Origin of the sequence: Nostoc sp. 'Peltigera membranacea cyanobiont' 213 (genome assembly GCF_002245975.1) — a bacterium.
Lineage (GTDB): Bacteria > Cyanobacteriota > Cyanobacteriia > Cyanobacteriales > Nostocaceae > Nostoc.
On the sequence record NZ_NOLI01000068.1, the window covers coordinates 1 to 40,848 of the forward strand.

The 40,848-nt window shown below is 41.7% G+C and carries 35 protein-coding genes; 23 read left to right on the forward strand and 12 right to left on the reverse strand.

Annotated features, from left to right (window positions below; translation table 11 throughout):
- Window positions 1–58: 58 nt before the first annotated feature.
- The 4 genes from CDG77_RS18750 to CDG77_RS37710 all read left to right on the forward strand — a co-directional run bounded on the left by CDG77_RS18750 (window position 59) and on the right by CDG77_RS37710 (window position 8,784).
- The gene (locus CDG77_RS18750) at window positions 59–1,771 is read left to right on the forward strand and encodes a diflavin flavoprotein (RefSeq protein WP_094330881.1); all 1,713 of its coding nucleotides are present in this window, start codon (window positions 59–61) and stop codon (window positions 1,769–1,771) included.
- 322 nt (window positions 1,772–2,093) lie between these two features.
- The gene (locus CDG77_RS18755; RefSeq protein ID WP_223269873.1) at window positions 2,094–3,281 is read left to right on the forward strand and encodes a TIGR03032 family protein; all 1,188 of its coding nucleotides are present in this window, start codon (window positions 2,094–2,096) and stop codon (window positions 3,279–3,281) included.
- 41 nt (window positions 3,282–3,322) lie between these two features.
- On the forward strand, window positions 3,323–8,089 hold the full coding sequence (locus CDG77_RS18760) for a beta strand repeat-containing protein (protein WP_094330852.1): 4,767 nt from the start codon (window positions 3,323–3,325) through the stop codon (window positions 8,087–8,089).
- Between the two features lie 515 nt (window positions 8,090–8,604).
- Entirely contained in the window at window positions 8,605–8,784 is a 180-nt protein-coding gene (locus tag CDG77_RS37710) for a hypothetical protein (RefSeq protein WP_223269874.1), read from the forward strand.
- A gap of 20 nt (window positions 8,785–8,804) precedes the next feature.
- Here CDG77_RS37710 and CDG77_RS18770 read toward each other — a convergent pair whose 3' ends face one another.
- The gene (locus CDG77_RS18770) at window positions 8,805–10,097 is read right to left on the reverse strand and encodes a dicarboxylate/amino acid:cation symporter (RefSeq protein WP_094330854.1); all 1,293 of its coding nucleotides are present in this window, start codon (window positions 10,095–10,097) and stop codon (window positions 8,805–8,807) included.
- Window positions 10,098–10,290: 193 nt separating this feature from the next.
- Here CDG77_RS18770 and CDG77_RS18775 point away from each other — a divergent pair, with 193 nt between their 5' ends.
- The 5 genes from CDG77_RS18775 (at window position 10,291) to CDG77_RS18795 (ending at window position 15,598) form a co-directional block, all read left to right on the forward strand.
- Window positions 10,291–12,921 carry a DNA polymerase III subunit alpha gene (locus tag CDG77_RS18775; RefSeq protein ID WP_094330855.1) on the forward strand — a complete coding sequence of 877 codons (2,631 nt, stop codon included), beginning with the start codon at window positions 10,291–10,293 and terminating at the stop codon, window positions 12,919–12,921.
- 253 nt (window positions 12,922–13,174) lie between these two features.
- Window positions 13,175–13,813: an FMN-binding negative transcriptional regulator gene (locus CDG77_RS18780; RefSeq protein ID WP_094330856.1), complete on the forward strand. Its 639-nt coding sequence runs from the start codon at window positions 13,175–13,177 to the stop codon at window positions 13,811–13,813.
- The gene (locus CDG77_RS18785) at window positions 13,810–14,019 is read left to right on the forward strand and encodes a type II toxin-antitoxin system HicB family antitoxin (protein WP_094330857.1); all 210 of its coding nucleotides are present in this window, start codon (window positions 13,810–13,812) and stop codon (window positions 14,017–14,019) included. The genes CDG77_RS18780 and CDG77_RS18785 overlap by 4 nt, the downstream gene beginning before the upstream one ends.
- Window positions 14,012–14,239 (forward strand): type II toxin-antitoxin system HicA family toxin, encoded by a 228-nt coding sequence (locus tag CDG77_RS18790; protein ID WP_094330858.1) that lies wholly within the window; start codon window positions 14,012–14,014, stop codon window positions 14,237–14,239. The genes CDG77_RS18785 and CDG77_RS18790 overlap by 8 nt, the downstream gene beginning before the upstream one ends.
- Window positions 14,240–14,380: 141 nt before the next feature.
- Entirely contained in the window at window positions 14,381–15,598 is a 1,218-nt protein-coding gene (locus CDG77_RS18795; protein ID WP_094330859.1) for an acetate kinase, read from the forward strand.
- A gap of 9 nt (window positions 15,599–15,607) precedes the next feature.
- Here CDG77_RS18795 and CDG77_RS18800 read toward each other — a convergent pair whose 3' ends face one another.
- The 3 genes from CDG77_RS18800 to CDG77_RS18810 form a co-directional block, all read right to left on the reverse strand.
- Entirely contained in the window at window positions 15,608–16,579 is a 972-nt protein-coding gene (locus CDG77_RS18800; RefSeq protein WP_094330860.1) for a hypothetical protein, read from the reverse strand.
- Window positions 16,576–17,454, reverse strand: coding sequence for a hypothetical protein (locus tag CDG77_RS18805; protein WP_094330861.1), 879 nt, complete (start codon window positions 17,452–17,454; stop codon window positions 16,576–16,578). The genes CDG77_RS18800 and CDG77_RS18805 overlap by 4 nt, the downstream gene beginning before the upstream one ends.
- Before the next feature lie 136 nt (window positions 17,455–17,590).
- Window positions 17,591–18,049: a hypothetical protein gene (locus CDG77_RS18810; RefSeq protein WP_094330862.1), complete on the reverse strand. Its 459-nt coding sequence runs from the start codon at window positions 18,047–18,049 to the stop codon at window positions 17,591–17,593.
- A 418-nt stretch (window positions 18,050–18,467) separates the two neighbouring features.
- Between CDG77_RS18810 and CDG77_RS18815 the strand changes: the two genes are divergently transcribed.
- The 4 genes from CDG77_RS18815 to ftsH3 all read left to right on the forward strand — a co-directional run bounded on the left by CDG77_RS18815 (window position 18,468) and on the right by ftsH3 (window position 22,568).
- Window positions 18,468–19,253 carry a hypothetical protein gene (locus CDG77_RS18815; protein WP_094330863.1) on the forward strand — a complete coding sequence of 262 codons (786 nt, stop codon included), beginning with the start codon at window positions 18,468–18,470 and terminating at the stop codon, window positions 19,251–19,253.
- 130 nt (window positions 19,254–19,383) lie between these two features.
- The gene (locus CDG77_RS18820) at window positions 19,384–19,803 is read left to right on the forward strand and encodes a GNAT family N-acetyltransferase (protein WP_094330864.1); all 420 of its coding nucleotides are present in this window, start codon (window positions 19,384–19,386) and stop codon (window positions 19,801–19,803) included.
- A 17-nt stretch (window positions 19,804–19,820) separates the two neighbouring features.
- Complete coding sequence (locus CDG77_RS18825; protein WP_223269875.1) at window positions 19,821–20,615, forward strand: aminotransferase class IV; 795 nt, start codon at window positions 19,821–19,823, stop codon at window positions 20,613–20,615.
- Window positions 20,616–20,726: 111 nt separating this feature from the next.
- Window positions 20,727–22,568 (forward strand): ATP-dependent zinc metalloprotease FtsH3, encoded by a 1,842-nt coding sequence (gene ftsH3, locus CDG77_RS18830; RefSeq protein ID WP_094330865.1) that lies wholly within the window; start codon window positions 20,727–20,729, stop codon window positions 22,566–22,568.
- A 342-nt stretch (window positions 22,569–22,910) separates the two neighbouring features.
- Here the strand turns inward: ftsH3 and CDG77_RS18835 are convergent, their stop codons facing one another.
- The 3 genes from CDG77_RS18835 to CDG77_RS18845 all read right to left on the reverse strand — a co-directional run bounded on the left by CDG77_RS18835 (window position 22,911) and on the right by CDG77_RS18845 (window position 24,867).
- Window positions 22,911–23,129, reverse strand: a complete 219-nt coding sequence (locus CDG77_RS18835) for a hypothetical protein (RefSeq protein WP_094330884.1) — start codon at window positions 23,127–23,129, stop codon at window positions 22,911–22,913.
- 798 nt (window positions 23,130–23,927) lie between these two features.
- Window positions 23,928–24,578: a bifunctional phosphoribosyl-AMP cyclohydrolase/phosphoribosyl-ATP diphosphatase HisIE gene (hisIE, locus tag CDG77_RS18840; protein ID WP_094330866.1), complete on the reverse strand. Its 651-nt coding sequence runs from the start codon at window positions 24,576–24,578 to the stop codon at window positions 23,928–23,930.
- A 94-nt stretch (window positions 24,579–24,672) separates the two neighbouring features.
- Window positions 24,673–24,867 (reverse strand): ChaB family protein, encoded by a 195-nt coding sequence (locus tag CDG77_RS18845; protein ID WP_094330867.1) that lies wholly within the window; start codon window positions 24,865–24,867, stop codon window positions 24,673–24,675.
- Window positions 24,868–24,973: 106 nt separating this feature from the next.
- Between CDG77_RS18845 and hemL the strand changes: the two genes are divergently transcribed.
- Entirely contained in the window at window positions 24,974–26,272 is a 1,299-nt protein-coding gene (gene hemL / locus CDG77_RS18850) for a glutamate-1-semialdehyde 2,1-aminomutase (protein ID WP_094330868.1), read from the forward strand.
- Window positions 26,273–26,689: 417 nt separating this feature from the next.
- The gene (locus tag CDG77_RS18855) at window positions 26,690–27,586 is read left to right on the forward strand and encodes a polysaccharide deacetylase family protein (RefSeq protein WP_094330869.1); all 897 of its coding nucleotides are present in this window, start codon (window positions 26,690–26,692) and stop codon (window positions 27,584–27,586) included.
- Window positions 27,587–27,817: 231 nt separating this feature from the next.
- Here the strand turns inward: CDG77_RS18855 and CDG77_RS18860 are convergent, their stop codons facing one another.
- On the reverse strand, window positions 27,818–28,648 hold the full coding sequence (locus CDG77_RS18860; RefSeq protein ID WP_094330870.1) for a fasciclin domain-containing protein: 831 nt from the start codon (window positions 28,646–28,648) through the stop codon (window positions 27,818–27,820).
- A 733-nt stretch (window positions 28,649–29,381) separates the two neighbouring features.
- Here CDG77_RS18860 and CDG77_RS18865 point away from each other — a divergent pair.
- The 4 genes from CDG77_RS18865 (at window position 29,382) to CDG77_RS18880 (ending at window position 34,939) form a co-directional block, all read left to right on the forward strand.
- Entirely contained in the window at window positions 29,382–30,176 is a 795-nt protein-coding gene (locus tag CDG77_RS18865) for a glutathione S-transferase family protein (protein ID WP_094330871.1), read from the forward strand.
- Between the two features lie 125 nt (window positions 30,177–30,301).
- On the forward strand, window positions 30,302–32,032 hold the full coding sequence (locus CDG77_RS18870) for a helicase HerA domain-containing protein (protein ID WP_094330885.1): 1,731 nt from the start codon (window positions 30,302–30,304) through the stop codon (window positions 32,030–32,032).
- Between the two features lie 556 nt (window positions 32,033–32,588).
- The gene (locus CDG77_RS18875; protein WP_094330872.1) at window positions 32,589–33,572 is read left to right on the forward strand and encodes an RNA polymerase sigma factor, RpoD/SigA family; all 984 of its coding nucleotides are present in this window, start codon (window positions 32,589–32,591) and stop codon (window positions 33,570–33,572) included.
- 662 nt (window positions 33,573–34,234) lie between these two features.
- A complete protein-coding gene (locus CDG77_RS18880; protein ID WP_094330873.1) occupies window positions 34,235–34,939 on the forward strand; it encodes a hypothetical protein in 705 nt (234 codons plus the stop codon).
- 8 nt (window positions 34,940–34,947) lie between these two features.
- Here the strand turns inward: CDG77_RS18880 and cobO are convergent, their stop codons facing one another.
- Window positions 34,948–35,625 carry a cob(I)yrinic acid a,c-diamide adenosyltransferase gene (cobO, locus tag CDG77_RS18885; protein WP_094330874.1) on the reverse strand — a complete coding sequence of 226 codons (678 nt, stop codon included), beginning with the start codon at window positions 35,623–35,625 and terminating at the stop codon, window positions 34,948–34,950.
- 601 nt (window positions 35,626–36,226) lie between these two features.
- Here cobO and CDG77_RS18890 point away from each other — a divergent pair.
- The 3 genes from CDG77_RS18890 (at window position 36,227) to CDG77_RS18900 (ending at window position 38,181) form a co-directional block, all read left to right on the forward strand.
- On the forward strand, window positions 36,227–36,457 hold the full coding sequence (locus CDG77_RS18890; RefSeq protein ID WP_094330875.1) for a DUF6737 family protein: 231 nt from the start codon (window positions 36,227–36,229) through the stop codon (window positions 36,455–36,457).
- Between the two features lie 43 nt (window positions 36,458–36,500).
- On the forward strand, window positions 36,501–36,815 hold the full coding sequence (locus CDG77_RS18895) for a DUF4347 domain-containing protein (protein WP_094330876.1): 315 nt from the start codon (window positions 36,501–36,503) through the stop codon (window positions 36,813–36,815).
- 154 nt (window positions 36,816–36,969) lie between these two features.
- Window positions 36,970–38,181: a sensor domain-containing diguanylate cyclase gene (locus CDG77_RS18900; protein ID WP_094330877.1), complete on the forward strand. Its 1,212-nt coding sequence runs from the start codon at window positions 36,970–36,972 to the stop codon at window positions 38,179–38,181.
- Window positions 38,182–38,333: 152 nt separating this feature from the next.
- On the opposite strand, the gene CDG77_RS18905 is transcribed toward CDG77_RS18900, so the two are convergent.
- Window positions 38,334–38,924, reverse strand: a complete 591-nt coding sequence (locus CDG77_RS18905) for a thioredoxin family protein (protein WP_094330878.1) — start codon at window positions 38,922–38,924, stop codon at window positions 38,334–38,336.
- A 131-nt stretch (window positions 38,925–39,055) separates the two neighbouring features.
- Between CDG77_RS18905 and CDG77_RS18910 the strand changes: the two genes are divergently transcribed.
- Window positions 39,056–39,613, forward strand: coding sequence for a hypothetical protein (locus CDG77_RS18910; protein WP_094330879.1), 558 nt, complete (start codon window positions 39,056–39,058; stop codon window positions 39,611–39,613).
- On the opposite strand, the gene CDG77_RS18915 is transcribed toward CDG77_RS18910, so the two are convergent.
- Together CDG77_RS18915 and CDG77_RS18920 are read right to left on the reverse strand one after the other, a co-directional pair.
- On the reverse strand, window positions 39,610–40,131 hold the full coding sequence (locus CDG77_RS18915) for a hypothetical protein (RefSeq protein ID WP_190234004.1): 522 nt from the start codon (window positions 40,129–40,131) through the stop codon (window positions 39,610–39,612). The two genes, CDG77_RS18910 and CDG77_RS18915, sit on opposite strands and share 4 nt — an antisense overlap.
- Window positions 40,132–40,142: 11 nt before the next feature.
- Window positions 40,143–40,766 carry an exopolysaccharide biosynthesis protein gene (locus tag CDG77_RS18920; protein ID WP_094330880.1) on the reverse strand — a complete coding sequence of 208 codons (624 nt, stop codon included), beginning with the start codon at window positions 40,764–40,766 and terminating at the stop codon, window positions 40,143–40,145.
- Window positions 40,767–40,848 lie beyond the last annotated feature (82 nt).

Consider the following 40,848-nt stretch of genomic DNA (forward strand, 5'->3'; position numbering starts at 1 on the left):
ATTCCCCAGTCCCCAGTCCCCATTCCCCAGTCTCTGTTCCCCAACTTTACCAACAGCTATGACCAATTCCAAGCCACGCGACGTACAAGTTCTACCAATTGCTACAAATACTAAGGCGATCAGAGCACGTAGTTGGTCACGTCTGCGGTTTGAAATTGAATACGCACTTGAAAGAGGTACTACCTCCAATTGCTATTTAATTGAAGCTGATAAAACCGCACTTATCGATCCACCGCCAGAAAGCTTTACCGAAATTTATTTAGAGGCATTGCGGCAGACTTTAGATTTACAAAGTTTGGATTATATAATCCTGGGTCATTTTAGTCCCAATCGAGTTGCAACCCTCAAAGCAATTTTAGAACTGGCACCACAGGTAACTTTTGTCTGTTCTCTTCCCGGTGCGAACAATTTGCGTGCTGCTTTCTTAGAACAAGATTTGAAGGTCTTGGTGATGCGGGGGAAAGAAACTCTGGACTTAGGCAAGGGTCATGTTTTGAAATTCTTGCCCACTCCCAGTCCGCGTTGGCCGGAAGGACTTTGTACTTACGATCGCCAAACCCAAATTCTCTACACAGATAAGTTATTTGCAACTCATCTCTGTGGTGATGAAGTGTTCGATGATAACTGGGAAGCGCTCAAAGAAGACCAGCGTTACTACTTTAACTGCCTGATGGCTCCCCAAACTCCTCATGTGCAAGCAGCTTTGGAGAAAATATCAGATTTGCAGGTGAGAATGTATGCTGTCGGTCACGGGCCTTTAGTACGCACCAGTTTAATCGAGCTTACCAAAGCTTATGCAGAGTGGAGCCGTTCTCACAACGATCGCGAGATTTCCGTTGCCCTACTTTACGCTTCAGCTTACGGCAATACGGCGACTTTAGCACAAGCGATCGCTCTCGGACTAACTAAAGGTGGAGTTGCAGTCAAATCGATTAACTGCGAATTTGCTACCCCTGATGAAATTCGCATCAACTTAGCACAGTCAGAAGGTTTTATCATCGGTTCTCCTACCATCGGTGGTCATGCGCCAACTCCGATTCATACTGCTTTAGGGATTGTGATCTCAAGCGGTGATAACAGCAAACTCGCTGGGGTCTTTGGTTCTTATGGCTGGAGTGGCGAAGCCTTTGACTTAATCGAAGGTAAACTCCGGGATTCTGGATATCGCTTTGGCTTTGATACTCTGAAGGTCAAGTTTAAACCTGATGATGTCACACTCAAATTCTGTGAAGAACTAGGTACAGACTTTGCTCAAGCGCTGAAAAAGGCTAAAAAGGTACGCGTACCACAACAAGCCGCTACCCCAGTGGAACAAGCTGTTGGTCGGATTGTTGGTTCCGTCTGCGTGGTGACAGCGAAACAAGGAGAAGTGTCTACCGCAATGTTAGGCGCTTGGGTTTCTCAAGCCACCTTTAACCCACCCGGAATATCTTTGGCGATCGCCAAAGACCGAGCGATCGAATCTTTGATGTATCCAGGCGGTAAGTTTGCCTTAAATATTCTACCTGAAGGCAACCACCAAGATTACATGAAGCATTTCCGTAAATCTTTCGCGCCTGGGGAAGACCGATTTGCCAATTTTAGTACAGCAGTTGCAGATAACGGTTGTACCGTTCTCACCGACGCGCTAGCATATTTAGAATGCTCAGTCAACCAACGTCTGGAATGTGGCGATCACTGGGTTGTATATGCAACTGTAGATGAAGGTAAATTACTCAAGCCTGATGCTGTTACTGCCATCAACCATCGCAAAACTGGCACTCATTATTAGATAGTGAGAAATGTAATTTAACGAAACCGCTTTAGCTTAAATATAGCCAAGGCGTTCTATGACAAAAATTCTCTTTTTTATTATGGGACGGGCAAAATGCCCATCCCAATTTTTTTGTCAAGATGCAGAATAGGCACAAGTAAATTTTAGTTATCTATCTTTAGAGAGATGTTTCAGACTTCAAGGTTTTAGAGTATACACAATATATCTTTGTATTACAAAACCATCTATTGTTTTAAAGAGACTCTGACAATACTCTGATAAATTTCTGAAATGAAGAACCACTGGCTAGGAACTGTCTCGACAGAGGTCATCTGTTGCTGTGGCATTACTTAGTTTACGTTCAACAGTAGGAGAATCGAGTCAAAAGTTATTTTTGCCCTGCGGCGAAATTCTTACCTACCGAACATCAGAGTTATCAAGGAGTCTGTGCCAAGTGAATCCCAGCGATCGCATTACTGACAAACCATCTTTAGAAATCAACGCTTCTCGCCAGTTCACCGCTTGGCTGTATGAGCAAAATCTCAGTCTATCCTTCACTACTTATCAAGCGGGGAAGTTGTTCTTTATCGGCTTGCAAGCAAACGGTAAATTATCTGTATTTGAACGCAGCTTTGAAAGGTGTATGGGGTTGTATGCCAATGGCAACAGCCTTTACATGAGTTCCCTATACCAACTTTGGAAATTTGAAAACATTATCCAACCCGGACAAAACCATCAAGGTTACGATGCTCTCTATTTGCCCCAGATGAGTTATGTGACAGGAGATTTGGATATTCATGATATCGCTTTGAGTAAAGCAGAAGAGAAAGATTTAAAACCACAAAAATTATTATTTGTCAATACTTTATTTAGTTGTTTGGGAACAGTCAGCGAAACCCACAGTTTTGTTCCCTTGTGGCAGCCACCGTTTATCAGCAAGCTGGCGGCGGAAGATAGATGTCACCTAAATGGGTTAGCAATGCAGTCAGGAAAAGCCAAATACGTTACTGCTATCAGCCAATCGGACGTAGCAGAAAGCTGGCGGGAACATCGGGCAAATGGGGGTTGTGTCATTGACGTAGAAAGCAATGAAATTGTGTTACGGGGGTTGTCTATGCCCCACTCTCCCAGGTGGCATCAGGAAAAACTCTGGCTACTCAACTCAGGTGCAGGAGAGTTTGGCTTTGCCGACTTAAAGCGGGGAGTGTTTGAACCAGTTGCTTTCTGTCCCGGATATCTGCGTGGTTGTGTATTTTATGGTGACTTTGCAGTGGTGGGAATTTCCCAACCCAGACACAACAAAACCTTCAGTGGTTTGGCTTTGGACGATAAATTACACCAAAAAAACGTTGAGCCTCGCTGCGGCTTATTAGTAATTGACCTAAGAAGCGGTGATATTGTCCATTCCCTGCGAATAGAAGGGGTGGTGCTGGAATTGTACGACGTGGTAGCACTTTTGGGCATACGTCGTCCAATGGCGATCGGGTTTCGCAGCGACGAAATTCGGCGGGTAGTAACGGTGGGATGAGAAACAATTCAAAATTTCAAAATTAAAAGGAATCAACATCAATGGCATCTAATTCAGCAGTTTTTAACTTATCTGACCTCAACGGCAAAAACGGCTTTGTAATCAACGGTATCGATGGTAGAGACTTGTTAGGCGATTCCGTCAGCAATGCGGGAGATATCAATGGCGACGGCTTTGACGACCTGATTATTGGCTCACCTGGTGCCTCCACGTATGCCGGGAAAAGCTACGTGCTGTTTGGCAAGAGCAGTGGCTTTGCAGCCAGCCTCAACCCCTCTGACCTTGACGGCAGCAATGGCTTTGTTATTAACGGTATTGATGCATTTGAGAGATCGGGCAGCTCCGTCAGTAATGCGGGGGACATCAACAGCGATGGCTTTGACGACCTGATTATCGGCGCACCAGATTATTTCGGTTTCAGCGATACCATTCCTGGAAAGAGCTACGTGGTGTTTGGTAGTGATGGCTTTGGAGCCAGCTTCAACCTCTCTGACCTGAATGGCGACAACGGCTTCGTGAGCAACGGCTTGAATACATTCGATCAATTAGGCTTCTCTGTCAGCAATGCAGGAGACATTAACGGCGATGGCTTTGACGACCTAATTATTGGGTCGCGTAATAATGGGAGCTACGTAGTCTTTGGTAGTGGTAGTGGCTTTACAGCTAACCTCAACCTTTCCACTCTTAACGGCAGCAACGGCTTCGCAATCAACGGCATTGATGTAGGTAACTACTTAGGCTCCTCTGTTAGCAGTGCCGGAGACTTCAACGGTGACGGTTTCGACGATCTGATTATTGGGGCAAGCAATGCCAATCCCAACGGTCAGCGATATGCTGGACAAAGCTATGTGGTGTTTGGCAAGAGTAGTGGCTTTGCAGCCAGCCTCAACCCCTCTGACCTCAATGGTAGCAACGGCTTTACGCTCAATGGTATTGATGCAAACGACCGTTTAGGAAGTTCCGTCAGCAATGCCGGAGACATCAACGGTGACGGCTTAGACGACCTGATTATCGGGGCACCTGGTGCTGACCCCAACGACCAGTTAGGGGTTGGGGAGAGCTACGTAGTCTTTGGCAGCACTAGTGGCTTTACAGCTAACTTCAACCTTTCCACTCTTAACGGCAGCAACGGTTTCGCGATCGACGGCATTGATGCGGGTAACTACTTAGGCAACTCTATTAGCAGTGCCGGAGACTTTAACGGTGACGGCTTCGATGACTTGATTATCGGGGTATTTGGTGCCAACCCTAATGGCAATATAAGTGCTGGGCAGAGCTATTTGGTGTTTGGCAAAAACAGTGGCTTTGATGCCAGCCTCAACCTCTCCACTCTCAACGGCAGTAACGGCTTCGCGATCGACGGCATTTATGCGGGTGACCGTTCAGGCATTTCTGTCAGTAGTGCAGGAGACATCAACGGCGATGGCTTCGACGACCTGATTATCGGCGCGTCAACTGCCAGCAACGACCAGGAAAACTTATCTGAAGAGGGACAAAGCTACGTCATCTTTGGCTCTGCAAATACTACGGCTCCGAATCAACCTCCAGTTGCGGTTGCCGACACAGCTACCACAAACGAAGCGACCACAGTTAAAATTTCGGTCTTAGCCAATGACAGCGACCCAGACGGCAACCCTTTAACAGTGACGGATCTCAACGGTCGTGCATTAACAGTTGGTACTCCTATTAGCCTAAGTTCTGGCGCTTTAGTCACTTTCAATGCTGATAGTACCTTCACCTATGACCCCAACGGACGATTTGAAAATTTGGGTGTTGGTAAAACTGGTCGTGACAGTTTCACTTACAATGTCAGGGATGGGATCGCGATCGCTACAGCTACCGTCAACTTGTCCATCAATGGGCTGAATGATGCACCCGAAGTTTTTTCTTTTTTCAACCTATTTGACCTCAACGGCAGCAACGGCTTCGTAATCAAGGGGATCGATAAAAGCGATCGCTCAGGCATTTCTGTCAGCAGTGCCGGGGACATTAACGGTGACGGCTTTGATGATGTGATTATCGGGTCAATTGGGCAGCCAAGCTCCGTGGTGTTTGGCAGCAGTAGTGGCTTTGCAGCTAGCCTTGACCTCTCTACCCTCAACGGCAGCAACGGCTTTGCGATCGATAGGGGTGGCTACTCTGTAAGTAATGCAGGGGACGTTAACGGTGATGGCTTTGACGATCTGATTATCGGAGTACCGTTTGCCAGTCCTAATGACATCTATGGGGCTGGTGAGAGCTATGTAGTGTTTGGCAGCAGCAATGGCTTTGGAGCCAACTTCAACCTCTCCACCCTCAATGGCAGCAACGGCTTTGCAATTCAGGGCTTCAATGTCCGCGACAACTTAGGTAACTCCGTCAGCACTGCGGGGGATATCAATGGCGACGGCTTTGATGATGTGATTATCGGAGTACCAAATGCCGCAAAAAGTTACGTAGTATTTGGCAGTCGCAGTGGCTTTGCAGCTAACCTTGACCTCTCTACACTTAACGGCAGCAACGGCTTTGTGATTAATGGTACTAACCCATTTACCGAGAATTCAAACTCCTTCGTTAGCGATGCAGGGGATATCAACGGTGATGGCTTCGACGACCTAATTATCGGGGCATCTAGTGTTGGACAGAGCTACGTGGTGTTTGGCAAGAGCAGTGATTTTGCAGCCAGCCTCGACCTCTCTACCCTCAATGGCAGCAACGGTTTCACGCTCAATGGTATAAATACATTAGGTTTCTCCGTCAGTAGTGCAGGGGACATCAACGGTGACGGCTTCGACGACCTAATTATTGGGGCAGGATCTAAGGGATCTTACGGCAGATTTAGTGGCGACAGCTACGTAATATTTGGCAAGAGCAGTGGTTTTGGAGCTAGCCTCAACCTCTCTAACCTAGACGGCAGTAACGGTTTTGCTATTAACAGTATTTCTAACAATTCAGGCTTCTCCGTTAGCAGTGCAGGGGACTTCAACGGTGACGGCTTCGACGACCTAATTATCGGGGCACCTACCGCTTTCGTTAATGATAAGTATTATGCTGGGCAGAGCTACGTAATATTTGGCAAGAACAGTGGCTTTGCAGCCAGCTTCAACCTCTCTGACCTTAATGGCAGCAATGGCTTGTTAATCAACGGCATTAATGAGAGCGATCTCACTGGTTCTTCTGTCAGTAGCGCAGGGGACATCAACGGTGATGGCTTTGACGATCTGATTATCGGTTCGGCAGCATACTTTCGGCGCGGCCCATCTGGTGTTGGGAATAGCTACGTCATCTTTGGCTTTGCTACTCCTCCAGCTAGTGCCGACATAGCTACTACCGACGAAGATACCGCAGTTAATATCTTTGTTAGCCCAATCTTAAGTAAATACACAGATATAGATCGCGATAAATTGAGCATTACTGGCTTTAATAACCCCAGTCATGGCACACTGATGCTCAACAACAACGGTACTGCTGGCAACACCAACGACGACTACTTTATTTACACCCCCAACACCAACTACAACGGTATTGATAGTTTTACCTACACTGTCAATGATGGTAATGGCGGCACTATCAACGGTACTTTTAACCTCACCATCAACCCAGTTAACGACGCACCTATTGCAGTGAACGATCCTGTTAGTACTGGCAAATATACTGCTGTAACTATTCAAGCAAAGACCCTGCTAGCTAACGATCGCGACATTGACAGCGCCAGCCTTAGTGTCACTGGTATCAGCGCTGCAACTAATGGTATTGCGGTGCTGAAAAATAACGGCACTCCCGATAACTTGACAGATGACTTCATCGTATTTACACCAAATACCGGATTTACTGGTACGGCTAGTTTCGACTACACCATTAGCGATCGCCAACTCACCAGCACTGCTAGGGTTACTGTCCAAGTAGGCGATCGCTTATTTGGTAGCAATGGCAATGATGTACTTCATGGCACTCCTGGTAATGACTACCTCGATGGCGGTAATGGCAACGACGTGTTATCTGGCGATCTTGGTAGCGATATCCTCACAGGTGGCAAAGGCAAAGATAAATTTGTTTACAACTTAGGTGACGATGTTGATACCATCACCGATTTTGGTGGTGTAGGCAAAGGCTCAAATGCATCAGCAGCGATCGTTGCCGAAGTGGATACCCTAAAATTCCAAGGTTCAGGCTTAACTGCGCGAAATCTACTACTTACTCAGAATAGTAAAAATCTGGAAATCACTTTTGAAGGGGTAGCTAGTGAAAAAGTTATCCTGCAAAACTTTGCTCTGGAAAAGCTAGATAACCTATCAGCAGTGGGCAATATCCTGTTTAATGGGCAAACTACAATTAGTGACAGCTTTGATGTCCTGAATGCTAACTCCACCCAAAGCACCATCTTCAACAAAAACACAGTCACCTTTCTGAATGACCTGAACAATAATATCAATGGTTTTGACAACTCATCTGATGTTATCAATGGTCAGGGTGGTGATGACCACATCAATGGCAAGAGTGGTAACGATCTACTACGCGGTGGGACAGGTAACGATAGCCTCATTGGTGATGCTGGTAATGACGCGATCGTTGGTGGTACAGGTAAGGATACTTTGACTGGCGGTAGCGGTGATGACCTGTTCATTTATCAAGGCTTGAGTGATATCGGTGATACTATTACCGACTTTTCAAAGGGCGCTGACTTGATTGGCTTGTCTGGTGGTCTGACCTTCAATCAACTAAGTTTCGCTAGTAACAAGATCATAGTGACAGCTACCGATGAAATTTTGGCAACCCTGACTGGGATTAACACTACCACACTGACTGCTGCTAATTTCACTATCGTCTAATATCAAAGTCGGGGCGCAAAACCTTGCGCCCCGAAAAAATCAATAATTACTGTATAACTAGCCCTTTGGTAACAAAATTGCAAGTCTTCTACAACAGGACTTACGTTTTAATTGCCTAATTCCTGTTTAAATACGGTTGGGTTAAGACAATCAACCCAAGTAAGCTGACGCAAAAAAACCAAGTATGTTGCGGAACGTAAATAGGCTTAAAGCCCTTACTAATGACAAAGGACAGCCTTCTACTGCGATCGCTACTATTCGCGATCGCCAGTTAGCTTTAATTGCGCCGATCTACTTAATGTAGAGATGCGAAATTTCATTGAATCCAAGAAATGTTGGGTGTAATTTAAGTATTAAACCGGAAATAACATAAATTCACTTTGTGAAATTCCGCAATTTTTACCAGGACAATTGTAAAACCGCAGTGTAGTCTTTAACTAGAAAAACAGTATCAGGCAATTGCTAGACAAAATGCCAAATATGGCCGTTGAACTTTTATAATATTTGTTGTTCTTATGACTCCAAAACACACCAAAATTAACTTTCCCCTTTGGCAGTATCTGAACCAGCCTTTATTTAGTCACGATACTAAATTAGTATTGAATCCCCAACGCTTTGCACTGATCTGGCGTCTTCGACTTCTAGAACGCTGCTGGGCTAAAGAATGTGATGCTAAAGGGCCTCAACAGCATTAGCTACCTAAAAAGCCGTCAGATTAAGCCTCGTCTACAGAACGAGGCTTTTTGCCGTCAAGTAAAGCACTCACAGTCATATCTCCCATGACATTAATCGCGGTGCGGCAGCGATCCAAAAACCAGTCTATGGTAACTAGCAAAGCGATGTATTGGGTTGGTAAGCCTACAGAAGTGAACACCAGTGTCATTGTCACCAGTCCCGCATTAGGAATATTTGCCGCACCTACAGAGGCAAAAATCGAGGTCAGGATGACAATTAATTGTTGTCCCAGATTTAGATGTTGTCCAATTAGTTGGGAAATAAACAACGCAGACATTGCTTCATAAAGGGCAGTGCCATCATTATTGAAATTTGCCCCTACTAATGCCCCCAAAGCAGCAGAAGATTCCCTTAAACCAACTTTTGTTTGCAAAACCTCAAAGGTTATGGGCATTGCCGCCGCAGAAGAAGAAGTTGAGAAAGCTGTCAAAAAAGCATCAGAACCACCAGCGAGGAATTTTAACGGAGGTACCCAAGAACCAAATTTTACTCTGGTGAGGTAGTAGCACGCTTGCAATGCCAGTGCTAATAGCACCGCTAGGATAAATGCACCCAAAGATTTAAATGGTGCAAATCCTTGCATAGCAACAGTTTTAGCAACAATTCCAAAGACGGCGAAAGGCACTAAGGCTATTACCCAGTTGAGGACGCGGACTACCGCTTCAAACAAAATCCCGATAACATCCTCTATCGGCTGGTATTCTTTTTTTCCTTGGGCGATTTGTTCAGATTTTAATGCCCGCAGAACAATGCCAAAACTCAGGGCAATAACAATTAGTTGAATGACATTATTATCAACTAATGGCTTGAGGACAGCTTCTGGTACAGCATCTTTTAGTATTCCCCAAGGATCGATACTCTGAGCAGTTATTTGTGTAGTTGTTGAGGTGGTTACTTTACCCCAAGTCCCTGGACGCAGCACATTTGCAACTAAAAGTCCTACTAAAATAGCTACGGTAGTGTTAGTTAAAAGTAGTACAGCCAGTCGCCGTCCGGCTGTACCGGGGATGTTGGTTGTCATTAAGGTATGCAGCACCGCTACCAGAATTAGAGGGGTAGCTAGGGCGCGGAGAGCTTTTAACACCAAATCAGCCGGAATTGCTAAATTATTAATTAAGGTGGCATTACTGGGATTGGGATTCCCTGCACCAAGGGCAATTCCGACACTGACTGCGGCTACTAGGGCGATGAGAATTTGCAATGTGAGAGGGATACGCTGCCACCAAGGGCGAGCTTTGGTTTCAGGCGAAGTAGTACTCTCTGTTTCACTCATTAGTTAGATGCTGATTAACTGCTGTAACTATTAAAACAACACTGATCGCAGTGACAATTTCGGAAAAAGAACAGCTTTAATTTTAGGTAAAAACTGCTAATGTAATATTCCGTTGCTTTACAAAATCCGGCTTGAAAGGGTATACCACAAGGTAGGCCCCTAAAGATATCTTGGCTTGTGCTTGGAGATGCTTATGTCCTTTGTGCCTTTACATATTCACAGTGACTACAGTCTACTAGATGGGGCAAGTCAGCTACCAGAGTTGGTGGATCGAGCGATCGCACTGGGCATGAAAGCGATCGCTCTTACCGATCATGGTGTCATGTATGGAGCCGTTGAACTGATCAAAATCTGCCGTAGTCAAAATATTAAACCGATTATCGGCAATGAAATGTATATTATTAACGGCGATATCGAAAAACAAGAACGCCGACCAAAATATCATCAAGTTGTTTTAGCTAAAAATACCAAAGGGTACAAAAATTTAGTCAAATTAACCACAATTTCTCATCTTAAAGGTGTTCAAGGCAAAGGAATTTTTTCTCGTCCTTGTATTAATAAAGATTTACTAAAAGAATATCATGAAGGCTTGATTGTCACCAGCGCTTGCTTGGGTGGAGAAGTTCCCCAAGCGATTCTCAGTAATAGACCTGATGCCGCCCGAAAAGTTGCCCAATGGTATAAAGAGGTATTTGGTGATGATTATTATCTAGAAATTCAAGACCACGGTTCCCAAGAAGACCGAATTGTGAATGTAGAAATAGTCAAAATTGCTAGGGAACTAGGCATTAAAATTATTGCTACTAATGATTCACATTTTATTTCTTGTTTTGACGTTGAAGCCCACGATGCTTTGCTATGTATTCAAACTGGCAAGCTAATTGCTGAAGATAAGCGGATGCGTTATAGCGGCACAGAGTATCTCAAATCTGGTGAGGAGATGCGGCAGCTATTTCGCGACCATTTACCGGATGATGTAATTGCCGAAGCGATCGCTACCACTGAAGAAGTCGCTGATAAAGTCGAGCCTTACCATATCATGGGTGAGCCTCAGATTCCGACACCCCCCATTCCCTCTGGTCATACTGCTGACACTTACGCCGAAGATGTTGCATGGAGTGGACTTTTAGAACGATTAAATCGCAAGTCTCGCCAAGAAGTCGATTCCGTCTATAAAGAAAGATTGGAATACGAACTGAAAATGATTCAGCAGATGGGTTTTTCCAAATACTTTTTAGTTGTATGGGATTACATCAAATTTGCTAGAGATAATAATATTCCTGTGGGCCCAGGCCGGGGTTCGGCGGCTGGTTCATTAGTTGCTTATGCAATGCGAATTACTAATATTGACCCCGTACATCATGGGTTACTATTTGAGCGTTTCTTGAACCCAGAACGGAAATCCATGCCTGATATTGATACAGATTTCTGTATTGAACAACGGGATAAAGTTATTGATTATGTAACTGAAAAATATGGTGCAGATAGAGTTGCTCAAATTATTACTTTTAACCGCCTAACTTCTAAAGCAGTTTTAAAAGATGTCGCCAGAGTATTGAATATTCCCTACGGGGAAGCTGACAAAATGGCGAAAATGATCCCTGTGGTGCGGGGGAAACCAACGAAACTCAAGGTGATGGTTTCCGATAAAACTCCAGAACCAGAGTTTAAAGAGAAATATGATAAAGAACCCCATGTTCGCCACTGGCTTGATATGGCAATGCGAATTGAAGGAACTAACAAAACATTTGGTGTTCATGCAGCAGGTGTGGTAATTTCTGCCGATCCACTTGATGAAATTGTCCCCTTACAAAAGAATAATGACGGTTCTGTAATTACCCAGTATTTCATGGAAGACTTGGAATCAATGGGTTTATTGAAAATGGATTTTTTGGGTTTGCGGAACCTAACGCTAATTCAAAAGACCGTTGATTTGATTCAAGAAACGAGGGGATATCGGGTCGATCCTGATGAAATTCCCCGCCAGGAAAGAAAAGCCCAGAGGATATTAGCTAAAGGTGAACATAGCAGTTTACCTAAAGATGTACAAAAAACCTATGATTTATTAGAAGCAGGTGAGTTAGAAGGAATATTTCAATTAGAATCTTCTGGGATGCGTCAGATAGTGCGAGATTTGAAGCCTTCTAATATAGAAGATATTTCTTCGATTTTGGCACTTTATCGACCGGGGCCATTAGATGCGGGGCTGATTCCTAAGTTTATTAACCGCAAACATGGGCGAGAAAAAATTGATTATCAACACACCATTTTAGAACCAATATTAGACGAAACCTATGGAATTATGGTCTATCAAGAGCAAATTATGAAAATTGCTCAGGATATGGCTGGATATTCTTTAGGACAAGCTGACTTGCTGCGTCGGGCGATGGGTAAAAAGAAAGTTTCTGAGATGCAAAAGCAGCGAGAAAAATTCGTGGATGGCGCAGCGAAAAACGGTGTTCCGAAAAAAGTTGCGGATGAATTATTTGAGCAAATGTTGAAGTTTGCTGAATATTGTTTAAGCTATGACACGGAAATATTAACAGTAGAATATGGATTGTTGCCCATTGGGGAAATTGTAGAAAAACGCATTGAATGCAGTGTGTACAGCGTTGATAATAATGGAAATATTTATACGCAACCTGTGGCACAGTGGCACGATCGCGGCCAGCAAGAGGTGTTTGAATATTGTTTGGAAGATGGTTCGTTAATTCGAGCAACAAAAGACCATAAATTTATGACTGTTGATGGTCAGATGTTGCCAATTGATGAAATATTTGAACGGGAATTGGATTTGATGCGGGTTGATGGTTTGCCGAATTGATGTTCTCATATCTTGAAGTCATAGATTTATTAGCGCCAAAATATTAAATATAAAGAAGAGAAGAGAAACGAACCGCAAAGGGCGCAAAGGTCACAAAGAAAAAAAAGGTCAAAAAATTGGCGCAGATAATTGTAGCTTGTTTCTCCGCAGGGGTACGAAGTGAAACCCAATACTGAGCGTTAATTGTTGAGCTTAACTGAATCGTATTGATGACTAAGAGACTTTTATAAGTTGATATTAAGGTTAGATTGCCATGTATAGACCAACTGCTTTTCAAGAAGATAATATTGATAAATTGATCGCCTTTATGAGAGCGAATAGTTTCGCTACATTGGTATCGATCGTAGACGGTGTACCTTATGCTTCACACGTTCCTCTTGTTATTGCTATGGAAGGTGATACTGTTAAATTAATTGGTCATTTGGCAAAGCAAAATCCTCAATCCCAAGCCCTTGACACTGAATTACTTGCTATCTTTACAGGGGCACACACTTACATTTCTCCTACTTTGTATGAAAAGCATGAGAGCGTACCGACGTGGAACTATATTGCTGTTCACGCTTATGGTATTCCCAAAGTTATCATGCTCAATGACTCCCCAGAATCAATGAACCAAATGATAAACAAGATGATAGACACCTATGAAGCTGACTACAAATCGCATTGGCACGGTTTATCTGACGGATTTCGTGAAGGTATGATGAATGGAATTGTGGGATTTGAAATAACTGTTACACGCTTGGAAGGTAAGTATAAACTTAGCCAAAATCGAAGCCAAGTTGAGCAGCATAATGTGTCAAGTACACTACTGCAAAGTTCAGATCCGGCTGCTCGTGCCGTCGGTGCAGAGATGAAACAAAACCTTGAAACGAATGAGGATACAATACGATGAAAACTCGCAGTTTTGCAGTCCTTATTTACAAAGAGGACGATATGTATATAGCTGAGTGTCCCGAAGTTGGTACGGTTGATCAGGGAGAGACAATCGAACAGGCAATTGCTAGCTTGAGAGAGGCAACGCAGCTTTACTTAGAGGAATTTCCTCTACCTGAAACATCTCCAAGATATATGACCAGCATTGAGATCACCTATGCCTAAGTTGCCACGAATCTCAAGTAGGGAGGCAATTCGGGCGCTGGAGCGTTTGGGTTTTGAGCAAATTCGACAAACCGGTAGTCATGTTGTGATGAAGAAGCAAACGCTGGAAGGCACAATTGGCTGTGTTGTACCCGTGCATCAAGAACTGAAGGTAGGGACATTGAGCGGCATTCTGAAGCAAGCGCAAGTTACACCGGAGGAGTTCATAGAAAATCTGTAAGCGATCGCTCTGAAAATAATTCAACAAAATTTTATCGCTGGAAACGCACCTTTGCCCCATATTATATTATGCCTATAGGCTAAAAGCATAAGGCTACATTTCATGAGACGATCAAAGCAGGTCATGTTTTAATGTTGTCCTATGAAGATATTGGTGCTGAATGCCGGATCGAGTACCCAAAAGAGTTGTCTGTATGAGATTTCAGATCGGGCTTTCTCCACCAAAGCAGCCCAACCCCTTTGGGAAGGGAAAATCAACTGGACTCAAAATCGCAGTGTAGCAGAAATTGAGGTGAAAACTGGTAAGGGTGCAACGCTGCAAGAATCAATCTCTGATGATTCCCCACAGGCACACCTCACCTATATGCTTCATACACTTACTGATGGTGCTACCAAAGTAATAGATCGGTTGTCAGAAATCGATGTGGTGGGGCATCGGATAGTACATGGTGGACAAGATTATCGAGATAGTGTGGTAATTACGGATGATGTCAAAAAGGCGATCGCTAGCTTATCTAACCTTGCTCCAGCACATAATCCAGTCGCTGTGGAAGGCATAGAAGCAATTGAAGAAATCTCAAAAGATGTCACCCAAGTAGCAGTATTTGATACCGGGTTTCATGCCACTTTACCCGATGCAGCAGCAATCTATCCCGGCCCATATCAGTGGGTAGAGCAAGGTATCCGTCGCTATGGGTTTCATGGTATCAGTCACCAATACTGTTCTCAACGTGCTACCCAAATTCTCGGCCGAGATGTTCCACCTGAGCGGTTAATTACCTGTCATTTGGGTAATGGTTGCTCTTTGGCGGCAATTAAAAATGGTCGCAGTATCGACACTACAATGGGATTCACACCCCTAGAAGGATTGATGATGGGTAGTCGTTCTGGTTCAATCGATCCAGGAATTCTGATTTATCTGTTGCGGTACTGCAATTATTCCGTCGAAAAGTTGGATGATATCTTAAATAAAGCTTCTGGGTTAAAGGGAATTTCGGGTGTATCTAGCGATATGCGGGAAGTGAGAGAAGCGATCGCTCAAGGTAATTCCCGCGCTCAACTGGCGTGGGATATCTATGTGCATCGCCTACGTTCTAATATCGGTGCAATGCTTACCAGTTTGGGTGGATTAGATACTTTGGTGTTCACAGCAGGCGTAGGCGAACACTCTGCGGAAATTCGTCAAGCCGCCTGTGAAGCCTTTGGTTTTTTGGGGTTGAAACTCGATCTTGAGAAAAATCAACAGCAGCCAGTGGATGAAGATATTGCGACAACTGACTCAGCAGTACGGGTATTAGTTATCCATACTCAAGAAGATTGGGCGATCGCTGGGCAGTGTTGGCAACTTTTGCAAAAATAAGAATAGGGTTTACCGAAAAAATTTATAAATACTCGTAACGACAGAAACCAGTGTAAAAATAATTTTCCAAATTCGTGGTCTGATAAAATTTAAAATGTACTCGGCAAGTTTTGGGGCGATAAGTGACGAGAATGACAATAATAAGGCATTAACATCTCTAAAGCTATGAATAGCAGCAACAACAACGATAGGGATCAGACAAATCAGCGTCCATGCTAACCAATTTATAAATTTGGAATTGATGGAAGTACGTCTTTGAAGTTGATTGACAAGAACATAGCGAGTAGTCGCAAATAGTATAGTGAAGCCTATCCAAGCAAATATCGATAATATTCCATTTGCTGGATATAAACTGTAGACTACCAAACCAGCAGGAAACAGCGAAGCTACTTCCCAAACTAGCAGATTTAGCTTAGTCCGAAAGCAACTTAGTATTTGTTCAGTCAGCCAATAATGAGCAGAGATAATTGTTGAGCAGTTGGAATTTTGCATAAAATCCAACTTGATTTTGTGGAATATATCACCATGAATAAGTACGATACTTTGCAAAATGATGTCTTTCTCTTCATAAGCATCTGAAGCTGATTCAGGCTGCTTATAGTAAGAATTAAAGGTAAGTCCAGACTGTAAGCTTACTTTGCTCCGTGCGGTTTTACTCAGAAAATATTTGATAATATTGACTATAACAGTAACGTAAAAAAAATTACTAATCTGTTTTTCAGTAATTTGTTTTTTTCTGAACACAACATTATTGCCGAAACAGGCATAATACCATAGCGGAATTATCAATTTCGGTGGGATGTACAGAGAAACACCAGTTTTTTGTGCTTGCTGAATCTGTTCTACAACTTGCTCGTTAAGATAAAAACTACACTGCGATCGCTCAACTTTGAGTTCAAAGCGATCGCCTTGAGGAACTTGGATAAATAGAGAGAGTACAACATCAGCTTGGTTATCTGTTTTTATTATGTTGGCGTTCATTGTCGAGCTAAATTTGCGATTCCCTGTATCAAACTAATCAGAAAACTAAATGTTCCCCGCCACTGCTTTTCTCCAGAAATCACTCCTTGATTATGTGTATTAATAATTAGATTTTTAGCTTCTTCAGGTAAATTAAAAAGTTCTTTATGGTAACGAGTGATAATATCTCCATCTAACTGCATGACAGTTTGAGCATAAATAATATCAATTTTGGTACTTTGAACATTACTACTGTCAAGCGCAGCTTTTAGTTCAGACATCTTACGTAGGGTACGACCGAATTTATCATTATTTAAAAGTATTTGAATCTCTTTAAAAGTTTCAATCCAATCTTGTTGATTGTTTCCATCTTCGTCATCAAGAACGGGAGTTGGAGCAGGTAATATTGGTTCAGCTAGCTTCACATTCTCCCGATCGGCTTCAACTAGGTTTGGTTGATATTTCTTGGCATATTCCAGCCTCTGACGATATCGTTTTATCCGCTCATCCTGCGGGTTATAAAAACCTGAACCCTCCTCAAGGAGAAGGTAAAAATATTCTCTTTCGAGTTGGTTGAATAAACTTTTATAACGCTTACGCAGTTCTTGAGCTTGAGAACCTTCTTCTGGAATCCCTTTCGCCTCAAAGTAGTCTGGATCGTGTATAGAATAGATTTCTTGATATGCCTCCCAAGCATTAAATTTTGAAGCATTAATCCTATCTACAACCATCGTATTCACTTCTAAAGCTGTGATGTCATAAACTAATGTTTGTACAGACGATACTAAATTGTTTAACAAGCCTCTTGCTTGGTTTTGAATATTTTGAGGTTGAGTAGCATTTCGATTTCGAGTCTGAATACTATTTTGGTCTTTAATTTGAGTTTCATTAGACATAGTGTCATCCTCTCACAGTTCTAACTAATCTGACTGTAGCGTTGTTATGGATAGCTAGATACAAGCAAATTAACCTAACTATTTGGCAAAGTTGGTCTAGTGACTTTAGTTTTAATGGATAATTAACAGAGAATGCTTAAAGTTCTGACTTTTTGCGATGTTTCACCATTTCCATAAAAAATCCATACAATTTTTCTACACTTTCGATATTCTTGTGAATAATCTCCCTACCGTCTCGAATTTGAGTTAAATGAAATTCACGAATTTCTTTATAGGAACCACTATCGGTAAATTGACTACCAATTTCATTTTGGATATCGCCACTAACAAGATTAATTCGGGTATAGATTCGATTGCCTGGTTTTGCAGCTTCTATCTCATTTTGTGGCTGTTCAGATGACTCTGCTACCCAAGTAGTAATTTTTAAATCAATCGCTTCAACTATTACTGTTTTAATGGCATCAATAATCTCGTCAACATCCAGTCCTTTTTTATCAGCGTTGAGATTAGTAACTATTGTTTTAAAATCACTATTTTTTGGTTGAATGGATAGACTATTATTTTCCAAGTTATTCGTAACTACAGTATCTAGCATAAGATTAAGGAGGAGAAAGGTCTAATGGCGAACAAAATAAAATTTTAAATCATGTCACAAATTTTACTGCTATTACTTAACAAAACTAAGTAATACCAAAATGACTTAATAATTTAATAGCTTGTTGCTCAACAAAAGTAAAGCTAGATTTCTAGAATCTAATTTCATCTCAAAAAAGAAAATAGTTTATTTTAGATGCTGTAAATCAGGAGGCGTAAATTACACTCTAAAACCCAAGATTAAATGTATAATACAATACATAAAATATAATATACTTATTTTAAGTTTCTCTTGAGCTAAAGATAGACTGCTATAGTAGCTGCTTTCCTGTGTAAGCTACTGTGACTATGTAGCTGACTAATTTTACAAAAACTATATTATATACAATCAGTTGCTTGTGTTAGAGAAGACAAAAAATATGTTGTTGCCACGTAAAGCCATTGCTACACCTTTTATAATTTGTGTGGGTATTTTAGGAGTTGCTTTGATTCAATTTCCCCAATTGCAAAAACTGATAGCTAGCAAACAATCTGTATCTGTAGAGACTCTACAAAAAGAAATAAAATCAGAAAGTCTCCGTCTTAATTTTCTCAAAAAAACACCTAGTTTTGGTTATGATAATTTCATTGCAGATTTGGTATATCTCAATTTTGCACAGTACTTCGGAGATGATGAAGTTCGGGATAAAACAGGTTATGGTTTAAGTCCAGAATATTTTGAAGTCATTCTAGAACGTGACCCGCGATTTTTAGCAGCGTATCGGAGTCTTTCTATCAGTACTTCATTATATGCTGCTATGCCAGAACGGGCGATCGCACTCTCAGAGAAAGGCTTAAAATCACTATCTCCCTTCGTTCCCGAAAAGTCTTATTACGTATGGCGTTATAAAGGAGTTGATGAGTTATTATTTTTAGGCGACGCTAAAGCTTCCCAAAAGTCTTTTACAACGGCAGCAAACTGGGCTAGTAACTTCTCAGATCCAGAAAGTCAGCTTATAGCTAATACTTCCCAAAAAACTGCGGAATTTCTGAGCCGAAATCCTAACAGTAAATATGCTCAGATTTCTACATGGGCAATGGTTTTAAATAATCAAGTCAATGAGAAAACTCGGAACCGAGCAATTAGGGAAATCGAAGCTTTGGGTGGAAAAGTAATTAAAACTCCTGAAGGTACTAATAAAATTCTCTTTCCACCTAAAGATTAAGTTTTTATTTCTAGCATTTGACTGCAAATAAAATAAAATTATCTGAAATCGCGCTCATCTCTATCGCTTGTTGAAGAAGAATTTTGACTCCTAAATTCTGTTTCCGTAAAGTAATATGAGGAGTAATAGTATGTCAATAAAATTAGCAGAATCTGAATTTCAAATATTAGGATGTTTTTCTGTTATTTCCCAGTTACGTCCTCATCTTGAAGAGGCTAAATTTCTAGAACAAGTTCGATATCAAATGAAAGAAGGATATCAAGTTGTATTCTTGGAACTAGAGGAGCAAGCTGTTGCAGTGGCTGGATTTCGCATCTCTACATGTTTAGCATTGGGAAAGTTTTTATATGTTGATGACTTAGTTGTTGATGAGTTGAAGCGATCGCAAGGTTATGGTAAACAGTTATTTCAATGGCTTATTGAATATGCAAAAAATCATGGCTGTAAACACCTCAGTCTTGATTCTGGGGTTCAGCGATTTGGCGCTCACAGGTTTTATCTCATGGAACGCATGAGTATTACAAGTCATCACTTTGGAATAGAGTTGTAGGAACAAGCAATCTGGTTGTGAAAAATGATATTTTTTGGTACAACGGCAAATTAATTCACTCCCAAACTTTAGAGTTAGACATTAACGATCCAGGCTTACTTTATGGAGCGACTGTTTTTACAACATTGCGAATTTATGAGAACTCCCTAGATAGTAATTTAACTAATTGGCAAGCACACTGCGATCGCTTACTTTTCTCAATTCAAACTTTTGGTTGGCAACAACCAGATTGGAATCGTGTGCATCAAGGCGCTGAAATTCTCCTCACCCACTTCCCCGTTCTCAGAATTACCCTTTTTGCCGATGGCCGAGAGTGGATAACAGGTAGATTTTTACCAAGCAATTTGACAGAAAAACAAAATGATGGTATAATTTGCGCCGTCGCTAGCTCGGAATTTTATCGTTCTCTCCCCTCTCATAAAACTGGAAATTATTTGAGTGCTTGGTTGGCAAAAACTAGCTTAGATGCTCAAGAAGCAATATTAATCGATGTTCGAGGAAATTGGCTAGAAACCAGCACAGGCAACCTTTGGGGATGGTGCGATCGCACTTGGTACACGCCACCAATAAAGGCCGGAATTTTGCCGGGAATTGTGCGATCGCAACTTGTAAACTGGTTGCAAAACCACCAGCAGCCAGTGCGAGAAGAAACTTGGAGCGTCGAGCTAGTCGAGAGATTTGAAGCGATCGCCTACACTAATAGTATCGTCGAAATTATTCCCATTCATACCGTTAATCAGCTTTCAGGGTCGCTACAATATAATCCCTACCATCCTAGCTTTCAGCAAATTAGGGAGCTTTTCCTAGCATGATAGCTACGCCACTTTGTTACACTTAAGATAAGTTAACATAATTCTTAATAATGACCTTTCCGAGCAGAGACGGTAAGCGATGGCGCGAAACATACAGGAGGATAGACCTTAGTGAATAAAAGATGGAGAAATGCAGGGCTGTACGCGCTGCTGTTCATTGTCGTCATTGCGCTGGGAACAGCATTTTTTGACAAACAACCCCAAAGCAGAGAGACATGGCGATACAGTCGCTTTATTCAGGAAGTTCAACAAGGCAAAGTAGAAAAAGTCAGTTTGAGTGCAGATCGCTCTACAGCACTGGTTACACCCAAATATGACCCAAATAAAAAGATTGTTACTTTAGTCAACGATCCAGACCTGATCAATAATCTGACTTCAAAAGGCGTTGATATTTCTGTTTTGCCCCAAACCGACGAAGGATTTTGGTTTAAGGCACTAAGCAGCTTATTTTTCCCTGTATTGCTTTTAGTTGGCTTATTCTTCTTGCTCCGTCGCGCTCAAAGTGGCCCAGGTAGCCAAGCGATGAACTTTGGCAAATCCAAAGCCAGAGTGCAAATGGAACCACAAACTCAGGTGACATTTGGCGATGTCGCTGGTATCGATCAAGCCAAGTTGGAATTAAACGAAGTCGTAGACTTCCTGAAAAACGCCGATCGCTTTACCGCCGTTGGTGCAAAAATTCCTAAAGGTGTGCTGTTAGTTGGCCCTCCTGGTACAGGTAAAACCCTCCTAGCTCGTGCTGTAGCTGGTGAAGCAGGTGTACCTTTCTTCTCAATCTCCGGTTCGGAATTTGTCGAAATGTTCGTCGGTGTGGGTGCATCCCGCGTCCGCGATTTATTTGAACAAGCTAAGACCAATGCTCCTTGTATCGTCTTCATCGATGAAATTGACGCAGTAGGTCGTCAACGGGGTGCCGGTTTAGGTGGTGGTAACGATGAGCGGGAACAAACCCTCAACCAGTTGCTCACCGAAATGGATGGCTTTGAAGGTAATACTGGCATCATCATTATTGCCGCTACCAACCGTCCTGATGTCCTAGATGCAGCCCTATTGCGTCCTGGTCGCTTTGACCGTCAAGTTGTGGTAGACCGTCCCGACTATGCCGGACGCAGCGAAATTCTCAAGGTTCACGCCCGTGGCAAAACCTTGGCGAAAGATGTGGATTTGGATAAAATCGCCCGTCGTACCCCTGGATTTACTGGCGCAGATTTATCTAACTTATTGAATGAAGCCGCAATTCTGGCAGCCCGCCGAAATTTAACTGAGATTTCAATGGATGAAATCAACGACGCGATCGATCGCGTATTAGCTGGCCCAGAGAAGAAAGACCGGGTAATGAGCGAAAAGCGCAAAACCTTGGTGGCATATCATGAAGCTGGTCACGCTTTAGTTGGTGCTTTGATGCCTGACTATGACCCAGTACAAAAGATTAGCATCATCCCTCGCGGTCGCGCAGGTGGCTTAACTTGGTTCACCCCCAGCGAAGACCGGATGGACACTGGTTTATACAGCCGCGCTTATCTGGAAAATCAGATGGCTGTGGCTTTAGGTGGTCGGATTGCTGAAGAATTAATCTTTGGTGAAGAAGAAGTTACCACTGGTGCTTCTAATGACTTGCAGCAAGTAGCACGGGTTGCGCGTCAAATGATCACCAGATTTGGCATGAGCGATCGCTTAGGCCCTGTTGCCCTTGGTCGTCAGCAAGGTAATATGTTCCTCGGACGAGATATCATGTCAGAGCGTGATTTCTCTGAAGAAACCGCCGCCGCCATTGATGAAGAAGTCCGCAAACTTGTGGATGTAGCCTATACACGCGCTAAAGAAGTGTTAATAGGCAACCGTCACATCTTAGATCAAATCGCCCAAATGTTGGTTGATAAAGAAACAGTAGACGCTGAAGAGTTGCAAGAAATTCTATCGAATAACGATGTAACAACTGCTGCTTTTGCCTAATTTAATTAGTAGTGAGGAGTTAAGAACAATTCCCACCTCCTCATTATTAATAAAAGCCCAGTCTTGATGACCGGGCTTTTTATTTGGGGTTATATACCCCGAAGGTTTCGTTATAGAGTTTCAGTATAAATCGCTTGTCTGATAGAGACTACCATCTGAACATAATCAATTCCGGAAAATTAGAAAAATTTTTTAGATACACCCAAATCAATGAAGCTAGAACTCTGACTTTAAAAGGAAAGTATCCATGCATCCTGCGTAGCACCCCTGATAGCGATCAAAAGTGTTCTCCTTTAGATACATTTTCCGAATCTTTACTCAATATTCGACCAGTTGCCGATCTTAAACTCTAGATGTCGGTTTCAAAAATAGCCACGCTACAAAGAACGTAGCCGCCGTGAATAGTTGCGTCAAATCCAAAGCCGATAGATAACCATCTGCAAATGAAGCAATACTGCGATCGGTAATACCGAATACCCAGGATGACAGTCCAAACAGCCAAATCCCATTCTTGAGATTTCCGACGAATTCCTTAGAGTCTGATGGTTTTTGGTCTTTCACGATCTTCTGTCCTGTTGGTGAGGAATTTGATGATTGATGCGAAATAGCTGCCATTAAGAATTTTTTCTGACTCCTGATGTCAAATTTACACTTCCTATTCTTAATATTAATAAATATTTCAGCTACTTGACTTCAATACCCAAAGGTACATCCTCTAACCTTGACATTCCTGCTTTGATTCTGCCACCTCTGATAGAGGCTATGCTTTGAGTTCTCAGCATTCCAGTGTCGGGTTTGAATGTTGAAATTACATTATCTTTAAATAACTATATAAATATTTATTTTTAGTTGGTATAAATTACTCCATAGGATAGATGCGTTATAAAAAAAATCGTAGCGAAGCCCAGATATGTGCCACTACCGGGCGATGAATTAGATTTCTGGATTAACCAAGTGGATAGTAGGACGACTCTGATATAAATTTTGAACGACTTAGAGGGCAACAACTGCAACAGGTAACAAACAAACAAACAAACGGCGTTGCTGAATTAAGGGATGATTATTGTGGGGCGGGCAGGATGCCCGCCCAGAAATACAAGGGACGGGCAAGATGCCCATCCCACAAAAATAGTAAAATCATCCTGCAAATATGCAACGCCAAACAAACCTTTAACAAAGATATTTTCTATGTGTCTGCGCCATCTCAATAGGTGGGTACAAATGCTGTTCCTGGAGTCGGTAGTCTTGAACCCATAGTTAATACCCTTTGAATCTCGAAATATTAAATACTGGAGTCTAGACTAACCCATGACAAAATGACTCAGTTGGCAATCTAACTTGTCCAAGCACCATAATTCTTTATCGGCGACGTTCTTGGAGTTTGCGATACACAGATTTCAAATCAACTTTATGGTGAGCTAAGGCAACTAAAGTATGATATAGCAAATCAGCCACTTCACCTGCGATCGCATCTGCTTCATCATCTTTAAAGGCCATTACCACCTCGGCGGTTTCCTCACCGATCTTTTTCAAGATTTTATTATCGCCACCGGCAAATAACTTAGAGGTATAAGAACTTTCAGTAGGATTATCGCGGCGATCGCATATTATTTGAAACAATTGCGACAATGTATCCCCTGGTGGTGGGACAATATTCCCTTCTATTTGGTGAAAGCAACTACGCTCTCCAGTATGGCAAGCAACATCTCCTAATTGCTCTACTCCTATAAGCAACGCATCACTATCACAGTCATAACGGATACTCTGCACTTTTTGAATATGTCCAGAAGTCGCCCCCTTGTGCCATAATTCTTGCCGGGAACGGCTCCAAAACCAAGTTTCTTCAGTTTCTAAAGTTTTTTGTAACGACTCCTGATTCATCCACGCCATCATCAGGACAGTACCATCCAAATAATCTTGGACAATTGCAGGCACTAGACCCCGTTCATCGTAGCGAATTTCCTTAATAGGGATGGCGTAATGGAGCGATCGCGAATCGTTAGAAGACATACCAGCTAGTTTGCTCTAATGAGAATAACTTATGGATTCACGATACCATTCTGAATAGAGCAACTGGTATGTTTTTTGAATTTAACTATCTTATCTAGCTCGAAACAAGTGCATTCCGCTCCATAGCAGACTGCATTTTTACAGCACTCAACGCGACTTTATGAGCTTTTGATGCCTCACCATACCAATGGATGGCCGAGTTAAAAGCCGCTCGGTAAAGATCCTGGTATGCTTCAGATAATCGAGTTTGAATATCTAGAGGCAAGTCTTTGTTGGACTTGTATAACATATTGTTATTTTTTTGGTTCTATTAATTCTATAGGATAGAAATTCTAAGCAATTTTTGACCCTATCCTGAGATAGAGCTTTTTATTGCCCACTGTTAGGAGAGAACCTTGGTAAACACCACAATTAAAACAACAAAATCACAAGAAGTCTTCGCTGCTGCTCAAAACCTCATGCCCGGAGGAGTCAGTTCTCCAGTTCGTGCCTTTAAATCTGTGGGCGGACAACCCATCGTTTTCGATCGTGTTAAAGGTGCATATATTTGGGATGTAGATGGCAACCAATATATAGACTATGTAGGCACTTGGGGCCCAGCTATTTGCGGTCATGCTCATCCAGAAGTAATTGCAGCCTTGCATGAAGCCTTAGAAAAAGGCACTAGTTTCGGCGCTCCCTCAACCCTAGAAAATGTTTTGGCAGAAATGGTCATTGATGCCGTTCCTAGTATCGAAATGGTCAGATTTGTCAACTCTGGAACTGAAGCCTGTATGGGAGTTTTGCGGCTAATGCGGGCTTTCACCAACCGAGACAAAATCATCAAGTTTGAAGGCTGTTACCACGGACACGCCGATGCATTTCTAGTGAAGGCAGGTTCTGGTGTTGCCACACTTGGCTTACCAGACTCACCAGGAGTTCCGAAAGCGGCAACTGGCACTACTCTAACCGCACCTTACAATGACCTAGAATCCGTCAAAGCGTTGTTTGAAGAAAACCGCGATGAGATTGCTGGCGTTATTCTTGAGCCAGTTGTTGGTAATGCTGGATTTATTGCCCCTGACGCAGGTTTCCTAGAAGGATTACGGGAACTAACTCACGAGTATGGAGCCTTATTAGTATTTGACGAAGTGATGACAGGCTTCCGCATTGCTTACGGTGGCGCTCAAGAAAAATTTGGGGTTACTCCCGATTTAACAACTTTGGGTAAAGTGATTGGTGGTGGTTTGCCAGTAGGAGCTTATGGCGGTCGGCGAGATATTATGTCAATGGTTGCCCCTGCTGGCCCCGTATATCAAGCTGGGACTCTTTCTGGTAATCCTTTGGCAATGACTGCTGGGATTAAAACTTTAGAATTGCTGCAAAAGCCAGGTACTTACGATTATCTTGAGCGGATAACTAAAAAGCTAGCAGATGGTTTGCTGCAAATTGCTAAAGAAACAGGTCATGCGGCTTGCGGCGGTCAAATCAGCGCCATGTTTGGCTTATTCTTTACCTCTGGCCCAGTTCATAACTACGAAGATGCGAAAAAGTCTGATACAGCAAAATTCGGGCGCTTCCATCGGGGTATGCTAGAGCGTGGTGTTTACCTAGCACCCTCTCAATTTGAAGCTGGGTTCACGTCTTTTGCTCACACTGAAGAAGACATTGAGCAAACTTTAGCAGTTGCACGGGATGTAATGTCTAGTCTGTAAACTGTTAAATTTTTGGTAAATTTTTGGCGTTGCTGAATCATGGGATGATTTTGTTTAATGCGGAATAGTTTTTCAATGCTTCCAACTGCTAATTCATGCCGCAAATATGCAACGCCAATTTTTTTAATGGTCTGTGTTGTACCGTCATCACTTAAGTTAGGTCACACCTTTGTCATAATTTCGCAATGGCTTCGTCAATGAAATATGCAATATTTAAACTACATTAAGCATATTCATGTTAATAAGGCATAATTAATTGCTTTTTATAGTTCTCTAAATTCCTCTCATCCCTCATAGTCTACAAAAACTAAAGCACAAGAAGGCTCTCACCTTCATGGTGAGGGTTTTATTTATAGAGGATAAAAACTGCCGGAAGTATTGTGAAAAAAACGGTTCGACCATTGAAGGAGTGATGAAGTGGAGGACAATAAGTCATTTTTTGGTGTGCAAAAAATATTGATGGCGTTGCTTGTCTTGAGTACTACTACGATGATGCTTATCAAGTCAAGCTCGTCTGAGGCTCAAAGTACAGAAAATATAAATGTAAACAATCCACCAGCTAAGATTGGAATTCAACAGCAGATTGAAGAACTAAAAGCAATAATGCTTAAAAGTTGGCAGCAACAAGCACAAACAAAGGGTCTTACCTATGCTGTGCCACCAAGCTTTCAAGGGACAACAATTGATGCTGCAAAACTTACTCCCGAACAGAAAGTAATTGCTCTCACCTTTGATGATGGGCCATGGCCTGAGAGTACCGCGCAAGTACTAGATATTCTTAAACAAAATCAAATCAAAGGGACATTTTTCCTCATTGGGCAAAATGTGAAGAATTATCCAAGCTTAGTAAAACGGGAGATTGCTGAAGGTCATGTAATTGGCAATCATACTTGGCATCATTGGTATCAATTCATGAATCCCCAAGCAGCCGCTTATGAAATTAACCACACAGCAGACCTGATTTATCAAGTTACAGGGATTAAAACAAATCTATTTCGACCACCAGGAGGAATTATGCACAATGGGGTGGCTGATTACGCTAGAAATAACAAATATGCCATCATTCGCTGGTCATCAGACTCTGTAGACTACTCGCGTCCTGCTGTACCAAAATTAATTAATAATGTGTTCAGAAAAGCTAAACCAGGTGGGATTGTATTGATGCATGATGGTGGTGGTAATCGCTCTAAAACCGTACAAGCTTTACCAGAAATCATTGCCAACTTTCGGAAACAAGGCTATAGCTTTGTTACTATCCCTGAACTTTTAGCAATGCAAGATAAAGACCAAAGGCTGATTGCACACAAAAAATAACTTTGACAAAGAGTTAAGCTATAAACCAAATATATTATTTTAGTTAAAGGTTTTTCTTTACCTTTAGCCTTACCTTTTCCCTTTAACCGAGAAGTATTGGGTGGGATTGCCAATTTAACTCACCATTATTACAAAAAAAAACCGTCCAAAATTACCACTTGAACGGAATTTTTATGTATTAATACTTTATGCCCACTTAAGTCTGTTACTGATTGTACTAATATCTAAAAACTACAAATCAGGAGGCAAAATTACCTGGTCAATTGCGTGGATTACACCGTTAGTGCCTGTGATATCTGCTTGTGTAACTTTAGCATCATTGACAGTCACACCAGTAGCAGGATCAACTTTAACGTTGATAGTGCCACCTTCAAGGCTTTTAACTTCACCAGATTTTAAATCAGTTGACAATACCTTACCAGCTACTACATGGTAAGTTAGGATTTTGAGCAATACTTCTTTGTTGGCTGGTTTTAACAATTCTTGCAAAGCATCTGCTGGCAACTTAGCAAAAGCTGCATCAGTGGGTGCAAAAATAGTTAAGTTATCTTTTCCTTGCAAAGCCCCAGTCAATCCTGCTGCTTTCAAAGCCTTGGTTAAGGTTTTAAAGGAAGCGTTTGATTCTGTCAAGGCTAACAAGTTTTTGCCTTGATTGTCGCTTGCCCCTGGTCCTGGTGGAGTTATAGTAGGTTTCTCACTGGGTTGAGTTTCCGGGATAGTACCTGGTGTGGTGGGTGTTGGTTCAGTAGGTGTAGCATTACCACCACGATTATAAGGAGGCTCGTTGAAAATACTTGGTCTGGGATTTGTTCCGCCACTTTTCTGTGCTACTTGTTTGCGCTTGGTATTGCCCTTTTCTATTTCGGAAGCAGCCTCAGTAGGTGTGTATTGAGCGTTTACTTGAAGGCGTTGACCCTTGTTATAGGGCGCTTCGTTGAAAATACTGGGTTTAGGATTTAGTGCCTCTTTAGCTTCAGATGGTAAAGTAATAACGAGGCTGAAACTACTAAATCCTGCTATGCCTGCTAATGCGATCAGCAATTTGCTGTAATTTGTCTTCATAAATTTTGTTTGTCTTTTTGTCCACAGGTTACATAAAGATTTATAACATTTTGCTATGCAGAAAACCTAACTGAAGACTTAAGTAAAACTTTTCCTCAGAATAATTTTTGCAGGGAAGGTAAAATATCTAACTTCGGCTTACTCTGATAGGTTATGAAATATATTTAGCACATATTTTATGTAATGAGTGTATTTTCTGCATCACACTGATAAAAACTTAAAAAGCCTTACTTGCTGTAACGAGGCGCGAAAATCCTACATTTACCTTACATCTACAAGGTGTCAATTACAATAAGCTGTGAGAAATATTCTATTTGAAAGCCAACTTATATACAAATTTGTCTGTAAATAAGTAGTTTATTAGAAAATCCTGTATCCCTTACAGAACAAGCAATATCTCTGAATTAACCATTGATGATTCAGCAAAAATACAGAAACTAATTACTTAGATATATTAACGTAATTTTACACTAACGGAAGTTAAAGTAACTACTTAAGAGTTACAACTGGGCAGTTAGGTTTTTTTATGTATACCTAATTAAATTATTTGATTATTTGATGTTTTATACATAAAATAATATCTTTTAAATCCATAACTTTGCTGAGAATCAAGCATAAGTTCAATCTTAATCTCAATTAGGTAGACAAAAAGCAGCTAATGTAAAGAAAAATTACTTTAACTAAAGATACAATTGTAAAGTTTAAGAAGTTGACCAGTTACAAGGTATGCAACATGCTGGAATTATACCAATGGGAACTATCTCAATACTCAGAGAAAGTGCGCCTAATTCTAGATTTTAAAGGACTAAATTACCGCAAAATAGAGGTTACGCCTGGAATCGGACAAGTAGAACTGTTCCGGCTGACTGGTCAGAAACAAGTGCCAGTGTTAAAGGATCGGAATAAATATATTGCGGATTCTACGGAGATAGCTAAGTATTTAGACTTAGAGTATCCCGATCGCCCGATAATACCCCAAGATCCCAAAAAACGGGGTTTAACTTTATTGATTGAAGAATGGGCGGATGAATCTATAGGCATCAAAGGTCGAAAGGCACTATTTGCAGCCGTAAGTCAAGATCAAAATTTCCGCAAGTCTTTATTACCGACCTCAACACCAGATATATTTAAAAGTCTAGTTGGAGGAGTACCCACTGACTTACTGACAGTGTTAGGTTTTGGGGTAGGTTATAGTCCAGATGCGATCCAATCAGCGATCGCATCTTTAAAACAAGACTTGGAAGCGTTAACGTTATTATTGGCAGATAGTCCTTATCTAACTGGAGATGAGCCGACTTTAGCTGACTTGTCAGTAGCGGGCTTATCGATATTGCTCAAGTTCCCCCCTGGCCCCTATCTGGATTTACCAGCTTCTATTAGAGGAAAAGGATTGCCAATCTTTTCAGAGAATATAGATTATGAACCATTCTTTACCTGGCGCGATCGCATTTACGCTCAATTCCGTAAACCATTAATCAGTAGCACCTCAGCCGCAGGAGGTGCGCCAACTTCGATTCAGATTGATTAGATAATTGGGCATTGGGCATCGGGCATTGGGTATGGGGCACAGGATGGAGAATGACAAATGACCAATGACCAATAACCAATGACCAATGACCAATGACAAATGACAAATGACAAATGACTAATCAGATGAATTCGGGACAGCCATTAGGTTCGGTCATTCAAGGTTCTCTAACTGAAGGTTTAGAAGTACGATTGCATCCTGACATTTCTGTGGAAGATATGCGGGTTGGTAAGTTTCTTGTTGTGCAAGGGATGCGATCGCGCTTTTTTTGTATGCTGACAGATGTAGCATTAGGAGCAGCTAATGCCCGAATTATTGCTAATCCCCCCAGTTGGGAAGATACTTTTTTACGAGATGTTTTAGCCGGAAGTGGTACTTATGGTACTATCAACCTCGCGCCGATGTTGATGTTCACTCCCGAATCGGAAGAATCTTTCTCGCCAACAAATGGCAAATCGGCAAATCCCTTTATCCCATCAGTGACGGGTTTGGCTTCATTTGTGCCACAAACTAGCACAACGATGGAATTGTTACCTGTTAAAACTATTCCTAGCCACTTTAGTCAAGTTTACGAAGCCAGTGTTGACGATTTTCGCCGGGTATTTGGTTGGGAAGATGACCCCCAAAGGCGTAATTTTTCCATTGGGAAACCTTTGGATATGGATGTGCCCGTTTGTATCGATTTAAACCGCTTCGTGGAACGGAGTAATGGGGTTTTTGGAAAATCTGGTACTGGTAAATCCTTTCTCACACGATTACTTTTAGCTGGCGTTATCCGTAAAAGTGCGGCAGTAAATTTGATTTTTGATATGCACTCTGAGTATGGCTGGGAAGCCGTCGCAGAAGGAAAGAACGTTAATACAGTTAAGGGATTAAAGCAGCTTTTCCCTAGCAAGGTAGAAGTTTATACCCTCGACCCGGAATCGACAAAGCGCCGGGGTGTGCGTGATGCTCAAGAACTTTATTTGAGTTACGAACAAATTGAAGTTGAAGATATTAAGTTATGTAGCCGAGATTTGGGACTCTCTGACGCAGCCCTGGATAACGCCAATATTCTCTACAGTGAGTTTGGCAAGTCTTGGATTGTCCAGTTGCTGAACATGACTAACGAAGAAATCGAGATGTTTTGCGACGAGAAACGTGGACACAAAGGCTCGATTATGGCATTGCAGCGCAAACTCTTGCGGATGGACAGCTTGAAGTATATGCGAGCGGTTTGCCCCCAAAATTACATTAGTAAAATTGTGCAATGTCTGGAAGCTGGGAAGAATGTTGTGATAGAATTTGGTTCCCAGTCTAATATGCTCTCTTATATGTTGGTGACGAATATGATCACCCGACGTATCCACGAGCATTACGTCAAAAAAGCAGACAAATTTCTGCAAAGCAAAAATCCTAGCGATCGCCCCACGCCGTTGATGATTACCATTGAAGAGGCGCACCGTTTCCTTGACCCAGGAGTGGTACAAAGCACTATCTTTGGAACTATTGCCCGCGAACTGCGAAAGTATTTTGTCACTCTTTTGGTAGTCGATCAACGTCCATCAGGCATAGATAATGAAATTATGTCTCAGATTGGAACTCGCATTACCGCTTTGCTGAATGACGAAAAAGACATTGACGCGATTTTTACGGGTGTATCTGGTGGTAGCGGACTGCGATCGGTATTGGCAAAGTTAGACTCTAAGCAACAAGCTTTAATTTTGGGTCATGCCGTTCCCATGCCGGTGGTGGTACGTACCCGTCCCTACGACGCAACTTTTTACCAAGAAATTGGTGAGCCAGCCTGGGAAGAAAAACCTGACGCAGAAGTATTTGCTGCGGCTGAACTCGCCAAAGCTGACTTGGGATTCTAGATAGTCATTTGTCAGTTGTCCTTTGTCCTTTGCAAATGACCAATGACTAATGACAAATGACAAATCCCTAATTCGTAACAACCCTCCATTCTCCCAGCAAATTAAGTTCGGTTATCCGGCTAGTTTTTGGCAACAGAAGAGGGGTTTTTGCGGTCACTATAGATATAGTAAGTAATTTCAAGGAAGCTGAAAATTTTTACAAATGGCCAATTTTGAATTATAATTTGAAGCTTTATCTTAAGATACTTTACTATCTGCCTGATTTATCGTAATATAAAACTAAGTGGAACTCATACCGACTTCGGATTTTCTAATTGCTGTGATTAACTGCCTAAAATAAGAATTCTCAAAAACAACCAGTGTGCTTATAAGAGATTAAAAAATTTAGGCAAGATAGGGGAACCGATCTTGGGGGTTTACCGTCTTAACAAAGTCTATATCAATTGATAATTGCTTTTAGTAGCTCCCGATATTTCATGATAGATTTACTACCTTTATCCATGCACTTTAGTAAGAAAACATACAGTATATTTACGGTCTAGAGGACGACGCACCAATGCCTACTGTCAATGCCCAAACGGAAAACCTCAACACCAGATTCACGGCTGATATGGTGCGAACCTATCTGCGAGAAATTGGTCGTGTACCACTGTTAACCCGCGAACAAGAGATTGTCTTTGGGAAACAGGTGCAACAAATGATGACGCTCATCGATGCCAAAGAGGTTTTGGCGAAGAAACTGCACCGCGAACCGGATATGTCAGAGTGGGCTGACGTGGTTCAATTATCAGAAACTGAAGTACAGCAAACTGTAGCCCAAGGTAAGCGGGCAAAGCAAAAAATGATCGAAGCGAATTTGCGCTTGGTCGTTGCTATTGCGAAAAAGTACCAAAAGCGGAATATGGAATTTCTGGATTTAATTCAGGAAGGAACACTAGGATTAGAGCGGGGTGTGGAGAAATTTGACCCAATGAGGGGTTATAAGTTCTCGACTTACGCTTACTGGTGGATTCGCCAAGCAATTACCCGCGCGATCGCTCAACAAGGGCGTACTATCCGCTTACCGATTCACATTACCGAAAAACTGAACAAAATCAAGAAAGTACAGCGTGAGTTGGCTCAAACCTTGGGGCGATCGCCTACTCCAGCCGAAATTGCTAAAGAACTGGAACTAGAACCTGTTCAGATTCGCGAGTACCTAAACATGGCGCGTCAACCAGTATCTTTGGATGTTAAAGTTGGCGATAATCAGGATACTGAGTTGCAAGAAATGCTCGAAGATGGCGGTCCATCACCAGAGTATTACACCAACCAGGAATTCTTACGCCAAGACTTGAACAACCTACTAGCAGAACTGACCCCGCAACAGCGAGAAGTTTTAGCTCTACGCTTTGGTTTAGAAGATGGTAATGAAATGTCATTGGCGAAAGTGGGTGAGAGATTGAGTCTCAGCCGCGAACGTGTGCGTCAACTAGAGCATCAGGCTTTAGCTCATCTGCGTCGCCGTCGCGCCAATGTCCAAGAATACATTGCTAGTTAAATATAGAGACGCGGGATTTCGCGTCTCTAAAGCTTGATGCGCCTCCTAAATTCAGGGGGCGATTTTTATGCCGATTGGTAGGAAAAATATTTTGATTTAACGTATTGCGGAAGTCACCACCTTCTCTGCGAGACGCTAACCGACAAAATAATATTATAGGACTAGTATTTTATTTTTGAAATCTTACGTAGGGTGCGTTACGACGTTCCGTCTAACATACCCTACAAATACTTATATTTTTTCAAAAATAAAATATGATTCCTATAGTATTTTTACTCATTAAAAAGTAAAAAACAAGATGCCACAAAACTGATGTTGATTGAGAAGATTTAATTTCTGATTAGCCTCACCCAATGGGATGAATCTATTGAATTAAGAATAAATTAAGTTATATTAAGCAATATAAAGTTAATTAAATAGCTCTGTAGTAAAGGCTTCAGCCCTGACTACAGAGCTTTCATTTGTCACGATCGCTCACTGACTCTAACTGGTGGTAATCTAAGATTGTTGAGCTAGATAAAATAAAAACTTTAGTTTTTGACAGTTTTCTTTTTTGGACAATAGTAATATAAGTCGTGAACTAAGTCTTTAACAATTAAGACTTGGTTATAGTTTAAGTAAGTTCTAAAAAACTTAGTTGATTTTTTAACAGGAGAAGTAGGGTGCTTAACAACCTTTATCAGTTCTTATCTCCCCGCCAGTGGGGAATTTCCCTAGCGGGCTTAGGCTTACTTCTCGGTTTGGGCTTTATAGGCAAGCAGACTCAAGTTGTATCGGTTACAGATTCTCCATTATCATCGGCTCAGATTCAGAAAACCAAAATCTCCGAAAACTCCCTTTTGTCGCAGCTAAGAAGAGTTAGAGAAGAAAGAAGTCAGCAGAGAGCGGCGGCTGGAGAGAGAGGGGTTTTTATGCATAAGAGCGGAAAAACACTCCCTACAACCACAGCACTGGTTCCAGATTCTCAGGGAGCTACAGGCACAGAAGTTTTACCAAAAGTGAATTTTCCTACAAAAGATGGGGTTTATCTCTATGGTCAATCCCCAAAATCAAACCAGCTTGGTCAAGGTTACATTATATTTCAAAAGCAGCAGGACAAGATAACTGGTGCGTTGTATATGCCTCATTCAGAGTTTAATTGTTTTCAGGGTACACTTAGCCAATCAGGAGAGTTGGCGATGACGGTTAATAGTTCGTCAAATGAAGCCAATTCGGTTCAGTCAAATCAGGTAGCTGCAAACAATAGACTGCCTCAAGTCAGTGAAGATGAGTTCAGCAGTTATCCTTACTCAGTGGCTCTGCAAGACTTTTATCAATTAAATTCCATCACAGCTAGCGATCGCCGCACGTTGCAAATGTGTAAATAATCTTTAAGTTAATACTCAATTCCTGGTTGCGCTTTAACGCCTTGATCGCGGAAAGGATGCTTAACTAGAGCCATTTCGGTTACGAGGTCAGCACGCTCAATTAAACCAGCCGGTGCGCCTCTGCCTGTGAGAATAACGTGTTTGTTAGCTGGTTTTTGTGCCAAACCCGCTAAAACGTCCTCTAATGGTAAGTAAGCCATTTTGAGGGCGATATTGATTTCGTCTAATAACACCAGATGAAAGTCTGGGTTGAGAATATATTCTAATGATTTTTCCCAGGCGGCGCTAGCTTTGTCAAGATCGCGATCGCGGTCTTGAGTTTCCCAAGTGAAGCCTTCGCCCATTGCATGAAATTCTATCTGGTCTTCCCAATAGCTGAAAACCCTTTTTTCTGAAGGTTCCCAACTTCCCTTGATGAATTGAACGATCGCTACTTTATACCCATGACCTAGCGATCGTAATACCATCCCTAAAGCCGCAGTAGTTTTACCTTTACCATTCCCAGTATTTACAATAATTAATCCTTTTTCGGGTACAGCTTCTGCTATGCGCTTGTCTTGTACTTCTTTGCGTCGCTGCATCTTCTTGCGGTACTGTTCATCAGTCAGAGATGAAGACATTACCTCATCAATCAAGCGTCCAATTTCTTTGTCTTGGTTTAATTCTTGTGGTGTATCGTTTTTCATCAACCTTTTCTAGAAATAATTGTTAAAACTTTTGCCAATGAATCAAAATTGTATTTATAATTTGATTCTAGCTAAATCACATAATTGAATCCGTCCAGTAAGATTTTATAGAAAAATATTTCTCCTGTGTTAGCTTTTTTTACATGATTTGCAGACAAGTATGTAAAACTATATGATATAAAAGCTGGACTTCTAATTTGAATTTAATATTACTATTTTAAATAATTTAATATGTTCATTAAAGCACTTTACCAGTGTATTCCAATCGCAAGTGGTTGAAGGTGAAGCGTTCAACAGCAAATTACCAACTATTTACCAACCGTATTGAAGAACAGAGCCGATTAGCCCGCAATTTATTGCAGAGTGGGAAAACAACGCAAAACCAGGGTTTTAGGAATCGAGGTTAGACCAATTGTCAATTAACCAACAGTCTGATAACCTTCAACCTGTCTGGAAATCAGCACTGTTATATATATTTCTCACGAATTTTACCAAAACCTTGATAATATTAATAGCGATCGCATTCAACTTTGGAAGCCGAGTAGATCGTTTACCCTAAAAATGGTTAAAGGGAAATTTGGAGTTTTATTAAATAAAATTAATGTCTGAACAAAAGCCTATAAGTCCTTGGAATTACAAACCTTGGTGGTGTCAGCCCTGGTCTATAGTTTTGACGGGTGTAACACTAATTAGTGGTAGCTGGTTGCTATTTAAAACTATCTGGCTAACAGTACTTGTTTCTATTCCTGTAGTGACATGGATGGGATTTTTTGTGTTGTTTTGGCCACAACTAATGATTCGCAGTGGGATTTTGGAGTCGTATAAAGACTAATTCGAGCCTGATATGTTAATGGAAATTCCTCCAGAGAGAGAAAATTATCCTCAGCACATTGCAATGCTACACTCAGGAACTACAAACCTGGTCTTCCCATCTCTGCGTTTCTCCATCTCTGTTACTCTCCGGCTGTAACGTTGCTGCTGGAGACGCTGGGGAAGAATTCATTCAGAAGTTGCACAAACTGACAACAGCTAGCATTGCTGCTTCTGGCAATCTCACAGGGAATGCTGGTAGTTACACTGAAAATGCCCCTGAGATACTGATTGCAGAATCAGATACAACTGTTACTGACCCAGATTCTGCCAACTTCCACACTGGCAAATTGACCCTTTGCATCTATACAAATTGGTAGTATTAAAAATATCAAGTTTTTACGGTAACACTGACAGTCTAATAAGTTTTGATAATTTTTAGTCGATCTCGATCGTTTTTAACCTGGCTTTGGGCACAAGACCTTGTAAGCATCTACATACTCAGGGAATTTGCACAGTGAAAGTTAGGGTGATATGAACAATAGAGCAAACCAAAGGCATGAAGAACATCATGCAATACAATATTTCTGTATATTCAACCGAATGCTGATTTTCGTTGCAGAGATGTTTATATCACACAGCCTTGATGCTGGAAAGTTAACCCTGCGGTTATTGCAAAATCTCCAGCGTACCAAACTTTTCTGGCTAAAGCTCAGGCATTCATCTGTGAAAACCCAAACTGTTCCTCTATCTGAAAATGAAGCAGAAAGGCTCAAAGCATTGGCGGGCTACAATATTTTGGATACCCTACCCGAACAAGCATTTGATGACCTAACTGCTCTGGCTGCCTATATTTGTAAGACTCCAATTGCTTTAATTAGTTTAGTAGATGCCGATCGCCAATGGTTTAAATCTAAAATTGGACTAAAAGTTAGGGAAACACCCAGAGAGTCGGCTTTTTGCTCTCATACCATTCTGCAACCAGAGAATATATTAGTAATTCCCAACACTATCAAGGACGATCGCTTTGCTAACAATCCTCTGGTCAGAGGTAATGCCAAAATTCGTTTTTATGCTGGTGCGCCACTAGTTACGCCCAATGGTTTGTCTGTCGGAACGTTATGTGTCATGGATACCGTTCCTCGTCAGCTAAGTTACCAGCAGTTAGATGCACTGCGCCGCCTAAGTCGGCAAGCGATCGCTCAGATGGAACTCATTCAGGAAGTTCGCAACCGCAAACAATCAGAGATAGAAGGAAGGCAGTTATCGCTGACCGACGATCTAACAGGTTTGCATAATCGACGTGGTTTCTTCGTGATGGCTGAACAACAGTTAAAAATTGCTCACCGGATGAAATTGTTGTGCTGGGTTATTTTCATTGATTTAGATGGGTTAAAACAGGTTAACGACACCCTTGGTCATGAGATTGGAGATGCCTTGATTATTGATGCTGGTCAATTACTCAAGCAAAGTTTTCGGAACTCGGATATTGTTGCTCGCTTGGGTGGAGATGAGTTCATTGTTTTCATCTCCAGCTACTTTAAGGATGCAGATAGCATTCAAGAGTATCTACAAGCAAATATTGCCAACTTTAATCAACAGCAAAACCGTCGCTATGAACTTTCGATGAGTATGGGGATAGAGCGTTACTCACCAGAAAGCAATATGTCACTAGAACAACTAATCGCTAAGTCTGACGAATTAATGTACGCTCATAAGCGTCTCAAGCGGCAATCTGTTGTTTAATATTGGGAGTTGGGAATTGGTAGGACTTACGCAAAATATCTTTTAAACTGTCATTTCTCCGTGTTCTCTGCGCCTCTGTGGTAGCCTGGGGCAATAAGTCCTAATTGCTAAATTGGCGTTGCACAAACTAAGGATAATAAGGATAAAATTTACTAATTTACTACTTGGCTGCCATGACTGCGGGGATCGTCTTGATTAGCCGTTGGTGCTACTGGGGCTGAAAATTTGGAAACTTTGCCGCTAGCTTGAGCATAAGGCAGAGATGAACCTGTAACCAAAGCCTCTAAATTGCTAGCCATAATTGTCCGGGGCTGATCGCCGATCGCTTGGGCGATGGTTTCTCCTTGCTGACTCAAAAATACAAAATGGGGAATCCCATCTACCCGATATTTCAACATCTCTGGTAGCCACTTGGTATTATCTACATTCAGCATGACAAAATTCATCTTGTCAGCATACTCTGTTTCCAGTTGAATGATATCTGGTGCCATTTTCTGACAGACAGCACACCAATCAGCATAAAATTCTACTAGAGATGGTTTGCCGTTGCTGACAGCTACTTCTAGGGGTGTAGACGAATCGCTTAACTTGGCTAAGGTTGCCGAGGTTGTTTCAGTTCGCAATCCTAAGACGAGGGCAACGCTAAGAGCGATCGCTACCATTACAATTAAGAAGTTTCTCAAACGCTTCCCGAATGGAGATTCAGGCTTATCTGGGGAATTAACAGGTGAATCAGTACTCATAACAGAATTATTAAAACTTATTAAGCAATTTCTTCTTTAGTCTAGCTGACTCCAAGCGCTCTTTAATACGTAATTCGATCCTCAAAATGGGTATTACAAATAAGGACTTTAGATGAAATAGGTTTTCAAAGATGATTTTAAGCTTCAGAAATACCAGTGCTGTGTGTGCCGTATTTTTACTAGTCAGCGTTAGCAGCTTTCAGAAGTCAGCCATAGCTAATATAAATCACCAGTCCCAACTAATAGCACAGCAGAGTAAAACTCAGCCACATCCAGTTTTTAAATCTATCCTGCCCAAATTAAAGCAAAAGACTCAAATTAAGATTTTATTGCCGAAGTTTATTCCTGAGTCGGATGGGGAAAATCCAATTTACGCAAATATAGAAACTGCTACGCAAAAAAACTACGAGATTTTACTGGCTTTCAGTCCTGATTGTTATGGGGCCTCTGCTTGTCGTTTGGGTGTGGTTACGGCTTCAGCCGTAACCCGCAAAACACCCGGTTTGAATGGGAAACGCGTATCCTTAGCTAAGGGGTTCACTGGCTATTTTGTAGATTTTACTTGTGGTGCTGGTTGCTCAGATGCTACCTTGACTTGGAGACAACAGGGTGTGCAATATGTTGTTGGGTTGAAAGCAGGCGATCGCACTTCTTTAATAAAAATGGCTAATTCTGCGATTAATCCCTAACTAACATCATTTGATTCTAGTTCCCAGCGAAACAGCCGTGGTAATTGAGACACATCTATGGCGTAGTTAACAATCCATAGTACCAATTCAAAAATCAATAAATATCGTACCCATACCAACTCACTTTTAGAATCCAAGAGTGTCAAACCCTCATATAACTGCCAGAAGCGGTAAGGCAAGTATATATAAGGAACCATCACCCACACTACATTTTGCAACTGCCTGAGTGTTACTGTCTCAGAGATGATTTGCAACCCTAATACAATAAAATACCAACCAAGCACAGTTAACACACTGCCATCGCCCCACAATACACCCCATAATAGCATCACTATTAAGGGCAGTAATCCTCCTAGCAATTGCACTGAACCAAACCAAACTTTATACCAACTGGGAAATGGTAAAGGTAGAGTATAGGGCTTTGCCTGTTTCCACCCCCAGTTCACAACCACAATAAAAAGTGTGGCAATGAAGAAAAAGAGAAGATTTTCCAGGAATAGATATAGGTTGATAGCCATATTTTTGCAATTTAACGACCTAGCCAAGTCTTGATAATGTCGAGAAGGCTAGAACCTCCCCAAATCAACGCTAATAGTATGGAAGTAGTCAAAACTGCCCCCATCACACACATTACCAAACCACCTAGGCTAATAGCACCATCATCTTCTGATAAGCCAAAGCTGGTTACAAAAATTCCCATTGCTGGCAGGGTATTAGTTCCTGGAATCGGAATCATCATGGAAATTGCCATCAAAGCGATCGCTATACCAATGGTCACTCTACCAGGTAAAGTAGTACAGATATAGCTTAGACGAGGACGAGCGATCGCTTCAATTCTTTTTAACCAAGGAATCCCTGCCTTCAAAAACCCCTGAACTGTCGTGAGTTGGATAGGATGATTCATCATCCGCTTGGGTAGCCAGGGGGTTTTAGCACCAGCGATTAACTGTATCGCTAACAGAAAAATCAGGATGCCGAAAGGAGTTGAATATCCCGGTGCTGGAACTGGTAAAGCGGAAGGTAGAGATAGAATAATCAGCAAAAATCCAAAAATTCTTTCTTGCGCTAACAATAGAATCTCTGCCAAAGTAACTTTTGCTGGTCGTTCTTCTTCAAAAAAATAGCGTTGTAGTTCGTTAGATAGTTTAGCCATATATCACCAATATTTAGCAATATTAAGTAAATAAATATACCTATAGCGGTTCTCAGTTGAGTGAGGTACAAGAACCCCACCC

Coding starts and splice junctions, on each gene's coding strand:
- CDG77_RS18750 (WP_094330881.1), top strand. CDS start 59: ATGACCAATTCCAAGCCACGCGACGTACAAGTTCTACCAATTGCTACA.
- CDG77_RS18760 (WP_094330852.1), top strand. CDS start 3,323: ATGGCATCTAATTCAGCAGTTTTTAACTTATCTGACCTCAACGGCAAA.
- CDG77_RS37710 (WP_223269874.1), top strand. CDS start 8,605: ATGACTCCAAAACACACCAAAATTAACTTTCCCCTTTGGCAGTATCTG.
- CDG77_RS18770 (WP_094330854.1), bottom strand. CDS start 10,097: ATGAGTGAAACAGAGAGTACTACTTCGCCTGAAACCAAAGCTCGCCCT.
- CDG77_RS18775 (WP_094330855.1), top strand. CDS start 10,291: ATGTCCTTTGTGCCTTTACATATTCACAGTGACTACAGTCTACTAGAT.
- CDG77_RS18780 (WP_094330856.1), top strand. CDS start 13,175: ATGTATAGACCAACTGCTTTTCAAGAAGATAATATTGATAAATTGATC.
- CDG77_RS18785 (WP_094330857.1), top strand. CDS start 13,810: ATGAAAACTCGCAGTTTTGCAGTCCTTATTTACAAAGAGGACGATATG.
- CDG77_RS18790 (WP_094330858.1), top strand. CDS start 14,012: ATGCCTAAGTTGCCACGAATCTCAAGTAGGGAGGCAATTCGGGCGCTG.
- CDG77_RS18795 (WP_094330859.1), top strand. CDS start 14,381: ATGAAGATATTGGTGCTGAATGCCGGATCGAGTACCCAAAAGAGTTGT.
- CDG77_RS18800 (WP_094330860.1), bottom strand. CDS start 16,579: ATGAACGCCAACATAATAAAAACAGATAACCAAGCTGATGTTGTACTC.
- CDG77_RS18805 (WP_094330861.1), bottom strand. CDS start 17,454: ATGTCTAATGAAACTCAAATTAAAGACCAAAATAGTATTCAGACTCGA.
- CDG77_RS18810 (WP_094330862.1), bottom strand. CDS start 18,049: ATGCTAGATACTGTAGTTACGAATAACTTGGAAAATAATAGTCTATCC.
- CDG77_RS18815 (WP_094330863.1), top strand. CDS start 18,468: ATGTTGTTGCCACGTAAAGCCATTGCTACACCTTTTATAATTTGTGTG.
- CDG77_RS18820 (WP_094330864.1), top strand. CDS start 19,384: ATGTCAATAAAATTAGCAGAATCTGAATTTCAAATATTAGGATGTTTT.
- hisIE (WP_094330866.1), bottom strand. CDS start 24,578: ATGTCTTCTAACGATTCGCGATCGCTCCATTACGCCATCCCTATTAAG.
- CDG77_RS18845 (WP_094330867.1), bottom strand. CDS start 24,867: ATGTTATACAAGTCCAACAAAGACTTGCCTCTAGATATTCAAACTCGA.
- CDG77_RS18860 (WP_094330870.1), bottom strand. CDS start 28,648: ATGAAGACAAATTACAGCAAATTGCTGATCGCATTAGCAGGCATAGCA.
- CDG77_RS18865 (WP_094330871.1), top strand. CDS start 29,382: ATGCTGGAATTATACCAATGGGAACTATCTCAATACTCAGAGAAAGTG.
- CDG77_RS18870 (WP_094330885.1), top strand. CDS start 30,302: ATGAATTCGGGACAGCCATTAGGTTCGGTCATTCAAGGTTCTCTAACT.
- CDG77_RS18875 (WP_094330872.1), top strand. CDS start 32,589: ATGCCTACTGTCAATGCCCAAACGGAAAACCTCAACACCAGATTCACG.
- cobO (WP_094330874.1), bottom strand. CDS start 35,625: ATGAAAAACGATACACCACAAGAATTAAACCAAGACAAAGAAATTGGA.
- CDG77_RS18890 (WP_094330875.1), top strand. CDS start 36,227: ATGTCTGAACAAAAGCCTATAAGTCCTTGGAATTACAAACCTTGGTGG.
- CDG77_RS18900 (WP_094330877.1), top strand. CDS start 36,970: ATGAACAATAGAGCAAACCAAAGGCATGAAGAACATCATGCAATACAA.
- CDG77_RS18905 (WP_094330878.1), bottom strand. CDS start 38,924: ATGAGTACTGATTCACCTGTTAATTCCCCAGATAAGCCTGAATCTCCA.
- CDG77_RS18910 (WP_094330879.1), top strand. CDS start 39,056: ATGATTTTAAGCTTCAGAAATACCAGTGCTGTGTGTGCCGTATTTTTA.
- CDG77_RS18915 (WP_190234004.1), bottom strand. CDS start 40,131: ATGGCTATCAACCTATATCTATTCCTGGAAAATCTTCTCTTTTTCTTC.
- CDG77_RS18920 (WP_094330880.1), bottom strand. CDS start 40,766: ATGGCTAAACTATCTAACGAACTACAACGCTATTTTTTTGAAGAAGAA.